This is a genomic window from Kineococcus halophytocola (assembly GCF_041276425.1).
GTDB lineage: Bacteria > Actinomycetota > Actinomycetes > Actinomycetales > Kineococcaceae > Kineococcus > Kineococcus halophytocola.
In genome coordinates this window covers 1-40,740 of the sequence record NZ_JBGFTU010000028.1, presented here as the reverse complement: position 1 = coordinate 40,740, position 40,740 = coordinate 1, and the positions used below count along the sequence as shown (strand labels likewise).

Below are 40,740 nucleotides of genomic sequence, written 5' to 3'. Positions count from 1 at the left end.
TACACCGACCTGGCTGCTGCGATCACTGTCCTGCGGCGTCTGGTCAATGAGGCCCGCAAGCGGTACCGCTGGCCTGGGCGACCCACCACTCGTCGACTCCGATGATGCCCCTACTGCCGGTCGCTCTAAGGGCGTGAACACGACCGGGGTCGTCGTCGGCTGCTGGGACCCGCCGTCGGGTTCCACCGAGATCCCGACCCCGGTGGCGTCCCCGGCCGGCACGACGACCGCCGAACCCCCGGCGGAGGTCACGTCCAGCACCCCCGCCGACGTCAGGGTCTCCCCCCGGGCCAGCCACAACTGGTAGGCCCGGCCGGTGCCCGCATCGGGCAGCCCGGAGGTGATCACACCCAGTTCCCCGCCGGCCCGGACGAGGGTGGCCGTCCCGCCCCCGCTGGCGGTGACGGTCGAGACGCGCACGCCGGGACGGGTGAGCAGGTCGGTGATCCGGTCCCGGGCCTGCTGCTCGGCGCCGGCGACGGGTTCGCCGGACCCACCGGGGTCGCCGGAACCGTCGGAGAGCCCCACCCCGAGACCGGCCGCGCCGACGACGATGCCGGCGGCCGCGACCAGCGCGCTCCAGCGGGAGGGACCGCGGCGGCGCTCGCGCGCGGCGCGCAGGTCCACGACGGGCGCGACGGCCTGTTCCTGGGGGGTGTCCGCCACGGCCGCCAGCACCGCCGCGCGCAGGTGCGGCGGCGGGGTCGTCGCCGCGGCCAGGCGGGAGGCGGTCTCGCGCAGGGCCTCGGCGTCGGCGCGTTCGTCCGGGTGCGAGCGCAGGCGCTGCTCGTAGCGGGCGCGTTCGTCCTCGTCGAGGGCGTCCAGCGCCCAGGCCCCGGACAGCAGGGAGTCCTCGCGGGGGTGCTCGCGGTTCACCGGTCCCCCACCCCCAGGGCGTCGCGCAGCCGGATGAGCCCGTCGCGCAGCCGGGTCTTGACGGTGCCCAGGGGCAGGTGCAGGTCCTCGGCGATCTGTCGGTGGGTGCGGCCGCCGTAGTAGGCCAGGTCGATGGCCTGCCGCTGCACGGGGGTGAGGGAGGTGAGCGCGCGGCGCACCTCGTCGGCCTCCAGCACGTCCTGCACCTCCTCGCTCACGCTGTCGTAGGGGGGCACCTCACGCAGCCCCGCCCTCTCGTCCCGCAGGGTGCTGGCGTGGGCCGCCCGCACCCGGTCCACGGCCCGGCGGTGGGCCATGGTGACAACCCACCCGCGCGCGCTCCCGCGGGCCGGGTCGAAGCGCGCCGCCGTGCGCCACGCCTCCAGGAAGACCTCCTGGACGACCTCCTCGGCCTGCGCGGGATCACGCAGGACCCGCAGGACGGTGCCGTGCACCGGCCCGGCGGTGTCGTCGTAGAACGCCGCGAACGCCTGCTGGTCGCCGCGCGCGGCGGCCACGAGGGCGTCCTCGGTCGTGGTGGTCACCGTGGTCACGATGGCACACCCCCCTGCTCGAACCGTCAGGAGGAGTTCGGAACCGGGGTGGCCGCGGATGGTGTGACCACTCTCACTCCCACTCTCACTCCCACCCTTACTCCACCGTGACGCTCACCGAGGGGTACCCGCTGGCCCCGTCCGGGACCGGGGCGGCCACGACGTCGGTCTGCGGCGTGCCCGTCCCGTCGCTGGCCCGCACCTGCAGCGAGTGCGTGCCCGGTTCGTCCGCGTCCCAGTCGAAGACCCACTGGCACCAGGTGTCCGCCGAGGCCGCCGGCAGGACGCGGGCGGCCTGCCACGGCCCCTCGTCGACGCGGACCTGCACGCCGGAGATCCCGCGGTGCTGGGCCCACGCGACCCCCGCGACGGGCACGCGCCCGCGCCGCACGGTCGCCGAGGAGCGGGGGACGTCGATGCGCGAGGCCGTCTTCACGGGCCCGCGCTCGGCCCAGCCGCGGTCGGTCCAGTAGGCGGTCTTCGCCGCGAACGTCGTCACCTCCAGGTCCACGACCCACTTGCAGGCCGAGACGTACCCGTACAGGCCGGGCACGACGAGGCGGACGGGGAAGCCGTGCTCGCGCGGCAGGGGCACCCCGTTCATCCCCACGGCCAGCAGCGCGTCGCGGCCGTCGGTGAGCTCGGCCAGCGGGGCGGACAGGGTGAACCCGTCGGTGCTCGTCGCGTAGACCATGTCGGCCCCGTCCCCGACGCCGGCCTCGGCCAGCAGGTCGGCCACGGGGTACCCGAGCCAGCGGGCGTTGCCGACGTAGTCGCCGCCGACCTCGTTGCTCACGCACGTCAGGGTGACCCAGCGCTCGCGCAGGGGTTTGGCCAGCAGCGTCGCGAAGTCCAGCGTGACCTCGCGCCCGACCATCCCGTGCACCCGCAGCGACCAGTCCTCGGCGCGCAGGTCCGGGACGACCAGGGCGGTGTCGATCCGGTAGAAGTCCGCGGTGCGGGTGGCGTACCGGGTCAGCCCCGCCGAGACCGGTCCGGCCGGGTCGATCCCGGCGGGCAGGGGCGGGGCCGGGTCGGCCGGTGCCGGCAGCACCACCGCGTCCCGGGAGATCTCCGCGCTGCGGGCGGTGACGAGCACCTGGCCACCGCCGCCGGTGAGGGCGGCCGCGGCGCCGGTGCCGCCGAGCAGCAGGGCGCGGCGGGCGGGGTCGGTCGTCGCGGGCACCCGCCGCACGAGGAGGGTCAGCGCGTACGCACCGGCGCCGGTGCCCAGCAGGGAGGGCAGCGGCGTCAGGGTGGTGGCGTCGGGGCGGGTCGCGGCGGCGAGGACCCCGAGCGCCCCCAGCGCGACGACGACCGCGACCCCCGCCCGCAGCCGGCGCCGGGCCAGCAGGCCCGCCCCGGCCGCCAGCAGGGCCAGCAGCACCGCGGTCGTCGTCAGCAGCACCGTCTTGTCGGACGTGCCGAAGGACCGGATGGCCCAGTCCTTGACCGGCGCCGGGACGAGGTCGACGACGGCGTCGCCGACGACGACGAGGGGAGCGGCCGACGGGGAGACGATCCCCGCGACCAGCTGCCCCACGCCGAGCGTGAGGGCCGCGGCGAGCACCCCGGACCAGGCGGCCGGCAGCCGCCCGGCCCGGCGGTTCCCCTCCGGCCCGTCCGCGCGCGGTGTCCCGTGCACCCCCACGTCAGTCCTGTTCGGAGCCGGACCCGCCGTGGATGGGTCGCCCGGCCAGCGCGTCGACCACGACCGGGGCCAGGGCCCGGAACGCGCGCCCGCGGTGGCTGATCGCGTTCTTCTCCTCGGGGGTGTGCTCGGCCAGGGTCCGGTCGGCGCCCTCGGGCACGAAGACCGGGTCGTAGCCGAAACCGCCACCACCGGCCGGGGCCGTCGTGATCGTCCCGCGCGAGCGCCCCTCGCGCACGGCGCTCGTCCCGTCGGGCAGGGCGATGGCGGCCGCGCAGACGAAGGCGCCGCCGCGGTGCTGCGCGGGGACGTCGGCGATCTGGGCCAGCAGCAGCTCCAGGTTCGCCGCGTCGTCGCCGTGCCGGCCGGCCCAGCGGGCCGAGAAGATCCCCGGCGCCCCGCCCAGGACGTCGACGGCGATGCCGGAGTCGTCGGCGATCGCGGGCAGCCCCGTGGCGGCGGCGACGGCGCGCGCCTTGAGCAGCGCGTTGCCCGCGAACGTCACCTCGGTCTCGGCGACCTCGGGCACGTCGTCGAACGCGTCGACGGTCAGCACCTCGACGTCGGGCAGCAGGGGGGTCAGGACGGCCCGCAGCTCCCCCACCTTGTGCGCGTTGCGGGTGGCGAGCACGACGCGGGTCGGGGAGCCGGTCATCGGGCGAGCGCCTCCGCCTGCAGCGCAGCCAGCCTGCTGGTGCCGGTGAGCGCGAGGTCGAGCAGCGCGTCGAGCTCGGCGCGGTCGAAGGGCGCCCCCTCGGCGGTGCCCTGGACCTCGACGAACGTCCCCTCGCCGGTGACGACGACGTTCATGTCCGTCTCGGCGCGCACGTCCTCCACGTAGGGCAGGTCCAGGACGGGCACCCCGTCGACGACGCCGACGCTGACGGCCGAGACCGACCCGGTCAGCGGCTGGCGGGAGGCCTTGACGATGCCTCGCCCGCGGGCCCAGGAGATCGCGTCCGCCAGCGCCACGTAGGCCCCGGTGACGGCCGCGGTGCGGGTGCCGCCGTCGGCCTGCAGCACGTCGCAGTCCAGGACGATCGTGTTCTCCCCCAGCTGGGCCGTGTCGACGACGGCGCGCAGGGAACGGCCGATGAGGCGGGAGATCTCGTGGGTGCGCCCGCCGATCTTCCCCTTGACCGACTCCCGGTCGCTGCGGGTGTTCGTCGAGCGCGGCAGCATCGCGTACTCCGCGGTCACCCAGCCCTGCCCGGACCCCTTGCGCCAGCGCGGGACGCCCTCGGTGAAGGAGGCGGCGCACAGCACCCGGGTGCGGCCGAACTCCACGAGGACGCTGCCCTCGGCGTGGTCGAGCCAGTTGCGGGTGATGGTCACGGGGCGCAGTTCGTCGGCGGCGCGGCCGTCGGCGCGGGCGGGGGTCCTGTCGGTCACACCCCCAGGGTACCGATCACGCGACGTCGCGCCCGGAATACGCTGCGTCGCAACGCATGGTCGTTCGGTGAACACGGCCCCACAGCGGCCCGCCCGGGTCCACACTGAGCCCCATGTCCCGACGTTCGACGGCGGCCCTGGCGCCCGGTGACCGCGTCGTCACCGGCCCGGCCGACCACGAGGGCGTGGTGCTGCGCCCGCTGCTCTGGAGCCTCCGGCCCCTGTCCCGCACGAGCGTGCGCGAGGTGGCCCTGGTGCACCGCACCGGCCCCTGGCGCCGCCGCGTCGTCCTGGAGTTCACCGACGGCGCCCGCAGCCAGGCCGTCACGGCCTCGGCGCGCTGGACCGTCGCGCCCCCGGCCGAGCCGGCGCCCCGGCTCAGAGCGCGCCGAGGTGCAGCGGACCGGTCTCGTCGACGTCGACCAGCCGCGGTCCCAGCTGGGGCCCCAGGAAGCGCTGCGCCAGGAGGCGGAACGCGCGAGCGTCGCCCGTGGAGGTGAACCGGTGCCGCGGCTGCGGCAGACCGTCGGGTCGCAGCAGCTCGCGCGCCGCCAGCTCGCGGTAGACGTCGAAGGCGGTCTCCTCCGCGCTGGAGACGAGCGTCACGTCGTCCCCGACGACGCTGCGCAGCACCGCCATGAGCAGCGGGTAGTGGGTGCAGCCCAGGACGAGGGTGTCCACGTCGGCCGCGATCGCCGGCGCCAGGTACTGCCGCGCCGCGCTCAGCAGCTCCGGCCCGCTCGTCACCCCCCGCTCGACGAACTCCACGAACGCCGGGCACGCCGCCGTCGTCAGCGCCAGGTGCGGCGCGGCGGCGAACGCGTCCTCGTAGGCCCGAGAGGAGATCGTCGCCCGGGTGCCGATGACCCCGACGCGGCCGTTGCGGGTGGCGCGCACGGCCCGGCGCACGGCCGGCTGGATGACCTCCACCACGGGCACGTCGTAGCGCTCGCGGGCATCGCGCAGCATGGCCGCCGAGGCGGAGTTGCAGGCGATGACGAGCATCTTCACGCCCGAGTCCACGAGCCGGTCGAGCACGTCGAGGGCCAGGCGGCGCACCTCGGCGATCGGCTTGGGGCCGTAGGGGGCGTGCGCGGTGTCCCCCACGTAGTGCACCGACTCGTGCGGGAGCTGGTCCAGCACCGCGCGGGCCACGGTCAGCCCGCCCACGCCGGAGTCGAAGATCCCGATCGGCAGGTCCGCGTCGCCGCCCGGCACAGCGGTGCTCACGGCGGCGCTCACGACAGGGACCTCACGAGGGTCTCCTGGAGGTGGGTGGTGAAGTCGTACACGGCCCACGCCCAGCGGGCCGGGTCGTCCTCGGCCAGGGCCTCGTACGGGTCCGCACCGTCGTCGGGGTCGTCGCTGACCCCCAGCCGGGTCCCCAGGGCCAGGCGGATGTCGTTGAGCGCCACCAGCCACGTCCGCGCCCCGTCGGCGTCGAGCTGGACGCGCCCGCCCTGCCCCTCCACCGGCTCCAGCGAGGCGAGCAGGGCCCGGGCCGAGGCCGCCTTGCGCTCGCGCAGACCCCGCTCGGTGAACCGGCGGAAGTCCGCCGAGGCCTGCGGGTCGTCCTCGGCGTAGGCGTTCGGCAGCAACCGGCGCAGCACCTCGTCCTCCGGCGCCGCCGTCGGGCCGTCGGCCCCCAGGTCGGGCACGTCCTCGAACCGGGGCAGGTCCGCCAGCCCCAGCTCGGCCGCCAGCGGGTCCACGCGCCGGGCGGGGGGTTCGGGCACCTCCAGCAGCTCGACCACCTCCCGGGCCAGGGAGGCGAGCAGGTCGGCCTCGGAGACGTGCAGGGTGAGGGAGAACAGGCCCTGCCGGGACCGTCGGAAGGTGGCCACTCACTCGTCCTTCTGCAAGGTCGCCCACAGCCCGTAGCCGTGCATCGCCTCGACGTCGCGTTCCATGGACTCCCGCGTCCCCGAGCTCACCACGGCCCGGCCCTTGGCGTGCACGTCCATCATCAACGCCTCCGCCTTGGCCTCGGAGTAGCCGAAGTGGGTGCGGAAGACGTACGTCACGTAGGACATCAGGTTCACCGGGTCGTTCCACACCAGGGTCACCCACGGGGTGTCCGGGCTGGTGGTGAGGTCGGCTCCCGGACGCTCGAGCTCGGTGGGAGCGGTCAGGACGGCGGACACCCGTGCAGTCTAGGCAACCGGACGTGACTAGATTCGCAGCATGGTGAGCACCGCCCTGCTGACGGACCGCTACGAGCTGACGATGCTGCAGGCCGCGCTGGCCGACGGGACCGGCGAACGGGCCTGCACGTTCGAGGTCTTCGGGCGCCGCCTGCCCGAGGGACGCCGCTACGGCGTGGTGGCCGGCACCGCCCGCGTCCTGGACGCCGTGCGCGACTTCACCTTCGACCCCGACCTGCTGACGTCCCTGCGCGGCGTCCTGGACGAGCGCACCCTGGACTGGCTGGCCGCCTACCGGTTCACCGGCTCCATCGAGGGCTACGCCGAGGGCGAGCTGTGGTTCCCCGGCTCCCCGATCCTCACCGTCACCGGCACCTTCGCCCAGGCCGTGGTCCTGGAGACCGTCGTGCTCTCCATCCTCAACCACGACTGCGCCATCGCCGCGGCCGCCTCCCGGATGGCCCAGGCCGCCGGGGACCGCCCGCTCATCGAGATGGGCTCGCGGCGCACCCACGAGCAGGCCGCCGTCGCCGCCTCCCGCGCGGCCTACCTGGCCGGGTTCACCTCCACGTCCAACCTGCAGGCCGGCGCCTCCTACGCGATCCCCACCTCGGGGACCTCCGCGCACGCCTTCACCCTGCTGCACGACACCGAGGCCGAGGCCTTCCGCGCCCAGGTCGCCGCCCTGGGCGCCGGGACGACGCTGCTGGTGGACACCTACGACATCACCGCCGGGATCGCCACCGCCGTCGAGGTCGCCGGGCCGGCCCTGGGGGCCGTGCGCATCGACTCCGGCGACCTGGCCGTCCTCGCCGTGCAGGCCCGCGAGCAGCTGGACTCCCTGGGCGCCACCGGGACCCGCATCGTCGTCTCCGGCGACCTCGACGAGTACGCCCTCGCCGCGCTGCGGGCCGCCCCCGTCGACGGGTACGGGGTCGGCACCTCCCTGGTCACCGGCTCGGGGGCGCCCACCGCCGGGCTCGTCTACAAGCTCGTCGAGGTCGAGGGCCGCCCCGTCGCCAAGCGCTCCACCTCCAAGGTCACCCAGGGCGGGCGCAAGACCGCCGTGCGCCGGCACCGCCCCACCGGCACCGCGACCGACGAGGTCCTCGGCACCGGCTTCACCCCACCGCGCGAACCGGGCGACCGGCCGCTGCAGGTGCCGCTGGTGGTCGACGGCGAGCGCGCCGGGGACCTGCCCGACCTGCCGGCCTCCCGCGAGCACCTGCGCCGGGCCCTGGTGACCCTGCCCTGGGACGGGCTGGCCCTGTCCAAGGGCGAACCGGCCATCCCCACGACCGTCCTGGCCTCGGAGCGGGAGGTGGCCCGGTGACCCGCGCCCTCGTCGTCGTCGACGTCCAGAACGACTTCTGCCCCGGCGGGGCGCTCGCCGTCGCCGGCGGTGACGAGGTGGCCCGCGCGATCAGCCAGCTGCTGGCCCGGGACACCAGCGGGGGCCGGGGCATCGCCTACGACCACGTCGTGGCCACGCAGGACTTCCACATCGACCCCGGGGCCCACTTCTCCGACGCCCCGGACTTCGTGGACTCCTGGCCCCCGCACTGCCGGGCCGGCTCCACCGGGGCGCTGCTGCACGACGACCTGGACACCTCCCGCGTGGAGGCGGTGTTCCGCAAGGGCCAGTACGCGGCCGCCTACTCCGGGTTCGAGGGGGTGTCCACCACCGTCACCGCCGAGGGCGGGGAGCTGGACACCGGCCTGGCGGACTGGCTGCGCGGTCACGGGGTGCGCGAGGTGCACGTCGTGGGCCTGGCCACCGACCACTGCGTGCGGGCGACCGCGCTGGACGCGGTCCGGGCCGGCTTCCGCACGACGGTGCTGCTCGGGCTCACCGCCGGGATCTCGACCGCCACCGTGCAGGCGGCCCTGGCGGACCTGCGCGAGCACGGGGTCACCCTCGTCGGTGACCCCGTGCTGGAGGGCTGATCTGCGACCGCCCCTCAGCGCTTCACCACGACGGTGCGGGCCAGCTTGTCGTGCAGGGCCTGCTTGCGCTGGTCCCAGCACGGCCAGAGGAAGTCCAGCAGCAGGTACAGCGGGATGATCTGCCCGATCATCTCGCAGCCGACCCAGCGGGAGATGCACTGCAGCCACCCGGGGTGACCGGGACGGTTCCAGTCCCGCACCCGCAGGCGGAACAGCGCCTTGCCCGGCGTCGCGCCGTAGAAGCGCAGGGTCAGGATCGTGTAGACCGCGCTGACGGCCAGGACGACGAACGTCAGGCTGCGCACCGCGCTGCCGGAGGAGGCCGCGGCGAGCTGGTCGACGTAGGCCTGCGTGTCACCGGCCATGAGGGCGTCGGTGGCCGACTGCGCCTGGGTCGTGAGCATCCGCACCGACGACCACCCGGCGAGCGCGCTGATGACGGTGACGAGGATCCAGTCGACCAGGCGCGCCAGCAGGCGGAACCCCAGCCCGCCGAGGGCCTGCCCGTCGGGGGTGGCGATGGCCTTGACCCCGGGGGCGGGGTACTGCGACGGCGGGTAGGAGGGGTAGGGCGTGTGCGACCCCGCGTACGGGGAGGCCGACGGCTCCTCCGGGGACGGCTGCTGGGCGTGGACGTGGTCGGTCCACTGCGACCCGTCCCACCAGCGCAGGTCGGAGCTGCGCGGGTCGGAGGGGTCGGGGTACCACCCGGGGGGCGTGCTCATGGGTGTGCAGCCTGCCAGGTGCGGGCCCGGCGCCGGACACCGCGCCCGGCGCGCCTCAGCTGAAGCGGCGGACGATCTCGGAGTTGCGGTCGGCCAGGAGCTGGCGCAGCGTGCGCCGGACGAACAGGACGTCGGCGAGGCGGCCGAACGGACCGGCGGGTGAGCGCCACGACATCCGGTCGGTCATGATCGTCATGCCCGGGCCCTCGACCTCGAACGTGTGCTCGTGCCGGAACCGCTCGAACGCGCCGGACTCCATCTCGTCGACGAAGCGCCGCGGCCGTTCCAGCTCGGTGATGTGCGAGGTGTGCGTGACCGGGACCCCCAGGATCCGCAGCCGCCACCGGACCTTCTCCCCCAGCGCGATGCGGCCGCTGGTGCGCCCGGCCCCCTCGACGGCGCGGACCTTGAACCGCCGGCCCGCGACCCGTTCGACGTCGAGGTCGAGGGACATCTCGAAGACCTCGTCGAGGGGTGCGCGGACCATGGTCCGCTGGACGATCTCGGGCACCTGAGCAACCTAGACCATCGACAGCAGGTGGTCCCGGCGACGGCGCAGGACGTCGACGGAGGCCGACGCCGACGGCGGGCCGGGCACGGCGGTGCGCAGCGTGGAGTACACCGAGGCGTGCGGCATCGCCCGGCCCGCGGCCACCCGGCCGACCAGGCCGTGGATCTCCTTGCGCAGCAACGCCGCGGTGTGCCAGGTCGCGTCCTCCGGCTCGGGTTCGGCCGGCACCGCGCCGCCGGCGGGTTCGGCCTCCTCCACCGGGCGGGCGGTGCGCTTGCGGATCTCGGCGTCGCGCTGGGCCAGCAGGGCCGCGGTCTGCTCCGGGGACAGCAGCCCGGGCAGCCCGAGGAAGTCCTCCTCCTCCACGCTCACCGGCGGCAGGTCCCCGCCGGTGAGGGCCTTGCCGCCGTGCAGGACGTGGGCGAACTCCGCCTGCGCCTCCAGCGCCTCGTACTCCTTCTTCTCCCCCGCCTCGCGCTCGGGCGCGGGCAGCAGGTCCAGCCCGCCCTCGTCGACCTCCTCGGAGGACACCGACGGCGGCGGCGGGATGACGTGGTTGCGGTCGCTCTCCATCTCCGCGGCCAGGGCCAGCAGCGGGCGGACGGCCGGCAGGAACACCGTGGCGGACTCCCCCGGGGCGCGGGAGCGCACGACGCGCCCGACGGCCTGGGCGAAGAACAGCGGGGTGCGGTAGGACGTCATCCACGCCAGGCACGCCGCGCGCGGGACGTCGACGCCCTCGGAGATCATCCGGACGCAGACGACGAAGCGCTGGTCGGACTCGGCGAACTCGGAGATCTTCTGCGACGCCTTGGGGTCGTCGGACAGGATGAGCGCCGGCTTCTCGCCGGTGACGCGCTGGACGATCTTGGCGTAGGCGCGCGCGTCCTCCTGGTCCGAGGCCAGCACCAGGCCCGCGGCGTCGTGCATGCCGTGCTCGCGCAGGTGGTTCAGGCGCTCGTCCATGGCGGCCACGACGTGCGGGACCCAGTCCCCGCGCGGGTCCAGCGCGGTCTTCCAGGCCAGGGACTCCACCGACTTCGTCGTGGCGTCGGTCAGGGAGGCCGCGACGACCTCGCCGGCGGAGTTCCGCCAGCGCGAGACCCCCGTGTAGGCGGCGAACACGACGGGCCGCACGACGCCGTCGGCGAGGGCGTCCTTGTAGCCGTAGGTGAAGTCGGCGACGCTGCGCAGCCCGCCCTCGGACTCGACCGAGTCGTCCTCGACGTAGGCGACGAACGGGATGCGCTCGTCGGCCTTGGTGCGGAACGGGGTCCCGGTCAGCGACAACCGGCGGCGGGCGTCGCCGAACGCCTCGAAGACGGCGTCGCCCCAGGACAGCCCGTCCCCGGCGTGGTGGATCTCGTCCATGACGACCAGGGAGCGCTTGGCGGTGGCCCGCGCCCGGTGCAGCATCGGGTGCCCGGCGACCTGGGCGTACGTCGTGACGTAGCCCTTCATGTCCGGGCGCACGGGGCCGACGGCGTTGGTCATCGTCGGGTCGAGCTCGATGCCGGCCCGGTGGGCGGCCTCGGCCCACTGCGTGCGCAGGTGGTCGGTGGGGGCGACGACGACGACCCGGTCCACGCGCCGGGTGTCGAGCAGGCGCCGGGCCAGGGCCAGGGCGAAGGTCGTCTTGCCCGCCCCCGGCGTCGCCGTGACGAGGTAGTCGGCCGGTTCGTCGCGCTCGGGGTCGAAGTACTTCTCCAGCGCCGCGTTCTGCCACGCCCGCAGGGGGCGGGCCGCCGGGACGCCGGGGGCGTCCAGGACGGGACCGGGGACGGTGTCGGACAGGGCCAGCTGGGGTTCGTGGTCGGTCGTGCTCACGTCAGGACTTGTCGTCGCCGCCCTTGCCGCCACCGGACAAGGTCTCGTAGATCTCCTTGCAGGTGGGGCAGACGGGGAACCGCTTCGGGTCCCGTCCGGGCACCCACACCTTGCCGCACAACGCGATCACGGGGTCGCCCGAGAGGGCGGACTCCATGATCCTCTCCTTCTTCACGTAGTGCGCGAAGCGCTCGTGGTCCCCCGGCGACGCCTGCTCCTCGACCTGCTCCTCGCGGTCCAGCACCGCGGTGCGCGAGGGGGCGGCGGGCGCCTCGGGCTGGGTGCGGAACGGGTCGTCGGTCGGCGAGCTCATGCCCGCAAGCGTACTTGCCCCGAACCCCCGGACCCGATCCTCGCCCGGTCCCCGACGTGCCGCTCAGTTCATCGACACGTCGCGCGGGATGCTCGCCACGAGGGCCAGGTCCCCGCCCTGACGGCGCAGGACGTCCCCCCACAGGGCCTGGGGGGTGTCGCAGAAGGCGTCGCGCGCCTCGGCGGGCAGCACGAACCACGCGCCCTCGGCGATCTCGCCCTCGAGCTGGGCGGCGCTCCAGCCGGCGTACCCGGCGAAGATCCGCAGCCCGGAGAGCTCCTGGACGATCGTCTCCGGCGGCGTGTCGAGGTCGACCAGGCCCACCGAGCCCAGCCCGACGGAGCCGAACACCCGCCGGACCCCGACGGGGTCGGGGCGGTCCCCGGGGACGGCGACCAGGCCGAGGGCGGAGTCCAGGGCCACCGGCCCGCCCTGGAAGAGCTTGCCCGGGGCGGTGGCGAAGGGCTGCCAGCCCGGCAGGACGGCGGCGACGTCGACGTCCAGGGGGCGGTTGACCACGACCCCCAGGGCGCCGTCGTCGTCGTGGTTGAGGACCAGGACCACCGCGCGGGCGAAGTTGGGGTCGCCCAGCGAGGGGGTCGCCAGCAGCAGGCGCCCGGTCAGGCTCGCGGTCTCGCTCACGCGCTCATCATGGCACCGCCGTCACCCACCCCTTGGCGTAGTGAGAATCGTTCTCTACAGTTGCCCCGTGAACACCTGGCTGCTCGTCCCCGCCGAGGAGGTCGGCCTGCTCGCCCGGCTCCGGCCCGCCGTCCGCCGCACCCCCCAGGGGGTGCTCGTGGCCCTGGACAGCCCCCCGCCGGTGACCGGCGCGCAGCTCGGGCTCGGGGTGGAGGGGACCCTGCTGTGGTACGGCGGGGGGTTCACGGCCACCGAGGTGCACGCCCTCGTCGAGCACGTGCGCCTGGGGCGTCTGCACGAGCTCGGCGCCGTCCTGGCCCACCGGCACCTGCCCACCCGCCCCACCCGTCGCCTCACCCGTCGCGATGGCGGCGCTTCTCCTCGTACATGCGACGGTCGGCGCGCGCGAGGACCTCGGCCGTCGAGCACGTGAGGTCGTCCTGGACCAGGCCGACGCTGCAGCGCACCGGCACCGAGCGCTCCCCGGGCAGCTCGACCGGGACGTCGCGGACCGTCTCGCGCAGCCGTCGGGCCAGGGAGCGGGGGTCCACCTCGCTCGCCGCGTCCAGGAGCACCACGAACTCGTCCCCCCCGAAGCGCGCCACCGTGTCCCCGGCGCGGGAGACCCCCGCCAGGCGTTCGGCGATGCGGACCAGGGCCTGGTCGCCGGCGAGGTGACCGTGCTCGTCGTTGAGCTGCTTGAGGTCGTCCACGTCGCAGAACGCCACGGCCGGGACGTCCCCGCTGCGCCGGGCCCGCGAGCGCGCCTGCTCCCAGCGGTCCTCGAACAGCTCCCGGTTCGGCAGCCCCGTCAGCCGGTCGTGCGTGGCCCGGTGGGTCAGGTCCCGCGTGCGCTCGACGCGCTGGGTGGCGTCCCAGAAGGACAGCCACAGCGATCCGCGCCCCGTCCCCGCAGGCCCCACGAGGACCTCGACGGTGACCTCCCGGCCGGCCGCACCCCGCCAGCGCCACTCGTGGGCGGTGCGGTCCCCCTGGGCCCCCTGGGCCCCCCGGTCCAGCGTGGCCACGACGTCCCCGAGGTCGTCGGGGTGCACCAGGTCGGCCAGCGGCCGCTGGAGCGCGTCGCCGAGGAGGTCGAGCGCGGCGCGGTTGGCCCACCTCGTGCACCACCCGTGATCGCCGCGGTCGAGGAGGACCGTCGCCAGCGGCGAGCCCTCCACGAGGCGCCGGAAGTCGGCGTCCTGCACTGCGTTCCCCCTCGCCTGCCCCCCGGCCCGACGGACCGCTGCCCCGACAGTACGAGGCGCGAGCACGCAGGACGAAGCCGACGGCGGATCATCCCCGACACGGCGGACACGTTGCGACGCAGCGTGTCCGGTCGTGACTCAGCGAGAGGCGCAGGCCTCGACGAGCGGCCGGCTGGCCCGCGCGGCCAGCAGCACCAGCGCGGCCCCGGCCAGCGCGCACCCGAGGAACCAGACCACCCCCACGGGCGCGGTCCGCAGCAGGCCCAGCACCGGGGAGACGATGAGCAGCGCGAGCGCGCCCGCCCCGCCCATCGTCACCACGAGCGGGATCCACGTCTCCCGGGCCCGCGCCGCGTGCAGGACGGCGAGGTCGGTGCCGGCCAGGTGCAGCGTCCGGTACCGCTCCCGGGAGTCGAGCACGCGGGAGGCCTGGGTGACGCCGGTCGAGACCGCGGCCAGCACCGCCGAGATGACCAGGGTCAGCGCCGCCCCGGTGCCGATGTCGGTCAGCACGTGGTCGGCCGGGTCGCCCCCCTGCGTCATGCCGGGGGTGACGCTGAGGCAACCGGCCACGAAGGTGACCAGCGAGATGCCGCCCACGCTGCGCCACACCGACCGGGGGTCCTCGCTCATGCGGCGCCCCGCCAGCAGCGTCTCCACGCTGCGCGCCCTGGCCCCCACCACCCGGCCCAGCACCGAGACCAGCAACGGGCCCACGAGGTTGAACACGGCGAAGGCCCCGGCCAGCAGGCCGACCAGGACGAGGGCCCCGACGACCGTCCCGAGGCCGAGCAGGACGCTGCCGGCGTTGAAGGCGACCACGAAGGCCCCGCCGAGCAGCAGGACCGGCAGCACCCGCGCCCAGCTCAGGCCCGGCTGCGGCACCCGCTGGGCCACCCCCAGCGGGGTGAGGCTGACCCGGCGCAGGCTGACCGCGCAGGACAGCAGCGCCACGGCCAGCACGGCCGCCACCGCGACCAGCACGGGACCGGCGCCCAGGCGCAGCTCGGCCACGTCGAAGGTGCGGCCCTGGAACCGGAGCCGGGCCACGGCCGGCAGGGCGGCCAGGTCGAGCACGATCCCCGCGACCGCCCCGGTCAGGGCCTGGGCACCGGCGTCGAGCAGGGCGATGAGGGTGGTCTGCCCGCTCGTGGCCCCGGCCAGCCGCAGCCGGGCCAGCCGCACGTCCCGGCGCGCCACCGTCAGCCGGGCCGCGGCCGCACCCAGCGTCGCCGTCGGGACGACGAGCAGCGCCACCGCGACCCAGGACAGGAACGGGTAGATCTCCTCCGCGCCCGGCAGCTCGGCCCGGGCCTGGAAGGCCTGGACACCGCCGGCGACGGTGAGCACCACCCACGTCGTGACCGCGAACGCCGTCACGGCCAGCACCGCCGGCAGCCGGGACCCCCCGTGGGCGTGCCGGACCAGGGACCACCACAGGCGCACGGCGCTCACCGGGCGCCCCCCACCGGAGCGGTGAACTGCGAGACGACCCGGCCGTCGCGCATGGCCAGGGTCCGGTCGCACCAGCGGGCCACCCCGGCGTCGTGGGTGACGACGACCAGGGCCGCCCCGTGCTCGCGGGCCACCGACGTCAGCAGGTCCAGCACCTCTCGCCCGGTGGCCTGGTCGAGGGCACCGGTCGGCTCGTCGGCGAAGACGACCTTCGGGCGCCCGACCAGGGCGCGGGCGATCGCCACCCGCTGGGCCTGCCCGCCGGACAGCTCCCCGGGCCGGCGCCGTTCCGTCCCGGCCAGGCCCAGCCGGCGCAGCAACCCGCCGGCCCGCTCGGTCGCGGCGGCCCGCGGGGCGCCCGCCAGCAGCAGCGGCAGGGCGGCGTTCTCCTCCGCTGGCAGCTCCGGGAGGAGCTGACCGGACTGGAAGACGAAGCCGAAGTCGTCCCGGCGCAACCGGGTGCGCTGGGCGTCGGACAGGGCGAGCAGGTCGGTGCCGGCGAGGTCGACGCTGCCGGCGCTGGGCCGCAGGATGCCGGCCAGGACGTGCAGGAGGGTCGTCTTGCCCGAACCGGACGGGCCCATGACGGCGACCGACTCCCCCGCGCCGACGGTGACGTCGACGTCGTCGAGGGCGCGGGTGGAGCCGTAGGTCATGACGAGACCGCGGGCGGTGAGGATGTCCATGGCCCGAGCCTCGCGCGGGGGGCCCGCGCACCGCGTCGGAGCGCGGGCGGAACCCCGGGCACGCACGTCCGCCCGGGGGCCTAGGCCCCCGGGCGGAGTGGTGTGGTGGAGATGGCGGGAATCGAACCCGCGTCCGTCAGCGTGGTACCAGGGCTTCTCCGGGTGCAGCCTGTTCAGCGGTCTGCTCGGCCCCGATGCTCACACAGGCATGTCATCGCCGGGCCCAGCCGCGTTGATTGTCCCTCTCACGTACGCGACCTCCGTGAGAGGTGAGCCCCCTAGCTGATGCCAGGACCCGGGGCGGGAGCACACCCGGGCTGACAGAGTCGCACTCGCTCAGGCGGCGAGGGCGAACTCGGTGCGCTTGGAATCGGCACCTATTGGTTTGCATGGATCGTTGACGAGATGACCATGCATCCTCGACCCGCTTCCCCTGGCTCGACGACCGACGTCGAAACCTGTCATCCCCTTGTTGAGTTGTGCGTCCAGCTTACCCTGCAACGGCGTGGACGTCGCACGTGTTCCCGTCAGCGGTTCTGCCGGTACGACATCGCGCGCTCGGCCTCGCGCCGGTCCTGGCGCTCGCGCAGCGCGTGCCGCTTGTCGTAGTTCTTCTTGCCCCGCGCCAGCCCGATCTCCACCTTGACCCGGCCGTCGACGAAGTACAGCGCCAGCGGCACGATCGTCAGCCCGGACTCGCGGACCTTGCCGGCCCACCGGTCGATCTCGGCCCGGTGCAGCAGCAGCTTGCGCTTGCGCCGCGGCGTGTGGTTCGTCCACGTCCCCTGCACGTACTCGGGGATGTGCACGCCCTCGAGCCACATCTCGCCCCGGTCGATGTGGGCGAAGCCGTCCACGAGGGAGGCCCGGCCCATCCGCAGGGCCTTGACCTCGGTGCCCATGAGGCTGACCCCGGCCTCGTAGACGTCGTCGATGAAGTAGTCGTGGCGCGCCTTGCGGTTGCTGGCGATGACCTTGCGCCCGGTTTCGCGCGGCACGTCGTCCCTCCTGGTGCTCTGGCTCGGTGGGTGGTGAGCCCTCCAGTCTAGACCTTGAGCCAGCGGCGCAGGCTGAACAGGGAGGCGATGATCGCGAAGACGACCCCGACGCCGATGATGATCGGCCCGGTCTCGGTCAGGACGTCGGCGGTGTCGACGAGCCGGGTGGTGAACCCGGGCCGGTTCTGCAGGCGGGAGACCCCGAAGTTCACCATCGCCCACAGCGCCCCGGAGGCCAGCACGCCCCCGATGAGGCTGGCGACCACGCCCTCCAGGACGAACGGCAGCTGGATGAGGGCCCGGGAGGCGCCCACCAGCCGCATGATCGTCGTCTCGCGGCGCCGGCTGAACGCCGTCAGGCGGATGGTCGTGGACACGAGCATCATCGAGCACAGCAGCATGAGGGCGGCCAGGCCCAGCGCGATGTTCGTCGCCACGTCCAGCACCGTGAACAGCGGCTGCAGGATCGCGCGCTGGTCGGGCACGTCCTCCACCCCGGCCGCCGTCTGGTAGTCCGCGCTGACCTCCCGGTACTGCTGGGGGTCGACCAGGCGCACCCGGAAGGACTCCGGGAGCTGGTCGGCGGTGAGGTTGTCGGTGATCGCCGGGACCGAGGTCTCCTTGAAGTTCTCCAGCGCCTGCTGCTGGGACTCGTAGTAGACGCGCTCCACCCGCGGGTCGGACTGCAGCTGCGTGCGCAGCGCGTCGCGCTGGGCGTCGGTGATCGACCCGCCCGGGCACCGCTCGTCCAGCGAGGTGTCCCCGCACAGGAAGATCGAGACCTGCACGCGGTCGTACCACTCGCCCTTGAGGATCCCGACCTGCTTCTGCACGAGCAGACCGGTCCCGAAGAAGAACAGCGAGACCATCGTCACCAGGACGACGGCGACCGACATGGTGAAGTTGCGGCGCAGGCCGGTGGCCATCTCACCGAGCACGAACCCCAGTCGCATCAGCGGCCCGATCCGTAGACGCCGCGGTCCTCGTCGCGCACGACGCGGCCGTCGCGCAGCTCGACGACGCGCTTGCGCATCTGGTCGACGATGTCGTCGTCGTGCGTGGCCATGAGAATCGTGGTCCCCGTGCGGTTGATGCGGTCCAGCAGTTTCATGATCCCGACGCTCGTCTCGGGGTCGAGGTTCCCGGTGGGCTCGTCGGCCAGCAGGATCGCCGGCCGGTTGACGAAGGCGCGCGCGATCGCCACGCGCTGCTGCTCACCCCCGGACAGCTCGTGCGGGCGGCGCTTCTCCTTGCCCGTCAGGCCGACCAGGCCGAGGGTCTCGGGCACGGTCTGGGCGATGACGTGGCGCGGCTTGCCCAGCACCTGCAGCGCGAAGGCGACGTTCTCGTAGACCGACTTGTCGGCCAGGAGCCGGAAGTCCTGGAAGACGACGCCGATCTGGCGCCGCAGCTGCGGCACCTTCCAGGACCGCAGCCGGCCGACGTCACGGCCGTTGACCTGCACCGATCCCGAACTGGACCTCTCCTCCTTCAGCACCAGACGCAGGAAGGTGGACTTGCCCGATCCCGACGGCCCGACGAGGAAGACGAAGTCGCCCTTGTCGATCTGGAGGGTCACCTCGGCGAGCGCGGGGCGGTGCCCCTCGCCGTAGACCTTGCTGACGTGCTCGAAGGTGATCATCACTCCCACCCTACGGTCTGTGGCTCAGCGTGAGCGCTGCCCTCAGGCCTCGCGCTGGCGCCGCCAGCGGATGCCCGCGTCGAGGAAGCTGTCGATCTCCCCGTCGAACACGCCGTCGGTGTTGCCCACCTCGAAGTTCGTGCGCAGGTCCTTGACCATCTTGTACGGCTGCAGGACGTAGGAGCGCATCTGGTTGCCCCAGGAGCCGGAGTCCTCGCCCTTGAGGGCGTCCAGCTCGGCCTGGCGGTCCTGGCGGGCCTTCTCCAGCAGCTTGGCCTGCAGGACGCGCATCGCCGCGGCCTTGTTCTGCAGCTGGGACTTCTCGTTCTGGCAGGTGACGACGATGCCCGTGGGCAGGTGCGTGAGGCGGACCGCGGAGTCGGTCGTGTTGACCGACTGCCCCCCCGGCCCCGAGGAGCGGTAGACGTCGACGCGGACCTCGTTCTCGGGGATCTCGATGTGGTCGGTCTCGGCCACCACGGGCAGGACCTCGACCCCGGCGAACGACGTCTGCCGCCGGCCCTGGTTGTCGAACGGGGAGATGCGCACGAGGCGGTGGGTGCCCTGCTCGACGCTGAGGGTGCCGTAGGCGTAGGGCGCGGCGACCTTGAACGTGGCCGACTTGATCCCGGCCTCCTCGGCGTAGGAGGTGTCGTAGACCTCGCTCTTGTAGCCGCGGCGCTCGGCCCAGCGCAGGTACATGCGCATGAGCATCTGGGCGAAGTCGGCGGCGTCGACCCCGCCGGCCTCGGCGCGGATCGTCACCAGCGCCTCACGGGGGTCGTACTCCCCCGACAGCAGGGTCCGGACCTCCAGCTCCTCCAGGGCCTTGCGGATCCCCGCGAGCTCGGTCTCGGCCTCGGCGGCGGAGTCGGCGTCGTTCTCGGACTCGGCCAGCTCGACCAGCACCTCGAGGTCGTCGATGCGCCCGCCCATCGTCTCGATGCGCTCCAGCTCGGCCTGCACGGCCGACAGCCGGCTCGTCACGCCCTGGGCGGTCTCGGGGTCGTCCCACAGGTCCGGCGCGGCGGCCTGCTCGTTGAGGTCGGCCAGCTCCTTGCGCAGGCCCTCGAGGTCCGACACCTCCCGGATGGACGCGTACGTCGTGCGGAGGTCGGAGATCTCGGCGGGGAAGTCGATGGCCACGACCGACGAGTCTACGACTGCTGCGACGACGCGAAGGCCCCCGACGACAGCTCCCGCTCACCCTCGGTGATCGCCCGCAGGACGCGGTCGGCCACGGCCCGCGGGTCCAGGCCCTGCGGCAGCCTCGGCGCCGAACCCGCGACGGGCCGGCCGGCCAGGCCGGTCTCGGTGTGCGGGGGGCGCACGTCGATGACGCGGACCGTCGCCCGCTCCTCCCGGGCCAGGGCCGTGACGAACGCCGACAGGGCCGCCTTGGCCGCCGAGTAGGGGGCCATCCCGGCCTGCGGCTTCTCCGCCACGACGGCCGTGACGACGGCGGCGAACGCGTCGCGCCCCTGGCGCAGGTGCGGGACGGCGGCCCGCAGCAGCCGGACCGGGCCGATGACGTCGGCGAGGAACAGCTCGTCCAGCAGGTCGTCGTCGGCCTCCACGGCCGGGCCGAACGCGACGACCCCGGCCGCGTGGACCAGGCCGTCGAGCCGACCGAGGTGGGCCACGGCCTCCTCGACCAGCCGCTCGGGCTCCCCCGGCAGGCGCAGGTCGGCGGCGACGGCGTGCGTGCCCTCGATCCGCGGGGCGGTCCGCCCGCTCACCACGACCCGCGCGCCGGCGGCCAGCAGGCCCTCGACCAGGGGCCGGCCCAGCCCGCCACCGGCCCCGGTGACCAGGACTCCCGCGTCTGCAAGCTCCACGGCGCTCACGCTGGCACGCTCAGCGCAGGTCGGCCACCGCGGTGGAGCGGGCCACCAGGCGGACCCGGGTCAGCCCCGCCGGGACGAAGGCCGTGAAGGGCGGGGTCGTCACGCGGACCAGCTCGACGCGGGCCGTCCGGCCGTCGGGGGTGCCGGTGCCCGCGCCGACCTCGGCCCCCGGGGCGTGCGCACCGACGTAGGCCGCGACGCTGTCCCGGACCGACGCACGGGTCAGCAGCACGCCGCCGCCGGCGTAGTACCGGTCCTCGTCGAGGGCGTCGGCGGCGTCGCGGGCCGCCGCGTCGGACAGGGCGTACAACTCCCTGCGCTGCAGGTGCACCGCCGAGGCCGACGTCACGACGAGGACCAGGACGGTCGCGAGCAGGCCGAAGGCGAGGGCCAGCAGCGTGATCCGCCCCTCGTCGTCCCCCCGCACCCGGCTCACGGCGCGAACCGGTCGGCGACGGCGACGCGGCGGACGCTCACCGGCACCTGCAGCGGGACGACGTCGCGGGCGAAGGACGGCACGAGCGGCAGGGGGACGTCGACGCGGACGGTCGCGGCGACCTCCGCCTCGGGCGTGCCACACGGGTCGGCGGTGCAGGACACCGCGAGCCGGGCCGTCCGGGCGGGCAGCCCCTGGTCGGTGACCGCGAGCGCCACGGCGGCCTCGGCGTCGGCGGGGGCGGCGCCGGCGGCGAGGAGGCGGGCGGCCCCGCTCGCCCCCGACCCGGCGGCGAAGGTCGCCGCCTGCACCCGCCCCAGCGTCAGGACGAGGTAGACGAGCGGGACGAGCAGCAGGACCCCGACGGCCAGGAACTCCACGGCGGCGCTGCCCTCGTCCTTCACGACCCCTCCTGCACCGCGTGGCCGCGGAGGGTGAGGGCGCGTCCCGGGCCGAGCAGGCCGAGCACCGGCAGCGGGGCCGCGACCCGCACCTCGACCACCGGCTGCGTCCCGACGCGGACGACGTGCGCCGTGACGTCGCGGGCGTAGGCCGGCGACAGGGACGCGGCGAGCAGGTCCCGGGCGCGCTGCGCCCCGTCGGCGGGGTCGTTGCCGCGCAGGGCGCCGTAGCGGGCGCCCTCCCCCGCGCAGTCGGCGGCCGTGGCGCGCACGTGCTGGACGACGGCGAGTTGCACGACGGCGGCGAACAGCAGCGACAGCAGACCCGCGACGGCGGCGAACTCGGCCACCGCCGACCCCTCGTCGCCGGGGAGCGGCCGTCTCACAACTGCGTCACGACCGCGTCCATCGCGGCGGTGAACAGCGCGGCCAGGCGCGGGCCGGCGACGGCCCACAACCCGACCACCAGGCCGGCGGTCATGATCGTGACGAGCACCCAGCCGGGCACGTCGCCCCGGTCCTCACGGGTCAGCGCGGTCGTGACGTCTCGCAGCACGGTGTTCCTCTCCTCGGGGTTCCTCAACGGTCGAGCTGGAGCTGGGCCAGCCCGGGGTAGACGGCGAAGACGACGACGGTCGGGAGGATCCCGAACACGACGGGCACGAGCATGCGGACCTCGGCCCGGCCACCGGCCTCGGTCAGCCGGCGGTGCTCGGCGTCGCGGGCGTCGACGGCCTGGGCGCGTAGCACCTCGGCCAGCGGGCTGCCGGCCTCGACCGCCACGCAGACGGCGTCGACGAAGCGGGTGAACGGCGGGACCTGCCAGCGGCCGGCCAGCGTCGTCAGCGCCGGCAGCAGCGGTGTGCCGGTCCGGACCCCGGCCAGCGCCGCGCGCAGTCCCGCGCACAGCGGTCCCCGGCCGGCGGCCACCCGTTCCAGGGCGGCGGTCACGTTCTCGCCGGCGGCGACCGACAGGGCCAGCAGCTCGGCCACGGCCGGCAGCTCGGCGACGAGCTCGGCCCGCCGGCGGCGCACCGCCCGGTCCAGGACCGCGTCGCGGGCCAGCACCCCGCCGGTGGCGCCGACGGCCATCGCGGCGAGCACGGCCGGTGGCGCACCGCCCGCCGCGGTGAGGGCCACGACGACGGCCAGGACCACCGCGGCGCAGGCCCACAGGACCTGCTCGGCGCGGTGCCCGGGCAGCCGGTCGGTGCCGTCCGTGCCGGGGTCTAGGACGGCGAGCCGGCCGGCCACGGTGCGCCCGGCGCCGAGCCGTCGGCCCAGGGCCGCCGCCGCGGAGCGCAGCAGGTCGTGCCCGGGCTCGCGCTGCGGTCCCAGGTACGGCAGCACCCGTGCGGCCAGGGGGACGCGCCGGCGCAGCGGGACCCCGGCCAGCACCAGGACCAGCCCGAGGCCGCCGAGCAGCCCGAGCAGCGCCCCGGTCACGCGAGCACCCGCCGCGGCGCCGGCAGCCGGCCCAGCCGCAGCATGAGCCGGTAGGAGCCGGCCGTCAGCAGGGCGCCGAGGCCCAGGACGAGGGCACCGGTGGTGTCGGCGAAGGCGGTCAGGGTCCCGGGCCGGGTGGCCAGCAGGGCGAGCACGACCCAGGGGGCGGCCACGGCCAGTCGGGCCGCCGAGACCGTCCAGCTCTGCCGGGCCAGCAGCTCCCCGCGGGTGCGGGCGTCCTCGCGCAGGTAGCCCGAGAACGTCCGCAACGTCGACCCGAGGTCGCTGCCGCCGACCTGGCGGGTCATCCGCAGGGTCGCGGCCAGCCGGTCGAAGACCGGGTCGGCCAGGTCCTCGCGCAGCCGGTCCAGCTCGGTCTCGAAGGCCCCACTGGCGCGGTGGGCGGCGGCGAAGCGCGCGAACGCCGGCCGGAAGCGGACCGGCCCGCGGACCGCGAGGGAGGCCACGGCCTCCGGCAGGGTCGCCCCGGCGCGCACCGAGGCCGTCACCGCGTCGACGGCGTCGGGCCACTGCGCCGCGGCGTCCTGCGCGCGGGCCCAGGCCCGGGAGCGGGACAGGGCGACCGGGGCCCACGCGGCGGCGGCGAACGCGCCGGCACCCAGCACCGGGACCGCGCTGAGCACCAGCGCCACGGCCCCCGCGAGGGTCCCGGCGAGCAGGCACCCCAGCGGCAGGACCGCGACGGGCACCTCCGTCCAGCCGGCGGCGTCCAGCAGCGCGCGGAGGGGCCGTCGGGCCCGGCGCACCCGCGGCGGGCGGGTCCAGCAGGACCACCACACGCAGAACACCCCCAGCCCCAGCAGCACCCCCACCCCGACCCCGCCCATCAGCGGTTCCCGGGCGCGTCGGTGAGCAGGTCGGCCAGGTCGAAACCCGCGCGCTCGAACCTGTCCCGGTGCGGCGGCCACCCCGACCCGCGCACGAGCCCGCCGCCGCGGGTGGTGAACACCTCGGCGGTCTCCACGACGCCACCCTCGACCCGGCCGGGGACGGCCAGCACCTCGCGCACGCGCCGGCGCCCGCGGGGGTCCAGTTCGGCGTGCACGACGAGGTCCAGGCTGGCCGCCACCGCGGGCACGACGAAACCGCTCGTGACGTTCTCCCCCGCCAGCAGCGGCAGCGTGCACATCTTCGCCACCGCGTCGGCGGCGGAGTTCGCGTGGATCGTCGCCGCGCCGGGCAGCCCGGAGTTCAGGGCGATGAGCAGGTCCAGGCTCTCGGCCTGGCGCACCTCCCCGACGACGAGGCGGTCCGGGCGCATCCGCAGCGCCTCCTTCACCAGGCGGCGCAGCGGGATCTCCCCGCGGCCCTCCAGGTTCGGCTGGCGGCACTGCATGGCGACGACGTCGCGGTTGTGCAGCTGGAGTTCGAACACCTCCTCGCACGTGACGACGCGCTGGTGGGCCGGGACGGCGGCCAGCAGGCAGTTCAGCAGCGTCGTCTTGCCCGCCTGCGTCGCTCCCGAGACCAGGACGTTCACACCGGCCGCGACGGCGGCGGTGAGGAACCGGGCCGCGGGTGCGGTGAGCGACCCCAGGGCCACGAGGTCTTCGAGGCGGCGGGCCCGCACGACGAACCGGCGCACGTTCACCGCCCAGTGCCGGCGCGTCACGTCGGGGATGACGACGTGCAGGCGCGAACCGTCGGGCAGGGAGGCGTCGACGAACGGGGAGGACAGGTCGACGCGGCGTCCACTGGTGGCGAGCATGCGCTCGACGAGTTCGGCGACCGCGTCCTCCTCCAGGACGGTCGTGGTGAGTTCGGCGACTCCCCCGCGCGCGACGAACACCTTGCCCGGTTCGTTGATCCAGATCTCCTCGACGTCGGGGTCGTCGAAGTACCGTTGCAGCGGACCGAATCCCGACACCGCGGCGACCACCTCGCGGACCGCGTCCTGCCGGTCGGCCAACCCGGGCAACGACCCGTCGAGGGACCGCAGGTCGTAGTCCAGGACGACGGCGTCGACCAGGGACCGCAGTTCCGCCGCGTCACCGCGGAAACTGCCCGCCGCGATGCGACGGCGCACCTGCGCCCGCACCTCGTCCTCCACGATCCGCACCGCGTCCACGTGCACCTCCCCCGTCGGCCCTGCGGGCACGGTAAGGGAAACCGGGGATCGGCGTTCGGGTGATGTGGACAACCTCCAGGGGGGGCGTGGACGACGTCGGTTGTGGACAGCGGACCGGTCGCGGCGGCAGGTCGTGCCAGGCTCCCCGGGTGCCGTTCCGGATGACCGTGCTGGGGGTCGACGTGCTGGTGGAGGTCCCCACCGGCACGACGGTGGAGACCGCCCGGGCGCAGTTCGAGGAGGTGACCGGACCGTGGCCGCCGGACTGGCCGCGGGCCTGGGGCCTGGACCCCGCCGCCGTCCTGGGGTTTCCCCCGCTGCTGGCCGGGAGCTGCTGGCCCGGTCCCGGCCGGGAACCGCAGGGCGTGGAACCGCAGGGCGTGGAACCGCAGGGTGTGGAACCGCAGGGCGTGGAACCGCAGGGCGTGGAACTCCTCGTGGCCGCCGGACCGGACGCCGGGGCGCGGTTCACCCTCCCCGCCGGGACCCACGTCGTGGGCCGGGAGGCGGCGGGGACGTCCGTCGCCCTGGGCGATCCCGCGGTCTCGCGGCGGCACGCCGAACTGCGCGTCGACGACGGGGCCGGGGCGACCGTCCGTGACCTCGGTTCGCTCAACGGCACCCGGCTGCTGCGGACGGGCGAGGGGCCCGGGGACGAGAACGGGGACGGGGACGAGAGGGCCGACCGGGGGTTCGCGCTGGAACCGGGGGCCTCGTTCACGGTCGGTGACACGGTCCTGCGCCGGGGGCCGGTGAGCGTGGACGCGGCCCTGGCCCAGCCCGACGGGCAGGGGCACCTCCTGGTGAACCGGCCACCGCGGCTGCTGGCCGAGCTCACCACCCGTTCGTGGCGCTGGCCGCTGCCCGCCCCGCAGACCGAGGCGCCCGGACCGCCCTACCTGGGGCTGTTCGTCCCGCTGGCCGTGGCGGTCGTGCTGGCCCTGGTGTGGACGCCGCTGTCGCTGCTGCTGGGCCTGGCCTCCCCCGTCGTGGCCGGCGGGCAGTGGTGGGGCCAGCGCCGCCGGCACCGCCGGCTCGCGCAGCGCGCCGAGACCGAGCTGGCCGCCGCGCGGGAGGTGGTCCTGCGCGAGCACGCGGACGCGCTGCGGCGCGAGAGCGCCGAACGGCGGGCCCGGCACCCCGGCGCCGAGGAGGTCCACGCCGAGGTGGTGGGGCGCGGTGACCGGTTGTTCCGCCGCCGCCGCGAGGACCCCGACCACCTCACGGTGCGCGTCGGCCTGGGCCCGGCGCAGGCCCGGACCGCGGCGGTGCAGGACGGCGCCGGCCCCGCCTCCCGCCTGCAGGACGTGCCGGTCGTCGTCGACCTGGCCGCGGGGCCCGTGGGGGTGTGCGGCCCGGGCGGGCCGGTGGCCGCCGCCGTGCGCTGGTGGCTGGTGCAGCTGGCGGCCTGGCAGTCCCCGGCCGACGTCCACCTCCTGACCGCGCCGGAGTGGGAGTGGGCGCACTGGCTGCCGCACCACACCGCGCCGGCGGCCGACGGCGACGTGCTGACCGCCGCGCTGGCCGAGGTGCGCGCCCGCGCCGACGGCCGCGGCGGGCCGGCGCTGGTGGTCGTGCTGGACCCGGTCGCGTGGTGGCACGGGGACGGCCGGCTGAGCGACCTCCTCACCGACGGGCCCGCCGCCGGGGTCCACACCGTCTGCGTGGGGGCCGAGCGGGCCGAGCTGCCGCCGGCCTGCCGCACCGTCGTCGACCTCGGCCCGGGCGGCCCCGCGGTGCGGACCGCGGGCGGGGACCGGCCCGTGCGCCCCGACGGCGTCCACCCGGAGTGGGCGCTGGCCCTGGCCCGCGCGGCGGCGCCGCTGCGCGACGGCGGGACCCCGGCCTCGGACGCCCTGCCCGCCGACGTGCACCTGCTCGCCCTCACCGGCCCGGTCGACCCCGACCGGCTCCGCCGGGAGTGGACGGCGCCGCCGGCCGGCCTGCCGGCGGTCGTGGGGGCCGACGCCGCCGGCCCCGTCGTGGTGGACCTCGTGCGCGACGGCCCGCACACCCTGCTGGCGGGGACGACCGGGGCGGGCAAGTCGGTGCTGCTCACCACCCTCGTGCTCGCCCTGGCGCTGCGGACGCCGCCGGAGGGGCTGCAGTTCGTCCTCGTCGACTACAAGGGCGGGGCGGCCTTCGGCGGCTGCACCGGGCTGCCGCACGTCGCGGGGCTGGTGACCGACCTCGACGACCAGCTCGCCGCCCGCGTGCTGCGCAGCCTGCGCGCCGAGGTGGTGCGGCGCGAACGGGTGCTGGCCGAGGCGGGGGTGCCCGACGCCGGTGAGCTGGCCCCGGGGGTCCTGCCGCGGCTGGTCGTCGTGGTCGACGAGTTCCGGGTGCTGGCCCAGGAGGTGCCGGAGTTCGTCGACGGGCTGGTCCGGCTGGCCGCGGTGGGTCGTTCGCTGGGCGTCCACCTCGTCCTGGCCACCCAGCGGCCGGCCGGGGTGGTCAGCCCGGAGATCCGGGCCAACACCGACCTGCGCCTGGCGTTGCGCGTGCAGGACCGCGCCGACGCCGAGGACGTGGTCGCCGACCCGCGCCCGGCGGCCTTCACCGTCCCCGGGCGGGCCCTGCTGCGCTCGGGCACCGCCGGGGCCCGCCCGTTCCAGACCGCCCGGCTGCGCGGTCCGCAGCGCGGCGCGCTCACGGTCGAGGCGGTCGGGGAACACCTCGGGAGCGGGGGACCGCGACCGGAGGTCGACGCGCTGCCGGACCTGGTGCAGGCGGTGCGCACGGCCGCGGCCGGCCGTCCCCGGCCCCGCGCCCCGTGGCTGCCGCCGCTGCCCCCCGTCGTCGGCCCGCACGACCTGCCGCCGGGGACCACGGGCGGGCTGGCGTGGGGCCTGGCCGACCACCCGGACCGGCAGGACCGGAGCGTGGCCCGGTGGGACCTGGACGCCGGCTCGCACCTGCTCGTGGTGGGCGGGGTCCGCAGCGGGCGCACGACGCTGCTGCGCCGGCTCGTCGTGGCGGCCGGTCAGCGCCGGGACGTGGAGGTCCACGTCCTGGACGCCGGTGGTGGTCTGCGCGACCTGGCCGGGACCGGGGGCACGGGCTCGGTCGTGGGCCGGGAGGAGGTGTGGCGGGCGGGCCGGGTCCTGGAGCGGGTGCAGGCCGAGGTGGACGCGCGCCGGGCCGGGACCGTCCCGGCGTCCGGGCTCCTGCTGCTCGTCGTGGACGGCTGGGAGTCGTGGTCGGCGGCGCTGGCCGCGGCCGACCCGGTGGCGGGCACCGACCCGTTGCTGCGGTTGCTGCGCGAGGGCTCCGGGGCCGGGCTGCGGGTCGTCGTGGCCGGGGACCGGCAGTGCCTGACCGGCGCCGTCGCCGCCACCGCGGGGCAGGTCGTGCTCCTGCGCACCGCCGACCGGGGGGACGCGAGCCTGCTGGGGGTGCGTCCGGCCGAGGTGCCCCGGGCCGCGGTCGCCGGGCGGGGCCTGCTCGTCGTTGACGGGCGGGCCACCGAGGTCCAGGTCGCCCTGCCCGGCTCCCCGGAGCCGGCGCGCGCCACCCGGTTCGCCGTCGCCCCCCTGCCCCGGTCCTGCCCGGTCCCGCCCCCGGCCGGGGCCGGGCTGGTCCTGGGCCGCGGTGGGGACGGCGCCGGGCCGGTCGTGGTCGGCGTGGACCCCGTGCTGGTCGTGGCCGGCCCCGCCGGCAGCGGGCGGACGACCGCGCTGCGCACCCTGGCCGCCCAGGAACCGGGCTGCGTGTGGGCCCGCGAGGCCGGGGCCGCGGCCGTCCGGGCCGCCCTGGCCGCAGGACGCCTGGTGCTGCTGGACGACGCGACCCGGCCGCTGCCGCCGGAGGTGGAGGACGCGCTCGTGGGGGCGCTGCAGGACGGGCGCCCGGTGCGCGTCGTGGTCGCGGGTGAGGGTCAGGAGCTCGCGGGCAGCTTCCGGGGGCCGGCGGCGCTGGCCCGCGCGCTGGCCCGCACGACCGTGCTGCTGGGCCGGGGGGACCGGGTGCCGGCCGACCTGGTGGGGCGGCGCCCGCTGCCCGCCCCCGGGCCGGGCCCGGGGGCGGGCTTCGTGGTGCGCGAGGGGGTGTGGACCAGCGTGCGGGTGGGCGCGGCCGACTGCCCTACCGTGGCGGGGTGACCTCCTGCTGGGCGGATCCACCGGACGACGGGCGACGCTCGGTGACGCTCCGGCCGCTGTCGTGACCTAACGTGGTCACCGTTGTCGTCGAGCGGCACCCGACCGCCGCACCCGGCCCCGAAAGGACCCCGCCACGTGTCGACCCCCACGACCGGTGAACCGGCCAGCGACCCGGTCGCGGACGTCTCCGCCGACCTGGTGGAGCTGCGGGTCCCGGCCGACCCGGCGTACCTGACCGTCGTGCGCACCGCGAGCGCCGGGCTGGCCGCCCGGCTGGACCTGACCCTCGACGAGATCGAGGACCTGCGCATCGCGGTCGACGAGGCGTGCACGCTGCTGCTGGGTCCGGCCCCCTGCGACGACGAGCTCGTGGCGAGCTTCCGCCTGGGCGAGGGGACGCTGGAGGTGGAGGTGCGCGGCCCGGCCCGCGACCTGCCCGAGCGCTCGAGCTTCGCGTGGGCGGTGCTGGAGGCGCTGGTGGGCGAGGTGTTCACCGGCACCTCGGCCACGGGGGCCTGGATCGTGCTGCGGCACAGCAAGACGTCGGGGGCACCGGCCGGTGTCGCCGCGGGGGTCGGGTGAACGGTACGTCGCACCGTTCGCCGGCGCGGGACCTGCCGGCAGCGCGCGAGGGCGAGCACGACACGGACGCCCCCCTCCTGGAGCGCATGGCCTCCCTCGCCCCCGACGACCCCGAGCGGGCGCGGCTGCGCGAGCACCTGACGCGCCGCCACCTCCCCCTCGCCGAGCACCTGGCCGCGCGCTTCGCCGGCCGCGGCGAGCCGCAGGACGACCTGACCCAGGTCGCGACCATCGGCCTGCTCAAGGCCCTGGACCGCTTCGACCCCTCGCGCGGGGTCCCCTTCGGCGCCTACGCCGTGCCGACGATGGTCGGGGAGATCAAGCGCCACTTCCGCGACCGCGGCTGGGCGATGCGCGTGCCGCGCCGGGTGCAGGAGGCCGGCCGCCTGCTGGCCGACACCCGTGAGGTCCTGACCCAGGAGCTGGGCCGGGCCCCGACCGTGGCCGAGCTAGCCGAACGCACCGGGCACGACACCGACGACGTCGTGGAGGTGCTGGAGGCCGCCAACGCCTACTCCACGGTGCCGCTGGACACCGGGTCGCCGTCCTCACCGGCCCTGGCCCTGGGGGAGGACGACGCCGCCCTGGCGAACGTGGAGAACCGCGAGGCGCTGCGCCCCCTGCTGGCGGCCCTGCCGGTGCGGGAGCGGCGCATCCTCGTGCTGCGCTTCGTGCGGGGGATGTCGCAGTCGCAGATCGCGGCCGAGGTCGGCATCTCGCAGATGCACGTCTCGCGGCTGCTGAGCCGCACGCTCGGCCGGTTGCGCGAGGGCCTCGGCGACGTCGACGGGTCCTGAGGCCGAGGCCTAGCGCCCGACCTCGGCCGAGACCGGGGGCAGGAACAGCCCGACGCCCACGGCGACGGCGGGCACGACGAGCACCGCCCCCAGCCACGGCGACCCGCCGTTGAAGGCCGGCAGGCCGGCCGCGACCTGCAGCACCTGCCACACGAGCAGCGGTGAGCGCGCCCAGGTCGCCCGCTGCCGCAGGCCGTGGGCGCAGAAGGCCAGGCCGGCGGCGAAGACGACGGCGAGCACGACCACCGAGACCACCGCCAGCGGTGCGCGCGACCCCTCCACGAGGAGGCCGTGCACGAGGTAGGCGCCCCCGGCGAGCAGGAGCAGGACCTCGAGGGCGACGACGGCGGCGATCGCGGTCAGCAGTGGCGGGCGCGGCCGAGGTGACGCAGCCTGGGACGTGGGGACGGACGGCACCCGAGCACGGTACGGCAGGACGCCGGACCCGCCCTGCCGCGCCGGAGGACCAGGGATTACCGGGAGGGGTCCACCGTGTTACGACCGTGTGACGTACTCGACACGCCTGCGGGGTGATCGATCCCGTCTCAACCCTTGTGAAAGTTCGCACGAAGTGTGACTCTTGACCCCGACGCGATCCCCGACACACGTCGCCACCTGGGAAGTTGCAGACGGCGAGCATGTGTCCCGGCACCGCCGGCGTTGCCGGTGCTCAGGGATCCCGCATGTCCAGCTCGTTACCGCGAGGTTGACACGTGTGTCCTGAGACCGAACACGCGAGAAGGAGTGGAACATCCATGGACTGGCGCCACAATGCCGCCTGCCTCGACGAAGACCCCGAACTGTTCTTCCCCATCGGGAACACGGGCCCGGCGATCCTGCAGATCGAAGAGGCCAAGGCCGTCTGCCGTCGCTGCGACGTCGTCGACTCCTGCCTGAAGTGGGCCCTGGAGACCGGCCAGGACGCCGGCGTCTGGGGCGGGATGAGCGAGGACGAGCGTCGCGCGCTCAAGCGTCGCGCCGCCCGCGCCCGCCGCGCGAGCTGACCGCAGCCCGACCGGCACGACCCTGAGCGAGGCCCCCGACCACGGTCGGGGGCCTCGCTCACGTGCGGGCCCGCTCAGTTGCGGACGCTGCCGATCTGGGCGACGTCGCGCCGCACCCGCAGGTCCAGCCGGACCTCGGTCCCCCCGGCCGGGCTCGCGCCGAACTCCATCCGGCCGCGCAGCTCCCCCGCCACCAGCGAGCGGACGATCTGGGTCCCGAGCCCGGAGCTGCCGACCTGGAAGTCCTCCGGCAGCCCCACGCCGTCGTCGCTGACGACCACCTCGAGCCGGTCGTCCGCGGTGTGCTCGACCTTGACCACCACGGTGCCGGCCTTGTCGGACCCGAAACCGTGCTCGACGGCGTTGGTCACCAGCTCGGTCAGGACCAGGGCCAGCGCCGTCGCGTCCTCCTGCCGCAGCTCACCGAACTTGCCCTCCCGGACGGTGCGGACGCGCTCGGCGTTCTCCATCGCGACCTCGGCGGCCATCATGAGGCAGCGGTCGAGGACCTGGTCGAAGTCGACGTTCTCGTCGATGCCCTGCGACAGCGTCTCGTGGACGGTCGCGATCGTCTCCACCCGCCGCATCGCCTCCTGCAGCGCCGAGCGCCCCTCCTCCGAGCCGATGCGCCGCGACTGCAGCCGCAGCAGCGCGGCGACCGTCTGCAGGTTGTTCTTGACCCGGTGGTGCACCTCCCGGATCGTCGCGTCCTTGGTCATGAGCTCGCGCTCGCGGCGGCGCAGCTCGGAGACGTCGCGCACGAGCAGCAGCGCGGCGATCCGCGTGGCCGTCCCGTTCTCCTTGCGCGTCAGCGGGATCGCGCGCATCGACAGGGTCGCGGCGTCCGTCTCCAGGTCGGTCCGCCAGGGGGCCCGGCCGGTGACGACCAGCGGCAGCGACTCGTCCACCGGCAGGTGGGAGGCGGCCAGCGAGCTGGAGATCTCGGCCAGGTTGGCCCCCACGAGCTCACCGATGAGCCCGGCCCGGTGGAAGGCCGACAGGGCGTTCGGGCTGGCGTAGGTGACCACGCCGTCGGCGTCCAGGCGCAGCATGCCGTCCCCCACGCGCGGCGCCCCGCGGCGCGGGCCGGTGGGGGCCGCCGTCTGCGGGAACTCCCCCGCGGCGATCATGCGCGTGAGGTCGTCGGCGCACTTGACGTAGTTCAGCTCCAGGCGGCTCGGGGTCCGCGACGTCGCCAGGTTGGTGTGCCGGGCCAGGACACCCAGGACCACGCCCTCGCGGACGACGGGGATGGTCTCCTCGCGCACGGGGACGTCGTCGTCCCACTCCGGGTCGCGCCCGCGCAGGCTGCGGGCCTCGTCGAACGTCGTGTCCACCTGCGGGCGGCGGCCGCGCTCCAGCACCGCTCCCACGACGTCGTCGTAGTGGACGGTGGGGCCGGTGGTGGGCCGGCAGTGGGCCACCGCCACGAAGTGCTGCCGGTCGGCCGTCGTCACCCACAGGACGAGGTCGGCGAAGGACAGGTCGGAGATGAGCTGCCAGTCCCCGACGAGCAGCCGGAGCCACTCCGCCTCCGCGCCCGAGATCGCGGTCTGGGAGTGCAGCAGGTCGGACATGGTGGGCACCGCACGAGCGTACGGGCCCACCGCGCCGCCCCTCCGCTCAGCCCGCCCGCAGGACGGTGCGCAGGGCCCGCAACCCCACGGACAGCGCCGCGAGGTCACCGGCGCCCGGTTCGCCCTCCAGGTCGGTCATCGTCTGCTGCGCCCGCCGCACGGCCGGTGCGTGGGCGGTCTCCCAGGCCTGCACCGCCGCCGCCGCGTCGACGGCGGCCCCGGCCGGCACCTCCGCGACGACGGCCGCGGTGAAGTCGCGCACGGCGGAGTACAGGTCGTCGCGCAGCGCGGCCCGGGCCAGCGACTGCCAGCGGTCACCGCGCGGCAGGCCGGCGATCCCCTCCAGCACCGTGGTGATGCCGTAGCGGCGCGACAGCTCGTACCAGACCGCGGCGATCTCCTCGACGCTGCGGCCGCTCGCGTCGGCGACCTCCACGACGTCCAGCAGCGGGAACAGCGACAGCAGCGCCACCGTCCGCAGCGCCTCCTCGGCCGGCACGCCGAGCTCGGTGAACCACTGCGCCTCCGCCTGCAGCGCCGCGGCGTCGTCGAGGTCGACGATCGAGGGCGCCAGCCGCGCCACCGCGGGGGCGAACCGCTCGACCTCGGCGGGCACGTCGATCCCCTCCGGCCGCGTGTGCAGCAGCCAGCGCACCGAACGGTCCAGCAGCCGCTGGTGGGCCTGCCGCATCCGGGACTGCGCGTGCGCGGGCACCTCCCCGTCCAGGGCCTCCACCGCCTCGGCGCGCCCGGGCAGCCCGAACACCTGCGAGGCGACGACGAACGCGCGGACGACGTCGGCCAGGTCCGAGCCGGTCTCCTCCGCGGCGCGGAACGCGAACGTCAGGCCCCCCGTGCCCACGACCTGGTTCACCAGGACCGTCGTGGCGATCTCCCGGCGCAGCGGGTGGTCGGTGAGGTGGTCGCCGAACCGCTGCCCCAGCTCGGCCGGGAAGTAGCTGCGCAGGGTCGCCGCGACCCACTCCTCGTCCGGTAGCGCGCTGTCGAGCACCGCCCGGCCCAGGCTGATCTTGGCGTGGGCGATGAGGACCGACAGCTCGGGCATCGTCAGCCCGCCGCCCTCACGGGCCCGGCGGTCCAGCTCCGGTGCCGACGGCAGCGCCTCCAGCCGCCGGTCGACGTCCCCGGCGCGCACCAGCGCGTCGAGGAAGCGCCGGTGCGCCGGGAGCAACCCGGCCGCGAAGGTGCCCTCCACGCTGAGCACGACGTTCTGGTCGTAGTTGTCGCGCAGCACGAGCCGGCCGACCTCGTCGGTCATCCGCAGCAGCGTGGCGTCCCGGTCGGCCGGGTCGAGTTGGCCCTGCGTCACCAGGTGGTCGAGCAGGATCTTGATGTTGACCTCGTGGTCGCTGCAGTCGACCCCGGCGGAGTTGTCGATGGCGTCGGTGTTGAGCTTGACGCCCTCCCCGCCGTGGCCCGACTGCGCCGCCTCGATGCGCCCGCGCTGGGTGAGCCCGAGGTTGCCGCCCTCGCCGACGACGCGCACGCGCAGGTCCCGGCCGTCGATGCGGATGGCGTCGTTGGCCTTGTCGCCGGCGTCGGCGTGCGACTCGGTCGACCCCTTCACGTACGTGCCGATGCCGCCGTTCCAGAACAGGTCGACCGGGGCGGCCAGGACCGCCTTGAGCAGGTCGACCGGCGACATCGAGCGCGTCCCGGGGTCCAGCCCGAGGCGCTGCGCGACCTGCGGGCTGACCGGCACGGACTTCGCGGTGCGCGGGTAGACGCCCCCGCCCTCGGAGACGAGGGAGGTGTCGTAGTCGGCCCACGACGACCGGGGCAGGGCGAACAACCGCGCGCGCTCGGCGTGCGAGGCGGCCGGGTCCGGGTCGGGGTCGAGGAAGACGTGCCGGTGGTCGAACGCGGCGACGAGCCGGATCTGCTGCGACAGCAGCATCCCGTTGCCGAAGACGTCACCGCTCATGTCCCCGACGCCGACGACCGTGAACGGCTCGGACTGGGTGTCGTGCCCGAGTTCGCGGAAGTGCCGGCGCACGCTCTCCCACGCCCCGCGGGCGGTGATGCCCATGGCCTTGTGGTCGTACCCGACGGAGCCGCCGGAGGCGAACGCGTCCCCCAGCCAGAAACCGCGGGACACGGCGATCTCGTTGGCGATGTCGGAGAACGTGGCCGTGCCCTTGTCGGCCGCGACGACGAGGTAGGAGTCGTCGCCGTCGTAGCGGACGACGTCGGCGGGCGGGACCGTCGTGCGCACGCCGTCCACGAGCCGCAGGTCGTCGGTGATGTCCAGCAGGCCCGCGATGAACGTCCGGTAGCAGGCGATGCCCTCGGCCCACCAGGCCTCCCGGTCCACCGACGGGTCCGGCAGCCGCTTGGCGACGAACCCGCCCTTGGCCCCGGTGGGGACGATGACGGCGTTCTTGACGATCTGCGCCTTGACCAGGCCCAGGACCTCCGTGCGGAAGTCCTCGCGCCGGTCCGACCAGCGCAACCCGCCGCGGGCGACCTCCCCGAAGCGCAGGTGCACGCCCTCCACCCGCGGGGAGTACACCCACACCTCGGCGTGCGGGGCGGGTTCGGGCATCCCGGCCACGAGCCGGGGCGAGAGCTTGAAGGACAGGTACGGGTGCGGCCGCCCGTCGGGCCCGTCCTGGTAGGCGTTGGTGCGCACGACGGCCTGCACGACCGACAGCAGCGCGCGCAGGATCCGGTCGGCGTCCAGGCTGGCGACGCCGTCGAGCGCCCCGCGCGTCTCCTCGGCGAGCGCGTCGACGAGCTCGGCCCGCTCGTCCTCGTGGCCCGGCCGCGTGGGCGCGAACCGCGCCTCGAAGAGGCGGACGACCAGCCGCGTGATCCCCACGTCGCCCAGCAGGCAGTTCGCGACGTAGTCCAGCGAGTACGCCAGCCCCACCTGCCGCAGGTAGCGGACGAGGGCGCGCACGACGGCGACCTGCCGCCACGTGAGCTGACCGGCCAGCACGAGCCGGGCCAGGCTGTCGCTCTCGGCCCGCCCCGCCCAGGCCGCGGCGAACGCCTCGGTGAAGCGGGTGCGGGCCGCGGCCGCGTCGGCGTCCAGGTGCCACACGTCGACCGGCAGCCGGAGCCCGACGTCGTCGACCCACACCCGGTGGCCGTCCTCGCGCGTGAGCTGGTGGGGTCGCTCGTCGGTGACCTCGACCCCCAGGTCGGACAGGACCGGCAGGACCGCGCTCAGCGTGACCGGGCTCGTCCGGTAGCTCGTCAGCCGCCACGACCGCGGCTGATCGGGGTCCTCGCGCAGGTCGAGCAGGGGCTGGTCGGCGTCCTGCCCGGAACGGTCGAGCAGTTCCTCGGCCCGCTGCAGGTCCGCGACGGCCCGGTCGACGGGGACCGAGGCGCGGTAGCCGTTGGGGATGCCCCCGGCCCAGCGCCGCACCAGGGCCGCGCCGGCGTCGCCGGCCCGGTCGCGGGCGTCGTCGACGACGTCGTCCTCCCAGGAGCGGGCCGCGCGCGCGACGTCCGCCTCGAGCCGGGAGACGTCGACGTCGGTCAGCTCCTCCCCGGCACGGGCCCGGACCACGACGTGCAGCCGGGCCAGCACCGACTCCGACACCCGCAGGGTGTGCTCGACCGAGCCGCCGTCGAAGGCGTCCTGCAGGAGCGACTCGATGCGGGCCCCCACGCGCGTGGTGTAGCGGTCCCGCGGCATGTACACCAGGCACGACATGAAGCGCCGGTAGTCGTCGCGGCGCAGGAACAACCGGGTCCGGCGCCGTTCCTGCAGGCGCAGCACGGCCAGGGAGGTCTGCAGGACCGTGTCGACGTCGGACTGCAGCAGCTCGTCGCGCGGGAACGTCTCCAGGATGCTCAGCAGGTCCTTGGCCGAGTGACCGCCGGACCCGAAACCGGCGCGCTGCAGGACCTCGGTGACCTTCTCGGCCACCACCGGGACGCGCTTGACGGAGTCGGTGTACGCCACCGACGTGAACAGGCCCAGGAAGCGCAGCTCACCGGTGACGCGGCCCTCGGCGTCGAACTTCTTCACCCCGACGTAGTCGAGGAAGGCCGGCCGGTGCACCGTGGCCTGCGCGTTGGCCTTCGTCACCACCAGCACCTGCGGCTCGGTCGCCTTGTCCCGCACGGGCCCGGACAACGTGCGCTCACGCCCCCCGGAGCGCCCGGGCCGTTCGGCGAGGACGCCGAGGCCGCTGCCGGGGCGGGCCACGAGCAGGACGTCCTCACCGCCCTCCTGCCCCGGGGCGGTCGTGAGGTCGTACTCGCGGTAGCCGAGGAACGTGAACCGGTCGTCGGCCATCCAGCGCAGGAACCGCTCGGCCGTGCGCAGCTCGGTGTCGGCGATGCCCCGGGGTGGGTCGATCTGCAGCGCGTCGGCGATCTGCAGGGCCTTGGCCCGCATGGGCTGCCAGCCGTTGACGGCGGCGCGGACGTCGTCCAGGACCCCCTGCAGGCTCCGCAGCAGCTCGGCGTCGGCCTCCGGACCCGCCGCCGAGGCGTCGACCTCGATGCGGATCCACGACTCGGCCGGTTCCGACGGCGGCGCGGTCCCGACGTCGTGCAGGTCCTCCAGCGTCCCGTCGGCCGCCCGGCGCGCGGCGAGGCGGGGGTGGACGAGCAGGTGGATGCCGCGGCCGGCCCGGGTGAGCGCAGCGGTCAGGCTGTCGACGAGGAAGGACATGTCGTCGGTGACGACCTCGACGGTGGCCCGCCCCTCCCCCGCCCCCGAGGCGGCCCCGTCCACGATGCGGACGAGGGTCGTGCCCGGCCGCCGCACCGCGCCGCAGCGCACGTGGGAGGCGAGGGCCCTCAGCAGCTCGGCCGGCGCGCGGTCGGCGAGGTCCTCGGGCGCGGTGTGCGCGAAGTAGTCCAGGAGCAGGCGCTCGACGGCCGTCCCGGTGCGCAACGCCTCCGGGACCCCCTCCCCCCAGTGGTCGTCCCGGGCGGTCGAGGCGGCGCGCACGAGCTCGCGCACGCTTGCGGTGGGGGCCGAGGTCGAGGCGGGCATCAGTGCTCCGGGTCGCGGGTGGACACGCGTCTGGAGCCTAGTGGCGACCCCCCGGGCTCCGCAGGGGGAAGCGCACCCCGGGACCTAGAGTGAGGCCGTGCCCACCCCGTTCTCCGAGCTGACCCGGTTCACGGCGGCCCCCGCCGCCGTGCACGCCGTCCTGGTCGACCCGGCGTTCCTGCGCGCCCGCGCCGAACGCTCCGGCGCCCTCGAGCACAGCGAGTCCGTCACCGACGAGGGCGGGGTGGTCGTCGTCACGAGCAGCCGGACCGTGAGCACGGCCGTCCTGCCCGCCGCCGCCGCACGCTTCCTGGGGACCACCGCCGTGGTCGAGCAGGTCGAGCGGTGGGACCCCGCGGGCGCCGACGGCGGCCGCCGCTCCCACCTCACGCTCACGATCCGGAACGCACCGGTGACCCTGTCGGCGTCCTCGGTGCTCGCCGCCGACGGTCCCGGCAGCGTCCACACCCTGGACGGCTCCCTCGACGTGCGGGTGCCCCTGCTGGGCGGGCAGGTCGAGCGGGCCGCCCTGCCGGGCCTGCTGCAGCTCGTGCGCTCGGAGTCGGCCCTGGCCCAGGAGTGGTCGGCCGGCGCCTGACCCGGCTCCGGGCACCGAGTCGGCTCAGGCACCGAACCGGCTCAGGGGCCGACGCTGAGCAGGATCGGCAGCTCGCCGGCGTCGTACCAGAGCAGGTCGTGCCCCTCGCACGCCTCGACCGCGAACTGCGCGTCCTCGTCGCCGGCGTCGGCGGCCGGCAGCGCGGCCACGGCCGTGCGCACGTCCGCCGCGGCCTCCCCGTCGTCGACGTGGACGCTGGCGAGGTCGTCGAGCGACAACGGGACGGTGAGCCGCACCTGCGAGCGCTCCGGGGCCGCCCACCCGGCGCGTTCGACCTGGACGGCGGTGTCGGGGACGTCGAGGGCGAGGACCACCCGCCGGGGCGCGGCCGAGCCGGCCTCGGCGGCCAGCAGCCGCACCGACTCCCCCGCGGCGTCCGTCATCGCGACGTACTCCAGCTCCTCCTCCAGGTCCCGCGGGTCGGCGTCGGCGTAGAAGTCCCGCAGGGCGGGGGTCACCGCGTGCACGGTGACCGGCGCCGCCGCGAGCTCGGCGGCGTCGGCGAGGCGGGCCAGGGCCGGGAGCGTCGTGGGCCAGTAGACGCGCACGCTCAGCGCCCGTCCCCGGCGTCGTCGGTGGTCTCGTCGTCCTCGTCGTCCCAGACCTCGTCGAAGACGATGCCGTCGATCTCGTCGAGGCGTTCGGCGGCGTCGGTCTCCCCGTCCGCGTCCGCCTCGGCGGCCTTGACCAGCCACTCGCGCGCCTCGGCCGTGCGGTCGACGGACAGCAGGGCGTCGGCGTAGGCGTACCAGAGCCGCGCCCGCCAGGGGGCCCGGCTGTTGGTGCGCAGCTGCGGGACCTGCAGGGACACCACGGCGGCGTCGTGCTGGCCGAGGTCGTGGCGCGCACCGGCGGCGACGATGAGCATCTCCACCTTGGCCGGGGTGTCCAGGCCGGCGACCTCCGGCGAGGTCGCGAGGTCCAGGGCGCGCTCGGGGCGGCCCAGACCGCGCTCGCAGTCCGCCATGAGGGGCAGGTAGCTGTCGTCCCCCGTCATGCGGCGGACGGTGCGCAGCTCGGCGAGGGCCTCGCGGAAGTGCCCCGCCTTGTACGCGGCGATGCCGGCGGCCTCGCGCACGGCGGCGATCCGCCCACCACGCTTCTGGGCCACCAGCGCGTGCTGCCAGGCCGCCTCGGGGTCGACGTCGACGAGCTGGCCGCTGGCGACCAGGTGCTTGGCCACGACGTCGGCGCTCTCGCCGGTCAGGCTCTGCAGGGCCCGGCGGACGTCGGGGGCCAGTTCCTTGCCCGTCACCCCGTCCGGGACCCGCGGACCGGTCGGGCGCGGCGGGCGGGTGTCCCGACCGCGGTCGGCCCCGGTGGAGCGGACCGGCCCGCGCTCGGTGCGGCGGGGACGCTCCTCGCCGCGCTGCGGGCGGTCGCGGAAGGGACGCTCGCCCCGGTCGGGGCGGGACCCACGGTCCGGACGACCCGCACGGTCGGGACGACCCGCGCCACCGCGGGCGGCCGGACGCTCGCCCGAGCGGGCCTCGGGCCGGGAACCGCTGCGGGAGCCACCCCGGGCATCGTCACGGCCCCGCGCACGGCCGTCTCCGCGGGAGTCCTCGCGGCGGGAGGAGTCGCGCTGCGGACGGTCGGAACGGGAGCGGTCGTCGTCGCGGCGAGGACGGTCCTCACGGCGGGGACGCTCATCGTCGCGACGGGGACGCTCGGTACGGGGGCCGCGGTCCTCCCACGGACGGTCGGTGCGGCGGGGACGCTCCTCCCGCTGACGCTCGTCGCGGGGACGGTCACCGTAGGTGCGCTGGGGCCGCTCCCCCGAGCGCGCACCGTCGCGCAGCGGACGGCCGGGACGCTGGTCATCCGCCGTGGACGAGCGACGAGGACGGTCACGGTCGTAGCGGTCGGAGCGTTCACCCCGGTCGGGGCGCTGCGGGCCGTCGGAACGACGAGGACCACCGGACCGGAACCCGCCGGAGCCCCCGCGGGCACCACCGGTCGGACGACGTTCGCCGTTCCCGCGACCGCGCGAACCTGCTTCTGCCATGCCGATCTCCCCACCGCCGCGCACCGCGCGGTTGTCCTCGTCACTGTTCACGTTGAGCTCGCCGAGCGAGCGGTCCAGCCTCTCACACGGGCCGGACATGACGATGGGGAGCGACTCCCGAAGGAGGCGCTCCCCATCACCACTCACAAGAGTGAGTGGCCGGCGGTGACCTACTCTCCCACCCAGTCTCCCGAGCAGTACCATCGGCGCAGGTGGGCTTAGCTTCCGGGTTCGGAATGAGACCGGGCGTTTCCCCACCGCTATGACCACCGGACCACA

40 protein-coding genes, 1 rRNA gene, 1 other RNA gene and 2 pseudogenes are annotated in these 40,740 nt (G+C 75.5%); 9 read left to right on the top strand and 35 right to left on the bottom strand.

Annotation, left to right across the window (positions count from 1 at the left end; translation table 11 throughout):
- A pseudogene (locus tag AB2L27_RS18710) lies at positions 1–105 on the top strand (IS5/IS1182 family transposase); the annotation flags it as partial.
- 48 nt (positions 106–153) lie between these two features.
- On the opposite strand, the pseudogene AB2L27_RS20170 reads toward AB2L27_RS18710, so the two are convergent.
- From AB2L27_RS20170 to clpS, 8 genes and pseudogenes are all read right to left on the bottom strand, one after another.
- A pseudogene (locus AB2L27_RS20170) lies at positions 154–876 on the bottom strand (anti-sigma factor); the annotation flags it as partial.
- Complete coding sequence (gene sigK, locus AB2L27_RS18700; RefSeq protein WP_370443004.1) at positions 873–1,421, bottom strand: ECF RNA polymerase sigma factor SigK; 549 nt, start codon at positions 1,419–1,421, stop codon at positions 873–875. The pseudogene AB2L27_RS20170 and the gene sigK, both read right to left, overlap by 4 nt.
- 106 nt (positions 1,422–1,527) lie before the next feature.
- Entirely contained in the window at positions 1,528–3,075 is a 1,548-nt protein-coding gene (locus tag AB2L27_RS18695) for a molybdopterin-dependent oxidoreductase (protein ID WP_370443003.1), read from the bottom strand.
- 7 nt (positions 3,076–3,082) lie between these two features.
- Positions 3,083–3,736, bottom strand: coding sequence for an RdgB/HAM1 family non-canonical purine NTP pyrophosphatase (rdgB, locus tag AB2L27_RS18690; protein WP_370443002.1), 654 nt, complete (start codon positions 3,734–3,736; stop codon positions 3,083–3,085).
- Positions 3,733–4,473, bottom strand: a complete 741-nt coding sequence (gene rph, locus AB2L27_RS18685; protein WP_370443001.1) for a ribonuclease PH — start codon at positions 4,471–4,473, stop codon at positions 3,733–3,735. Before rph ends, rdgB begins: the two co-directional genes overlap by 4 nt.
- Positions 4,474–4,851: 378 nt before the next feature.
- Positions 4,852–5,703, bottom strand: a complete 852-nt coding sequence (murI, locus tag AB2L27_RS18680) for a glutamate racemase (RefSeq protein WP_370443000.1) — start codon at positions 5,701–5,703, stop codon at positions 4,852–4,854.
- A gap of 8 nt (positions 5,704–5,711) precedes the next feature.
- Positions 5,712–6,317, bottom strand: a complete 606-nt coding sequence (locus AB2L27_RS18675; RefSeq protein ID WP_370442999.1) for a DUF2017 domain-containing protein — start codon at positions 6,315–6,317, stop codon at positions 5,712–5,714.
- Positions 6,318–6,617 (bottom strand): ATP-dependent Clp protease adapter ClpS, encoded by a 300-nt coding sequence (clpS, locus tag AB2L27_RS18670; RefSeq protein ID WP_370442998.1) that lies wholly within the window; start codon positions 6,615–6,617, stop codon positions 6,318–6,320. It abuts the gene before it with no gap.
- A 40-nt stretch (positions 6,618–6,657) separates the two neighbouring features.
- Here clpS and AB2L27_RS18665 point away from each other — a divergent pair, with 40 nt between their 5' ends.
- Positions 6,658–7,950, top strand: coding sequence for a nicotinate phosphoribosyltransferase (locus AB2L27_RS18665; RefSeq protein ID WP_370442997.1), 1,293 nt, complete (start codon positions 6,658–6,660; stop codon positions 7,948–7,950).
- Positions 7,947–8,564, top strand: a complete 618-nt coding sequence (locus AB2L27_RS18660) for a nicotinamidase (RefSeq protein ID WP_370442996.1) — start codon at positions 7,947–7,949, stop codon at positions 8,562–8,564. The genes AB2L27_RS18665 and AB2L27_RS18660 overlap by 4 nt, the downstream gene beginning before the upstream one ends.
- Before the next feature lie 14 nt (positions 8,565–8,578).
- On the opposite strand, the gene AB2L27_RS18655 is transcribed toward AB2L27_RS18660, so the two are convergent.
- The 5 genes from AB2L27_RS18655 to AB2L27_RS18635 form a co-directional block, all read right to left on the bottom strand.
- Positions 8,579–9,289 carry an RDD family protein gene (locus AB2L27_RS18655; RefSeq protein WP_370442995.1) on the bottom strand — a complete coding sequence of 237 codons (711 nt, stop codon included), beginning with the start codon at positions 9,287–9,289 and terminating at the stop codon, positions 8,579–8,581.
- Between the two features lie 55 nt (positions 9,290–9,344).
- Positions 9,345–9,800, bottom strand: coding sequence for an SRPBCC family protein (locus AB2L27_RS18650; protein ID WP_370442994.1), 456 nt, complete (start codon positions 9,798–9,800; stop codon positions 9,345–9,347).
- 9 nt (positions 9,801–9,809) lie between these two features.
- Positions 9,810–11,627 (bottom strand): DEAD/DEAH box helicase, encoded by a 1,818-nt coding sequence (locus AB2L27_RS18645; RefSeq protein WP_370442993.1) that lies wholly within the window; start codon positions 11,625–11,627, stop codon positions 9,810–9,812.
- Position 11,628: 1 nt separating this feature from the next.
- Positions 11,629–11,940 (bottom strand): DUF3039 domain-containing protein, encoded by a 312-nt coding sequence (locus tag AB2L27_RS18640; protein WP_370442992.1) that lies wholly within the window; start codon positions 11,938–11,940, stop codon positions 11,629–11,631.
- Between the two features lie 63 nt (positions 11,941–12,003).
- Positions 12,004–12,582: a YqgE/AlgH family protein gene (locus AB2L27_RS18635; protein WP_370442991.1), complete on the bottom strand. Its 579-nt coding sequence runs from the start codon at positions 12,580–12,582 to the stop codon at positions 12,004–12,006.
- Between the two features lie 67 nt (positions 12,583–12,649).
- On the opposite strand from AB2L27_RS18635, the gene AB2L27_RS18630 reads away from it, so the two are divergent.
- On the top strand, positions 12,650–13,015 hold the full coding sequence (locus AB2L27_RS18630) for a hypothetical protein (RefSeq protein WP_370442990.1): 366 nt from the start codon (positions 12,650–12,652) through the stop codon (positions 13,013–13,015).
- Here the strand turns inward: AB2L27_RS18630 and AB2L27_RS18625 are convergent.
- The 16 genes from AB2L27_RS18625 to AB2L27_RS18550 all read right to left on the bottom strand — a co-directional run bounded on the left by AB2L27_RS18625 (position 12,936) and on the right by AB2L27_RS18550 (position 24,790).
- Positions 12,936–13,790, bottom strand: coding sequence for a sensor domain-containing diguanylate cyclase (locus AB2L27_RS18625; RefSeq protein WP_370442989.1), 855 nt, complete (start codon positions 13,788–13,790; stop codon positions 12,936–12,938). The genes AB2L27_RS18630 and AB2L27_RS18625 overlap by 80 nt on opposite strands.
- Before the next feature lie 138 nt (positions 13,791–13,928).
- Entirely contained in the window at positions 13,929–15,245 is a 1,317-nt protein-coding gene (locus tag AB2L27_RS18620) for an ABC transporter permease family protein (protein ID WP_370442988.1), read from the bottom strand.
- Entirely contained in the window at positions 15,242–15,931 is a 690-nt protein-coding gene (locus AB2L27_RS18615; RefSeq protein WP_370442987.1) for an ABC transporter ATP-binding protein, read from the bottom strand. The genes AB2L27_RS18620 and AB2L27_RS18615 overlap by 4 nt, the downstream gene beginning before the upstream one ends.
- A gap of 103 nt (positions 15,932–16,034) precedes the next feature.
- Positions 16,035–16,400, bottom strand: a transfer-messenger RNA (tmRNA) gene (ssrA, locus tag AB2L27_RS18610).
- A 58-nt stretch (positions 16,401–16,458) separates the two neighbouring features.
- Positions 16,459–16,929, bottom strand: coding sequence for an SsrA-binding protein SmpB (smpB, locus tag AB2L27_RS18605; protein WP_370442986.1), 471 nt, complete (start codon positions 16,927–16,929; stop codon positions 16,459–16,461).
- Between the two features lie 47 nt (positions 16,930–16,976).
- Positions 16,977–17,882, bottom strand: coding sequence for a permease-like cell division protein FtsX (gene ftsX, locus AB2L27_RS18600; RefSeq protein WP_370442985.1), 906 nt, complete (start codon positions 17,880–17,882; stop codon positions 16,977–16,979).
- A complete protein-coding gene (gene ftsE, locus AB2L27_RS18595) occupies positions 17,882–18,571 on the bottom strand; it encodes a cell division ATP-binding protein FtsE (RefSeq protein WP_370442984.1) in 690 nt (229 codons plus the stop codon). Before ftsE ends, ftsX begins: the two co-directional genes overlap by 1 nt.
- 42 nt (positions 18,572–18,613) lie before the next feature.
- Positions 18,614–19,717, bottom strand: coding sequence for a peptide chain release factor 2 (prfB, locus tag AB2L27_RS18590; protein ID WP_370442983.1), 1,104 nt, complete (start codon positions 19,715–19,717; stop codon positions 18,614–18,616).
- An 11-nt stretch (positions 19,718–19,728) separates the two neighbouring features.
- Positions 19,729–20,418: an SDR family NAD(P)-dependent oxidoreductase gene (locus AB2L27_RS18585; protein WP_370442982.1), complete on the bottom strand. Its 690-nt coding sequence runs from the start codon at positions 20,416–20,418 to the stop codon at positions 19,729–19,731.
- A 10-nt stretch (positions 20,419–20,428) separates the two neighbouring features.
- Entirely contained in the window at positions 20,429–20,854 is a 426-nt protein-coding gene (locus AB2L27_RS18580; RefSeq protein ID WP_370442981.1) for a pilus assembly protein TadG-related protein, read from the bottom strand.
- Positions 20,851–21,258, bottom strand: a complete 408-nt coding sequence (locus AB2L27_RS18575) for a pilus assembly protein (RefSeq protein ID WP_370442980.1) — start codon at positions 21,256–21,258, stop codon at positions 20,851–20,853. The genes AB2L27_RS18580 and AB2L27_RS18575 overlap by 4 nt, the downstream gene beginning before the upstream one ends.
- The gene (locus tag AB2L27_RS18570) at positions 21,255–21,605 is read right to left on the bottom strand and encodes a pilus assembly protein (RefSeq protein ID WP_370442979.1); all 351 of its coding nucleotides are present in this window, start codon (positions 21,603–21,605) and stop codon (positions 21,255–21,257) included. Before AB2L27_RS18570 ends, AB2L27_RS18575 begins: the two co-directional genes overlap by 4 nt.
- A 32-nt stretch (positions 21,606–21,637) precedes the next feature.
- Positions 21,638–21,811, bottom strand: a complete 174-nt coding sequence (locus AB2L27_RS18565; protein ID WP_370442978.1) for a hypothetical protein — start codon at positions 21,809–21,811, stop codon at positions 21,638–21,640.
- Between the two features lie 23 nt (positions 21,812–21,834).
- Positions 21,835–22,701, bottom strand: a complete 867-nt coding sequence (locus tag AB2L27_RS18560; RefSeq protein ID WP_370442977.1) for a type II secretion system F family protein — start codon at positions 22,699–22,701, stop codon at positions 21,835–21,837.
- Positions 22,698–23,549 carry a type II secretion system F family protein gene (locus AB2L27_RS18555; protein ID WP_370442976.1) on the bottom strand — a complete coding sequence of 284 codons (852 nt, stop codon included), beginning with the start codon at positions 23,547–23,549 and terminating at the stop codon, positions 22,698–22,700. Before AB2L27_RS18555 ends, AB2L27_RS18560 begins: the two co-directional genes overlap by 4 nt.
- Positions 23,549–24,790 (bottom strand): CpaF family protein, encoded by a 1,242-nt coding sequence (locus AB2L27_RS18550; RefSeq protein ID WP_370442975.1) that lies wholly within the window; start codon positions 24,788–24,790, stop codon positions 23,549–23,551. Before AB2L27_RS18550 ends, AB2L27_RS18555 begins: the two co-directional genes overlap by 1 nt.
- Before the next feature lie 149 nt (positions 24,791–24,939).
- Between AB2L27_RS18550 and AB2L27_RS18545 the strand changes: the two genes are divergently transcribed.
- The 3 genes from AB2L27_RS18545 (at position 24,940) to AB2L27_RS18535 (ending at position 30,269) form a co-directional block, all read left to right on the top strand.
- Complete coding sequence (locus tag AB2L27_RS18545) at positions 24,940–28,890, top strand: FtsK/SpoIIIE domain-containing protein (RefSeq protein WP_370442974.1); 3,951 nt, start codon at positions 24,940–24,942, stop codon at positions 28,888–28,890.
- A 135-nt stretch (positions 28,891–29,025) separates the two neighbouring features.
- Entirely contained in the window at positions 29,026–29,472 is a 447-nt protein-coding gene (locus tag AB2L27_RS18540) for an ATP-binding protein (RefSeq protein WP_370442973.1), read from the top strand.
- On the top strand, positions 29,469–30,269 hold the full coding sequence (locus AB2L27_RS18535; protein ID WP_370442972.1) for a SigB/SigF/SigG family RNA polymerase sigma factor: 801 nt from the start codon (positions 29,469–29,471) through the stop codon (positions 30,267–30,269). The genes AB2L27_RS18540 and AB2L27_RS18535 overlap by 4 nt, the downstream gene beginning before the upstream one ends.
- Positions 30,270–30,278: 9 nt before the next feature.
- Here AB2L27_RS18535 and AB2L27_RS18530 read toward each other — a convergent pair whose 3' ends face one another.
- The gene (locus AB2L27_RS18530; protein ID WP_370442971.1) at positions 30,279–30,686 is read right to left on the bottom strand and encodes a hypothetical protein; all 408 of its coding nucleotides are present in this window, start codon (positions 30,684–30,686) and stop codon (positions 30,279–30,281) included.
- 338 nt (positions 30,687–31,024) lie between these two features.
- Here AB2L27_RS18530 and AB2L27_RS18525 point away from each other — a divergent pair, with 338 nt between their 5' ends.
- Positions 31,025–31,273, top strand: a complete 249-nt coding sequence (locus AB2L27_RS18525; RefSeq protein ID WP_179753353.1) for a WhiB family transcriptional regulator — start codon at positions 31,025–31,027, stop codon at positions 31,271–31,273.
- Positions 31,274–31,347: 74 nt separating this feature from the next.
- Here AB2L27_RS18525 and AB2L27_RS18520 read toward each other — a convergent pair whose 3' ends face one another.
- Together AB2L27_RS18520 and AB2L27_RS18515 are read right to left on the bottom strand one after the other, a co-directional pair.
- Positions 31,348–32,850 (bottom strand): sensor histidine kinase, encoded by a 1,503-nt coding sequence (locus AB2L27_RS18520; RefSeq protein WP_370443005.1) that lies wholly within the window; start codon positions 32,848–32,850, stop codon positions 31,348–31,350.
- Between the two features lie 46 nt (positions 32,851–32,896).
- Positions 32,897–37,834 carry an NAD-glutamate dehydrogenase gene (locus AB2L27_RS18515; protein ID WP_370442970.1) on the bottom strand — a complete coding sequence of 1,646 codons (4,938 nt, stop codon included), beginning with the start codon at positions 37,832–37,834 and terminating at the stop codon, positions 32,897–32,899.
- 97 nt (positions 37,835–37,931) lie between these two features.
- Here AB2L27_RS18515 and AB2L27_RS18510 point away from each other — a divergent pair, with 97 nt between their 5' ends.
- On the top strand, positions 37,932–38,432 hold the full coding sequence (locus tag AB2L27_RS18510; protein ID WP_370442969.1) for a DUF2505 domain-containing protein: 501 nt from the start codon (positions 37,932–37,934) through the stop codon (positions 38,430–38,432).
- 41 nt (positions 38,433–38,473) lie between these two features.
- On the opposite strand, the gene AB2L27_RS18505 is transcribed toward AB2L27_RS18510, so the two are convergent.
- From AB2L27_RS18505 to rrf, 3 genes are all read right to left on the bottom strand, one after another.
- Positions 38,474–39,001 carry a DUF6912 family protein gene (locus tag AB2L27_RS18505; RefSeq protein WP_370442968.1) on the bottom strand — a complete coding sequence of 176 codons (528 nt, stop codon included), beginning with the start codon at positions 38,999–39,001 and terminating at the stop codon, positions 38,474–38,476.
- Between the two features lie 2 nt (positions 39,002–39,003).
- Positions 39,004–39,708, bottom strand: a complete 705-nt coding sequence (locus AB2L27_RS18500) for a tetratricopeptide repeat protein (protein ID WP_370442967.1) — start codon at positions 39,706–39,708, stop codon at positions 39,004–39,006.
- Between the two features lie 910 nt (positions 39,709–40,618).
- A 5S ribosomal RNA gene (rrf, locus tag AB2L27_RS18495) occupies positions 40,619–40,735 on the bottom strand.
- Positions 40,736–40,740 lie beyond the last annotated feature (5 nt).

Bases quoted from the DNA above. Each gene is read 5' to 3' on its own strand.
- rdgB (WP_370443002.1), bottom strand. From the start codon at position 3,736: ATGACCGGCTCCCCGACCCGCGTCGTGCTCGCCACCCGCAACGCGCAC.
- AB2L27_RS18665 (WP_370442997.1), top strand. From the start codon at position 6,658: ATGGTGAGCACCGCCCTGCTGACGGACCGCTACGAGCTGACGATGCTG.
- AB2L27_RS18655 (WP_370442995.1), bottom strand. From the start codon at position 9,289: ATGAGCACGCCCCCCGGGTGGTACCCCGACCCCTCCGACCCGCGCAGC.
- AB2L27_RS18640 (WP_370442992.1), bottom strand. From the start codon at position 11,940: ATGAGCTCGCCGACCGACGACCCGTTCCGCACCCAGCCCGAGGCGCCC.
- AB2L27_RS18615 (WP_370442987.1), bottom strand. From the start codon at position 15,931: ATGGACATCCTCACCGCCCGCGGTCTCGTCATGACCTACGGCTCCACC.
- ftsX (WP_370442985.1), bottom strand. From the start codon at position 17,882: ATGCGACTGGGGTTCGTGCTCGGTGAGATGGCCACCGGCCTGCGCCGC.
- ftsE (WP_370442984.1), bottom strand. From the start codon at position 18,571: ATGATCACCTTCGAGCACGTCAGCAAGGTCTACGGCGAGGGGCACCGC.
- AB2L27_RS18555 (WP_370442976.1), bottom strand. From the start codon at position 23,549: ATGGGCGGGGTCGGGGTGGGGGTGCTGCTGGGGCTGGGGGTGTTCTGC.
- AB2L27_RS18525 (WP_179753353.1), top strand. From the start codon at position 31,025: ATGGACTGGCGCCACAATGCCGCCTGCCTCGACGAAGACCCCGAACTG.
- AB2L27_RS18520 (WP_370443005.1), bottom strand. From the start codon at position 32,850: ATGTCCGACCTGCTGCACTCCCAGACCGCGATCTCGGGCGCGGAGGCG.
- AB2L27_RS18515 (WP_370442970.1), bottom strand. From the start codon at position 37,834: ATGCCCGCCTCGACCTCGGCCCCCACCGCAAGCGTGCGCGAGCTCGTG.